We start from the raw sequence: 57671 nt of genomic DNA on the forward strand, positions 1-57671 counted from the left end.
AAAAGTTAATAGTTTGGTTACGTCGTAGAGGGTTGCTCTACTTACGCGACGGCGAACATCACGTACAGACCCAGACCTACAGCGATCATCGGGATGGCGTCGACCAGACCCATAACGATAAAGAACTGTGTACGCAGCAGAGGAATCAGGTCAGGCTGACGAGCAGCGCCTTCCAAGAATTTACCACCCAGGATGCCGATACCGATCGCAGCACCGATTGCCGCTAAACCCATCATCACAGCGGCAGCCATGTACAGCAGATCCATACTCAGGTTTTCCATGACAGTCTCCAGTTTGTTTCAGTTTAAAAGTGCAAGTGTTTTAAGAAAATCAGTGCTCTTCAGACGCCATCGACAGATAGACAATCGTCAGAACCATGAAAATAAAGGCTTGAAGCGTAATGATCAGGATGTGGAAGATAGCCCAAGGCAAGCTCAGGACCCACTGTGACCACCACGGCAACAGGCCGGCAATCAGGATGAAGATCAACTCACCCGCATACATGTTGCCGAACAGTCGCAGACCCAGTGAAACAGGTTTGGACAGCAGGCTGACACCTTCAAGAATCAGGTTGATAGGAATGAATACAGGGTGGTTGAACGGCTGCATGGTCAACTCTTTAACAAACCCGCCAACGCCTTTCATTTTGATGCTATAGAACAGAATCAGGATAAACACGCCCAGCGCCATCGACAGCGTGACGTTCACGTCGGCGGTAGGCACCACGCGCAGCGCAGGCAGGCCGAGGATGTGTTCGCCAACATAAGGCAGGAAGTCGATGGGCAGCAGGTCCATCAGGTTCATCAGGAACACCCAGACGAACACGGTCAGCGCCAGCGGCGCAATTACCTTGCTCTTGCCGTGGTACATGTCGCGCACGCTGCTGTCGACGAAACCGACCACCAGCTCCACGGCGGTTTGCAGTTTACCCGGCACGCCGCTGGTGGCGTTTTTGGCCACTTTGCGGAAGATCACCAGGAAAAGCGCCCCGAGGACGACGGAGAAAAACATCGAGTCGATGTTGATCGACCAGAACCCAGTCCCGACCTGAAGCTGCGTCAGGTGGTGACCGATATACTCCTGTGGAGTCAAGACTTCTCCTGCAGACATGATGCCTCTTACCCTTATTTAGTTAAGTTCGGTAACTGTTAATCACGGCCGGTGCCACTATTTGCACCACTAACACCGCTAAATAGGTCAGGCCAAGCGGTATAAACTCCGCCTTGAACACCCCCAGCGCCACGATCAGCAAAACGATGGTGATCACGACCTTTAGCCCCTCGCCGATGGCGAACGACCAGGCAACCCTACCGGGCGCCGGCGTTTGCGCCTGATGGCGCAAGGCAAACAGCATAAACATTGCACTCGGCAACCAGGCGGCGAGACCGCCTGCCAACGCCGAAGCGCTCCATTCCGGGCTTTTCAGCCAGAAAGCAACGCTGATCAGAACAAAAGTCATTAACTGCAAAAACAGCAGTTTGCGTGCGACTTTCCCGCTGTAAAGGGACACAGACATGACGTTTGTTCTCTCCGTACCCCAGAGGGGGTATGCTGAGTGACGTATACAACTGTTTTTGCTGTCCTGAGTCAAGCAGCAAAAAACGAGCAAATTATACGGGGCATACCAACGAATTCAATCGATAAGTAGCGAAAAGGTGAACAATTATTTAAATTTCCCTATTCCAGCCTATTTTCACAAGAAAACGGTCGGAATAATAGGGCGCATTTAATTGTCTGATTATTCCAGCGTTGCGTTTAGAAACGCGAAGCTGATCACAGTAATGTCCCTTCCTGATTTATAGCCGATGGTCAACCAAACCGTCTTTAGCAATTTGAGCGATCAAAAAATTATATAAATCAAAACATTACTAGTTAACTGTTCAAAAACAATCCGTATACCCGATGAAAACCTTTTATTGACAAGCAGCGGGGCAATATTCCAACAGCCAATTAACATTAGCAGCAAACGCCAATCTTTCGCACATGATTGCTAACGTGACTATTTCTAAATGCAATTACTCTATTGTCGCTAATTAGCCGCGTTTTTTGTGTTAATAGAAAGTAAATTAACTAAAAAAAGCGACCAACTAATTAGCCTGCTTATCTTTCTGCTGGGTACGACCTTTAATTCACGCTTGTTTGATCAAAAGCAAACTCAGTTTGCCTTAAGAATCACCAGATGACGTTCGCCTTCCAGTTCAGGCACCTGCAGCCGCACGATAGACTCCAGGCTAACGCCAGCCGGCAGCTGCGTCAGTTCTTCATCCGGGCGCACGCCTTTCAACGCGTAAAAACGCCCCTGCCCTTTCGCCGGCAGGTGATGGCACCAGGACAGCATATCCTGCAGCGAAGCGAATGCCCGGCTGATCACGCCATCGAACGGTGGCTCGGCCGGAAACGCTTCGACGCGGCTCTGCACCGGCTCGATATTGTTCAGGCCCAGCTCATGCTGCACCTGGCGCAGGAAACGCACGCGCTTGCCCAGGCTGTCGAGCAGCGTGAAATGCGCGTCCGGGCGCACAATCGCCAGCGGAATGCCCGGCAAGCCGGGGCCGGTGCCGACATCGATAAAACGCGAGCCCTGCAGATGCGGATTGACCACAATACTGTCGAGGATGTGGCGCACCAGCATTTGCTGCGGATCGCGCACCGACGTGAGGTTATAAGCCTTGTTCCACTTATCCAGCATGCCGACATAGCCCAGCAGCTGCTGTTTCTGCTGATCGGGCAGCTCAATGCCTGCTGCCGCGAGCAGCGAGTCTAATTTTTTTTGCACAACGGATCCTCTGGCAGGCGCTGAACGACCAGCGGATGGTTAGCTGGCGCAATGAGGCGACTATGATAATTCAGGGCGCAAGTGATGTCAGCGGCCGTTTGGCTACGGGTTGAGCAAACGGCCGCCTGGATGCGGGATTTATGCGCTGCGGCGCAGCAGTCCCTGCTTTTTCAGCCAGATCAGCAAAATCGAGATCGCCGCCGGTGTAATGCCGGAGATGCGCGAAGCCTGGCCGATGGAGTTCGGTTTGTGATCGTTCAGCTTGGCGATCACCTCGTTCGACAGCCCCGAAACCTGACGGTAGTCAAGATCCAGCGGCAGCACGGTGTTCTCGTTGCGCTGCTGTTTTTCGATCTCTTCCTGCTGGCGAGCGATATAGCCTTCGTATTTGACCTGGATCTCGACCTGCTCGGCGGCTTGTACGTCGTCCAACGGCGGCGCGAAGGCGTCGATGCCGGTCAACTGCGCGTAATCCATCTCAGGACGGCGCAGCAACTCTTCGCCGTTCGCTTCACGCGACAGCGGCGCTTTCAGCAACGCATTGACCTGTTCGACGTTCTCGGCATGCGGATGCATCCAGATGTCGCGCAGGCGCTGACGTTCACGTTCGATTCGCTCCAGCTTTTCGCTGTAGCGCGCCCAGCGCACGTCGTCCACCAGACCGAGTTCACGGCCTTTTTCCGTCAGGCGGAGATCGGCGTTGTCTTCGCGTAGCATCAGACGATACTCGGCGCGTGAGGTAAACATGCGGTACGGTTCTTTGGTGCCGAGGGTGCTGAGATCGTCCACCAGCACGCCGAGGTAGGCCTGATCGCGACGTGGCGCCCAGCCCTCTTGTTCATCGGCGAAGCGCCCGGCGTTCAGACCGGCAAGTAACCCCTGTGCGGCGGCTTCTTCATAGCCGGTGGTGCCGTTGATCTGGCCAGCGAAGAACAGGCCCTGAATAAATTTGCTTTCCAGCGTCGGTTTCAGATCGCGTGGATCGAAGAAATCGTACTCGATGGCATAACCAGGGCGAATAATACGCGCGTTCTGCATCCCTTCCATTGAACGGACGATCTGCATCTGCACGTCGAACGGCAGGCTGGTGGAGATCCCGTTAGGGTAAATCTCGTTGCTGGTCAGGCCTTCCGGCTCAAGGAAGATCTGGTGCGCGTTGCGATCGGCAAAACGCATGACCTTGTCTTCGATCGACGGACAGTAACGTGGGCCGATCCCTTCGATGATCCCGGCATACATCGGGCTGCGATCGAGGTTATTGCGGATTACGTCATGGGTTTTTTCATTGGTGTGGGTGATGTAGCACGCCATTTGTTCCGGGTGCTGGCTGGCATCGCCCAGGAACGAGAATACCGGCACCGGCGTATCGCCGTGTTGAGGTGCCAATACGCTGAAATCGATAGTGCGGGCGTCGATGCGCGGCGGCGTACCGGTTTTCAAGCGGTTAACGCGCAGCGGCAGTTCACGCAAACGCTGCGACAGCGAGATCGAAGGAGGATCCCCGGCGCGGCCGCCGCTGTAATTCTCCAGGCCGATATGGATCTTGCCGTCCAGGAAGGTGCCTACGGTCAATACCACCGCCTTGGCGCGGAATTTCAGACCCATTTGGGTGACGGCACCCACGACGCGATCGTTTTCGACGATCAGATCCTCAACCGGCTGTTGGAAGATCATCAGGTTGGGCTGGTTCTCCAACGCGGTACGGATCGCCTGCCGATACAGGACGCGATCCGCCTGAGCGCGAGTGGCGCGAACGGCTGGGCCTTTGCTGGCGTTTAGTATCCTAAACTGGATGCCGGCATGGTCGATCGCCGTTGCCATCAGGCCGCCGAGCGCATCAATTTCCTTAACCAGATGCCCTTTACCAATACCGCCAATCGCCGGGTTACAGGACATCTGTCCCAGCGTATCGATATTGTGTGTCAATAATAAAGTCTGACGTCCCATGCGTGCCGCGGCCATGGCGGCCTCGGTACCTGCATGGCCACCACCGATGATGATGACGTCAAATTGATCTGGATAAAACATGGAACTGCACCTCGCCGTATTGCGAACGATCGTATTTGCCCTGGGGTCGGGGATTCTACTCAAGTTTAGACGATCGACCAAGTGGTCAGGATCGTCGGTAATTAAAAGAAGATCTTTTTTATTTAAAGATCTCTTTATTAGATCTCTTATTAGGATCGCGATCCTCTGTGGATAAGTGACTATTCACGATGAAGATCAGCAGATTAAGGAGGATCGTTTGCTGTGAATGATCGGTGATCCCGACGCAGATAAGCTGGGATCTAAAAGGCTTGTTATACACAGGACAAAAAGCGCGCTACGGTTGTTATTGGGATAACTACGGCTTTTACCCTGCTTTTAAGTATAGTTATCCACAATCGTTCGCACGATCTTTAGACGAATTAGAGTAAATTAATCCAGTTTTTTACCCATTCCTCGGCCGGATCCTCGGGAATTTCATGCTCGGTCACGTCGATCTCGAGACGATCGCCGATCCTTTTAGCGCCTCTGGCGATCAACAGATCGTCGATCTGTTTGATTGCGCCGCAGAAGGTGTCGTATTCCGAACTGCCCAAACCGACTGCGCCGAACTGTACCTCGGAAAGATCCGGCAGCTGCTCAGCGATCTGTTCCAACAGCGGTTGAAGGTTATCTGGCAGTTCGCCGGCGCCGTGCGTGGAAGAGACCACCAGCCAGCGGCCGGTCAACGGCAGTTCATCCAGTTCAGGGCCGTGCAGCATCTCGGTAGAGAAACCCGCGTCTTCCAGCTTTTCAGCCAAATGTTCAGCCACGTATTCGGCGCTGCCAAGCGTACTGCCACTGATCAGAGTAATGTCTGCCATGAACCAACGATCCCAACCTTCTCACTCAAAGTGGCTGCATTGTACGCTGTGAATCGGCTGGGATCTACCTGTGGATAATGTGGGTATGCAATTTGGCGGGTTACGGCACGATGGTGCGCATAATGGGGTTCTGCAGTGAGATCAGCGTTTCGGTGGACTGGATCTCGTCGATGGTCTGGATCTTGTTGATAAGTACCTGTTGCAACGCGTCGATCGATCGGCACATTACCTTAATAAAGACGCTGTAGTGGCCGGTGGTGTAATAGGCTTCCACCACTTCTTCCAGGCTTTCCAGCTTCTTCAGCGCCGAAGGGTAATCCTTGGCGCTCTTTAATATGATGCCGATAAAGCAGCACACGTCGTAGCCCAGCTGTTTGGGGCTGACGTCGATGCGCGCGCCGGTGATGATCCCGGCCTGCTTCATCTTCTCCACCCGCACATGAATGGTGCCGGGGCTGACGGCGAAGTTTTTCGCCAGTTCGGCGTACGGTGTGCGCGCATTGTCCATCAGGGCGTTGAGAATGCCGCGATCGAGATTATCGATCTGATAAATTTCCGCCATTTAATCCCCCATTAATTAACGATTGTTGAATTCTGTCCGGGTAAAAATGAACGATTAAAAGTGAAAAGGCAATATTGATTAATGGATATTGAATTGTCGTGTCATTTTGTTGCTTAATCGATGGCAACAGAGACAGGTTTACAAGAGATACGGCAATGAAAAAACAGTTTATCCAAAAACAACAACAAATCAGCCAGGTCAAAGCCTTCTTCTCCCGCCAGCTGGAGCAACAGCTCGGTCTGATCGAAGTGCAAGCCCCGATCCTTAGCCGCCTGGGCGACGGCACGCAGGATAACCTTTCCGGCAGCGAGAAAGCGGTGCAGGTCAAAGTCAAAACCTTGCCGGACGCCACCTTCGAAGTGGTGCATTCGCTGGCGAAATGGAAACGCAAAACCCTGGGCAGCTACGATTTCGGTGCCGGCGAAGGCCTGTATACCCATATGAAGGCGCTGCGCCCGGATGAAGACCGCCTGACGCCTATCCACTCGGTGTACGTCGATCAGTGGGACTGGGAGCGGGTGATGGGCGACGGTGAGCGCAGCCTGGACTACCTGAAAAACACCGTGCGCAGCATTTACGCTGCGATCAAGGCGACGGAGGCGGAAGTCAGCCGCGAGCATGGCCTGACCCCGTTCCTGCCGGAACAGATCCACTTCGTGCACAGCGAAACCCTGCTGCAGCGTTACCCTGATCTGGACGCTAAGGGGCGCGAGCGGGCGATCGCCAAAGAATTGGGCGCAGTGTTCCTGATTGGCATCGGCGGCAAGCTGTCACACGGTAAATCGCACGATGTGCGGGCGCCGGATTATGATGACTGGACCACGCCGACGGCGGATGGCCTGGCGGGCCTGAACGGCGATATCGTGGTGTGGAACCCGGTGCTGCAGGACGCTTTCGAGCTGTCCTCCATGGGGATCCGCGTTGACGCCGCCGCGCTGAAACACCAGCTGGCGCTGACCGGCGATGAAGAGCGCATGAAGCTGGAATGGCACCAGTCGTTGCTGCGCGGCGATATGCCGCAGACCATCGGCGGCGGCATCGGTCAGTCGCGTCTGGTGATGTTGTTGCTGCAACTGTCGCATATCGGCCAGGTGCAATGCGGCGTGTGGTCGCCGGAAGTGCGCGGCGCGGTCGAAGGCCTGCTCTAATCTCGCCTAGCGCCGCCAGCGGCGCATCAAACGGCTTTTCAGCCCGGTATCAAAGCGCCAGATATGATCGAAGATGCGCATGATGCCGGGTTTGCCGTAGGCGGACATCGCCACCGCGTGGAAACGTTGCTGGTGGCTTTGTTGCTGCTGTTTCACCTTCTTTATTACCTCCTCCGGCAACCGCTGGGCAATAAAATCGGAAATGATCACCGCATCGGCGTCGAACCAGCCGCTCTCCGCCATTTTGGTGACGGTGGCGTTCAGGCAGGCCGCCAGATCGGTACCGCCACGAAACTGCTGGCCGAGAAAGCGCACTGCCTGCTCGATGCCGCTGGCGGCGGTGAGTTCGTAATGCACGATCTGGTTGGCGAACAGCATGATATAGCAGCGGCGGTTGTCCGCCAGCGCAATGCGCAGCAGCGCCAGACAGAACGCCTTGGCGCACTGTTCGTTGAAACCGCCCATCGATCCGGAGGTGTCCACGCAGACGATAAACGGCCCGCGCGGCTGTTGATCCTGCTGCTGGTGAGTGACCTGGCGGATCAGGATCTGTTCCTGCCAGACGTCGCCCTGCAGACGGTAGCTCAGCAGCCGCTTTTCCAACAGGCGGCGATAAAACTCGAATTCCAGCTCTTCAATCCCCAGCGTCGCCAGCTCCGGCGGCAGCAGGCGCAGAATGTCGTCGCTTTGATGAATGCCGCTCACTTCTTCTGGCAGCGTGGCCGGCACCTGCACCATGACCCTGAACGGCTCCGGCTGCGCGTCCTGTTGCTGCACCGCCTTGGCCTGATAGCTGCGGCCCAGCTGTTGCGCCAGTTTTTTCAGCTCCGGCTGCTGCTGCAAAAAGTTGCCGTACTCCACCAGCCGCTGATAATCGCCACGCTGCAGCTGGCCTTTGCTCATGTCCCACAGCCTGCCGGCGGCGGTGTCGTTTTCCGACAGCAGCGGTTCCAGCGCGCCGCTCAGCGCCAACCGCTCCTGCAGCTCCGCCATCAGCTGCTCGCGCTCTTGTTCCAGCAGTTGGTGGTGCAGCATGGTGGCCTGCAGCGTCAGGCTGATGCGCCAGCGCTGCAGAAACAGCGTTTGAAAGCTGTCGTCCAGCGGATGATTGGGCAGATCGGCGGCGTCCACCAGCGCGCGCGCCTGTTCATAAAACGGTGAGACCAGCTGGCGCAGCAGCTCCATGGTGTCGTTGAGGTTGTGATAGAACTGGGTGTTGTTCTCCAGCTGGCACTGCTGGTAGCGATAGAATTCCTGCGCTAGCGCCGGCGGCACCATCGCCTCCTGCAGACGCTCCTTGAGCTGCAGCTTCCAACGCGGCAGATCGCGATCCAGCGCTCGGCGAAGGGCCGGAAACTTTTTAAAGAATACCGACAGCTGCGGCGCCGCCAGCATGCCGACGATCATCTCCTCGATCATCTCGCCTTCGGTGATCGCCAGCAGCAGATCGAGCGTCTCCAGACTGAGCATGGTTACTGGCCGCGCATTTGCTGCAGTTGCTGTTTAACCTGTTCCGCGACCTGCAGCAGACTGGCTTCGATCTTGGCCAGGCCGGCGGCGGGGGTGAACAGACAGGGCTGATGTTGGCTGAAGGCGCGGCGTTGCTCCGCCAGGCGCTGGGCCAATCCGTCCATTTCATCCAGCAGCGCCTGCGGCGTGGCGGTGGCCTGTTTGCCCGGCAGCGCCAGCAACGACGGCTGGCGGCTGACGTCCAACACCGTGAGGTGCAGTTGGTCATCCACTTCCAGGTCGATCGGCTGCGCAAAGCCGATGCCGTTCAGCTTGGCGCGCACGTCGCCGCCTTTTTGCAGCCAGTTGTCCAGCGCGCTGCTTTCGATGCTCAGATGGTTGACCTGAATGTCATGCAGCTGCAGCGGCTTTTGCAACAGCAGAGTGAGGGTGCCGCCGGCGAACGGCGTGGCCGGCGCGTATAGCGGTTTGCGGCTGAACATGCCGCCTTTTTTCACCAGGCTGATGGCCTGCCGGTCGCTTTGTTGCTGCTGGTCCTGCAGCCAGCGGGTGTGGATCTGTTGCAACTGGATCAGCATCGATTGCTGCTGATAGGCCGACTCGGTCAGCAGCTGATCGATCTGCTGTTGCAGCAGTTTCAGCGAGGTGAGATCGTGCCACAGGCAGTCTTTCAACAGCATCAGATCGAGCGGGGCGATGGCGTCGCGCCCGCTGAAGAAGGCGCAGGCTTGCAGCAGGCGCAGGGCTTTTTTCCAGCGCCGATCGGAGACGTATGGCGCCTGCTCCAGTGCGTCCAGCCGCTGGCGCAGCTGGAAAATCAACTCAAAGCAGGCTTCCGGCAGCGCCACCTTATCGATCTGCGGTTGCCACTGCAGAAACTCTTCGTCGCTGATGCTCAGCGCCGCCGGCACCGGGTTTTGGCTTTCGCTCTGGCGGTTGACCAGCAGCGAGCGGAAATTCTGTTTATCCTGCACCTTGTCCAGCCACAGGCGGATCAGCATGCGGTCATATAAGGCTTCGAGGCTGTTGTCCGCTTCGGGCAGTTCGTTGGAGGCGGTGACCAGCAGGCGCAGCGGGATCGGTTCTTCGCTGTTGCCGTTGCGAAAGCGGCGTTCGTTGATCGCCGTCAGCAGGGTGTTGAGGATCGCCGGGCCGGCCTTCCAGATCTCGTCCAGAAACACGATCTCCGCTTCCGGCAGATAGCCGGCGGTCAGACGCTGATAGCGCCCCTCATCTTTCAGCGCCTGGATAGAGAGCGGGCCGAAGACCTCTTCCGGCGTGGAAAAACGCGTCATCAGGTATTCAAAGGAGCGGGCGTTGCGGAAGGCAAACTTCAGCCGGCGCGCGATCAGGCTCTTGGCGATGCCGGGCGGGCCGAGCAGGAATACGCTTTCGCCGCTCAGCGCCGCCAGCAGGCACAGACGGATTGCCTCTTGCCGCTCATAAAGACCGCTCTCCAGCGCGCTGCTGAGGCGGGAAATTCGTTCTGCCAGAAGGGATGATGGCGTCATATAATTGTCGCATTGTCCGAGAGTTAGCCAATCTTGGTCGATAATCCGATGATAAACCACCATTATTTTTAGTGGTATAGCCCGTTGATTAGTAATATTTTTCTACGTTAAGCCGGATATTCGGTTCACATTTTGTTTATTTTTCGGCTCTGATATAAGGGTAGGCAAGCGGTATAAATGGTGCATACTGTGCGGCTTTCTGGTGGGCGTGACGGATCTTTGAGCCCGTATTTTGCCTGATGCGGATGCATCGCTAACGGATGTTCTGATAAAGAAACGAATTATGAGCGCAGAGCATAAGCAGTCCTTATCGGCGGTAACCCTGGCTGCCATCGGCGTGGTCTACGGTGATATCGGCACCAGCCCTCTCTATACGCTGAGAGAGTGTTTCTCCGGCCATTACGGCTTCGATGTTCGTCCAGACGTGGTTTTCGGCTTCCTGTCGCTGATTTTCTGGATGCTGATCGTGATCGTTTCCCTCAAATATCTCACCTACGTGATGCGCGCGGACAACGCCGGCGAGGGCGGTATTCTGACGCTGATGTCGCTGGCCGGGCGCAATACCTCGGCGCGCACCACGGCGGTGCTGGTGATACTGGGTCTGATCGGCGGCAGCTTCTTCTATGGCGAGGTGGTGATCACCCCGGCGATATCGGTGATGTCGGCGATAGAAGGGTTGGAAATCGCCGCCCCTGCGCTCGATGCCTATATCGTGCCGCTCTCCATTCTGGTGTTGACGCTGCTGTTCGTCATTCAAAAGCACGGCACCGGCAGCGTCGGCAAGCTGTTCGCCCCGGTGATGCTGCTGTGGTTCATCGTGTTGGCGGTGCTGGGCGCGCGCAGCATCATTTCAAACCCGGAAGTGCTGCAGGCGCTGAATCCCAAATGGGCGCTCAACTTCTTCATTGAATATAAGAAGGTGTCGTTCTTCGCACTGGGGGCAGTGGTGTTGTCGATCACCGGCGTCGAGGCGCTGTATGCCGATATGGGGCACTTCGGCAAGTTCCCGATCCGCCTGGCCTGGTTCACCGTGGTGCTGCCTTCGCTGGTGCTCAACTACTTCGGCCAAGGGGCGCTGCTGCTGAAAAATCCGGAGGCGATCAAAAACCCGTTCTTCCTGCTGGCGCCCGATTGGGCGCTGATCCCGCTGCTGATTCTGGCGACCCTGGCGACGGTGATCGCTTCGCAGGCGGTGATTTCCGGCGTCTTCTCGCTGACTCGCCAGGCGGTGCGCCTGGGCTATCTGTCGCCGATGCGCATCATTCACACTTCGGAAATGGAATCCGGCCAGATCTACATTCCGGTGATCAACTGGACGCTGTACATCTCGGTGGTGCTGGTGATCATCGGCTTCGAGCACTCCAGCAACCTGGCGGCGGCGTACGGTATCGCCGTCACCGGCACCATGGTGCTGACCAGCATTCTGGTCACTTCGGTGGCGATTAATAACTGGCACTGGAACCGCTTCCTGGCGATCGGCATCGTAACCATCTTGCTGATCATCGACGTGCCGATGTTCTCTGCCAACGCCCTGAAGCTGTTCTCCGGCGGCTGGCTGCCGCTGACCCTGGCGCTGGTGATGTTCATCATTATGACTACCTGGAAGAGCGAGCGCTTCCGCTTGCTGCGCCGCCTGCATGAACACGGCAACTCGCTGGAGGCGATGATTGCCTCGCTGGAGAAATCGCCGCCGGTACGGGTGCCGGGCACCGCGGTCTTCTTGTCGCGCGCCACCAACGTCATTCCTTTTGCGCTGTTGCACAACCTGAAGCACAACAAGGTGCTGCACGAGCGCGTGGTGCTGCTGACGCTGCGCACCGAGGATGCGCCTTACGTGCACAACGTGCGTCGGGTGACCATCGAGCAGCTGTCGCCGACCTTCTGGCGGGTGGTGGCCAGCTACGGCTGGCGCGAAACGCCGAACGTCGAGGAGGTGTTCCACCGCTGCGGGCTGGAAGGGTTGCCGTGCCGCATGTCGGAGACGTCGTTCTTCATGTCCCATGAATCGCTGATCCTCACCAAGCGGCCGTGGTACCTCTACCTGCGCGGCAAACTGTTCGTCGCCCTGAGCCGCAATGCCCTGCGCGCGCCGGATCAGTTCGAAATCCCGCCGAACCGGGTCATCGAACTCGGTACGCAGGTCGAGATCTAATCCGCCTGACAGGGGCTCAGCATGGCTGAGCCCCTTTTGTTTGCGCTTTCTCCGTGCGCGAACGAAACGTTTCGATAACGATCACACTTCTGCATTGTCCTGGTTGCCTTCCCCTGCCGTTTTTTTAAACTCCCCCAAAGAGCGAAACGTTTCGCTAGCGGAGTGAGAAGATGAAAAAAGGCGTATTACTGAATTCTGACGTGTCTGCCGTGATTGCCCGGCTGGGGCATACCGACCAGCTCACCCTGTGCGATGCGGGCCTGCCGATACCGGCGGCGACGCAGCGCATCGATCTGGCGTTGACGCAGGGCGTGCCGACCTTCATGCAGGTGTTCGCGGCGGTCACGCAAGAGATGCAGGTAGAAAGCGCCATCCTGGCGGAAGAGATCGTGAAACAGAATCCGTCGCTCCACGAGGCTCTGTTGGCTGAACTGACCGCACTGGGCCAACGCCAGGGCAATACCATCAGCGTGCGCTATATCAGCCATCAGGCGTTTAAAGCGCAAACCGAGCACAGCCGGGCGGTGATCCGCAGCGGGGAGTGTTCGCCTTACGCGAACGTGATCCTGTGCGCCGGCGTAACTTTCTGAGGCGTTTATGCAACCTTTACTGCAACTGAAAGGGATTGATAAAGCCTTTCCCGGCGTGAAGGCGCTTTCCGGCGCTGCCCTCAGCGTTTATCCCGGCAAGGTGATGGCGCTGGTGGGGGAAAACGGCGCCGGGAAGTCCACCATGATGAAAGTGCTGACCGGCATCTACCAGAAAGACGCCGGCAGCCAGTATTTTCTCGGTAAAGAGGTGGCGTTCAACGGGCCCAAGGATTCGCAGGAAGCGGGCATCGGCATTATCCATCAGGAGCTGAACCTGATCCCGCAGCTGACGATTGCGGAAAACATCTTCCTCGGCCGCGAGTTCGTCAACCGTTTCGGCCGCATTGACTGGAAGCGCATGTACGCCGAGGCCGATCGCTTGTTGGCGCGGCTCAATCTCCTCTACAGCAGCCACCGGCTGGTGGGCGAGCTGTCGATCGGCGATCAGCAGATGGTGGAGATCGCCAAGGTGCTGAGCTTCGAATCGAAAGTGATCATCATGGACGAACCGACCGATGCGCTGACCGACACCGAAACCGCCTCGCTGTTCAAGGTGATCAATGAGCTGAAGGCCGAAGGGCGCGGCATTGTCTATATCTCGCACCGTCTGAAAGAGATCTTTGAAATCTGCGACGACGTGACCGTGTTCCGCGACGGGCAGTTTATCGCCGAGCGGCCGGTGAGCGAGCTGCAGGAAGATTCGCTGATTGAGATGATGGTCGGCCGCAAGCTGGAAGAACAATATCCGCGCCTGGATTTGCCGCGTGGTGAAAAGCGGCTGGAAGTCAGTCATCTTTCCGGCCCCGGCGTTGAAGACGTCAGCTTTACGCTGTACCGCGGCGAGATCCTCGGCGTGGCCGGGCTGATGGGCGCCGGGCGCACCGAATTGATGAAGATCCTGTACGGCGCCGCGCCGCGCAAGGCCGGCACCGTCAGCCTGGACGGCCGCGAGGTGGTCGCCCATTCGCCTCAGGATGGGTTGGCGAACGGCATCGTCTATATCTCGGAAGACCGCAAGCGCGACGGCCTGGTGTTGGGCATGTCGGTGAAGGAAAACATGTCGCTGACCGCGCTGCGCTACTTTAGCCGCGCCGACGGCAGCCTGAAACAGGCCGACGAGCGGCAGGCGGTGGGGGATTTCATCCGGCTGTTCAATATCAAAACGCCGTCGATGGAGCAGCCTATAGGTCTGCTTTCCGGCGGTAATCAGCAGAAAGTGGCGATCGCCCGCGGCCTGATGACCCGGCCGAAGGTGCTGATCCTCGATGAGCCGACGCGCGGCGTCGATGTCGGCGCCAAAAAAGAGATCTATCAGTTAATCAACCAGTTCAAACAGGAAGGGCTGAGCATCATTCTGGTGTCTTCGGAAATGCCGGAGGTGATGGGCATGAGCGATCGCATTCTGGTGATGCACGAAGGGCATCTCAGCGGCGAGTTCCCGATTGAACAGGCCACCCAGGAAGCGTTGATGGCGGCAGCCGTCGGCAAGCAATACGGCGTAAAGCAGGAGTAATCAGATATGAGTTCCCAGACTATCGCAGCTAAGCGCTGGTTCAGTAAAGAATGGCTGTTAGAGCAGAAGTCGTTGATTGCGCTGCTGGTGCTGATCGCTGTGGTCTCTTCCATGAGCCCGAACTTCTTCACACTGAACAACCTGTTCAATATTCTGCAGCAGACCTCGGTCAACGCCATCATGGCGGTGGGGATGACGCTGGTGATCCTCACTTCCGGCATCGATCTGTCGGTGGGATCGCTGCTGGCCCTGACCGGCGCGGTGGCGGCGTCGATCGTCGGCTTTGAAGTCAACGCGCTGGTGGCGGTGGCGGCGGCCTTGGCGCTGGGCGCCGCGATTGGCGCCTGCACCGGGGTGATCGTCGCCAAAGGCAAAGTGCAGGCCTTTATCGCCACGCTGGTGATGATGCTGCTGCTGCGCGGCGTCACCATGGTGTACACCAACGGCAGCCCGATCAACACCGGTTTTACCGACGTGGCCGACACCTTCGGTTGGTTCGGCATCGGCCGTCCGCTGGGTGTGCCTACGCCGATCTGGATCATGGCGATCGTGTTCATCGCCGCCTGGTATATGCTGCACCATACGCGCCTGGGCCGCTATATTTATGCCTTGGGCGGCAACGAGGCGGCGACCCGTCTGTCCGGCATCAGCGTCGATAAAGTGAAGATTATCGTCTACTCGCTGTGCGGCCTGCTGGCGGCGCTGGCGGGGGTGATCGAAGTGGCGCGCCTCTCGTCGGCGCAGCCGACCGCCGGCACCGGCTATGAGCTGGACGCCATCGCCGCCGTGGTGCTGGGCGGCACCAGCCTGGCTGGCGGCAAGGGGCGCATCGTCGGCACGCTGATCGGGGCGCTGATCCTCGGCTTCCTGAACAATGGCCTGAATTTACTGGGTGTTTCTTCCTACTACCAAATGATCGTGAAGGCAGTGGTGATACTGCTGGCGGTTCTGGTAGATAACAAAAGCAACAAGTAACCTCCCCCTACAGGAATCACGATGATGAAAATGAAAAAACTGGCAACCTTAGCCTCCGCCATCGCGCTGAGCGCCACCCTGAGCGCCCATGCCATGGCCAAAGAGACCATCGCGCTGGTGGTGTCCACCCTCAACAACCCGTTCTTCGTCTCGATGAAGGACGGAGCGCAGCAAGAGGCCAATAAGCTGGGCTACAACCTGGTGGTGCTGGACTCCCAGAACAACCCGGCGAAAGAGCTGGCCAACGTGCAGGATCTGATGGTGCGGGCGCCCAAGCTGCTGTTGATCAACCCGACCGACTCCGATGCGGTCGGCAACGCCATCAAGATGGCCAACCAGGCTAAGATCCCGGTCATCACGCTGGACCGCGTGGCGAGCAAGGGTGAAGTGGTGAGCCATATCGCTTCGGATAACCGCGTGGGCGGCAAAATGGCCGGCGACTTCATCGCCAAGAAAGCGGGCGCCGACGCCAAGGTGATTCAGCTGGAAGGCATTGCCGGCACCTCCGCCGCGCGTGAACGCGGCGAAGGCTTCAAACAGTCGCTGGATCAGAATAAATTCAAGCTGCTGGCCAGCCAGCCGGCCGATTTCGACCGCACCAAGGGCCTGAACGTGATGCAGAACCTGCTGACCGCTCACCCGGATGTGCAGGCGGTATTTGCCCAGAACGATGAAATGGCGCTGGGCGCGCTGCGTGCGCTGCAAACCGCCGGTAAAACCGACGTGATCGTGGTAGGCTTCGACGGCACCGCCGACGGCGTGAAAGCGGTTGAAGGCGGCAAGCTGGCGGCGACCGTGGCGCAGCGTCCCGATCAGATCGGCGTGATAGGCGTGGAAACCGCCGATAAAGTGCTGAAAGGCGAAAAAGTGCCGGCGACCATTCCGGTCGATTTGAAACTGGTCACTAAGTAAGTCATACCAGCGCCATCGGGACGGGGCGTTTACGATGGCGCGCAATTCAGGAATCAATGCGATGGAAACAGGTAAGCTGGTGGTTCTGGGCAGCATCAATGCCGACCATATCCTCAATATTGAACAATTCCCCCACCCGGGCGAAACGGTGATCGGGAAGCAGTATAAGGTGGCGTTTGGCGGCAAGGGAGCGAATCAGGCGGTGGCGGCCGGGCGCAGTGGGGCGGAGATCGCCTTTATCGCCTGCGTGGGCGCCGACGATATCGGCGAGCGTGTCCGCCGGCAGCTGGCGAGCGATCGCATTGATACCCAACCGATTGAAGCCATCGCCGACAGCACCACCGGCGTGGCGCTGATCTTCGTCAACGCCGAAGGCGAGAACGTGATCGGCATCAATGCCGGCGCCAACGCCGCGGTAACGCCGGATTACCTGGCGCGCTACCGGCAAAAAGTCATCGACGCCGATGCCCTGCTGATGCAGCTGGAGTCGCCGTTGGAGACGGTGATCGCCGCCGCCCGCTTGGCCAAGCAACATCAAACGCAAGTGATCCTCAACCCGGCCCCGGCGCGCGAGCTGCCGGACGAGCTGCTGGGGATGATTGATATGATCACCCCGAATGAAACCGAAGCGCAGCGCCTGACCGGCGTCGCTGTGGACAACGACGCCGATGCGGCGCGCGCGGCGCAGGCGCTGCACGACAAAGGCATCGCGACGGTGATCATCACCCTCGGCAGCCGTGGCGTGTGGCTGAGCGAAAACGGCAACGGCAAACGGGTGCCCGGCTTCAAAGTGCAAGCGGTGGATACCATCGCCGCCGGCGATACCTTTAACGGTGCGCTGGTGACCGCCCTGTTGGAAGGCAACAGCATGGCCGACGCGGTGCGTTTCGCCCATGCGGCGGCGGCGATCGCCGTAACCCGCCCCGGCGCGCAGCCTTCGGTGCCGTGGCGCGAAGAGATTGACGCCTTCTTGCAGCAACAGGGGTGATCCTTTGGCCACCATGAAAGATGTCGCCCGCCTGGCGGGCGTTTCAACCTCTACCGTTTCGCATGTGGTCAACAACAATCGCTTTGTCAGCGACAGCGTGCGCGACAAGGTCATGGCGGCCGTGGAACAGTTGAACTATGCGCCTTCTGCGCTGGCGCGCAGCCTGAAGCTTAATCAGACCCGCACCATCGGCATGCTGGTGACCGCCAGCAACAACCCGTTTTATGCCGAAGTGGTGCGCGGCGTGGAGCGCAGCTGCTATGAACGTGGCTACAGTCTGATCCTGTGCAATACCGAAGAAGACGCCGCGCGCATGAACCGCAGCATGGAGACGCTGCTGCAAAAGCGCGTCGACGGTTTGCTGTTGATGTGCACCGAAAACCACCGGCCATCGCAAGATGCCCTGAGCCGCTACCCGTCATTGCCGATCGTGATGATGGATTGGGCGCCGTTCGAGGGCGCGAACGATATTATTCAGGATAACTCGCTGCTGGGCGGTGAGATGGCGACCGATCATCTGATCGCCCGCGGCTACCGCAAGATCGCCTGCATCGCCGGCCCGCAGGATAAAACCACCGCCCGTCACCGGCTGGAAGGCTATCGCAACGCGATGCGGCGCGCCGGATTACCGGTTCCGACAGGGTATGAAGTGCATTGCGACTTTGAGTTTGAGGGCGGCGTGAATGCCATGCACCAACTGTTGGCGCTGGACGAACCGCCGCATGCGGTGTTCGCCGGCAACGACGCGGTGGCGGTAGGCGTTTATCAGGCGCTGTATCAGGCCGGGCTTTCCGTGCCGCAGGATATGGCGGTGATGGGGTACGATGATATTGAGCTGGCGCGTTATCTGGCGCCGCCGCTGAGCACCATTCATCAACCGAAGGATTCGCTGGGCGAGCTGGCGATCGATGCGCTGATCAACCGCCTGCAAAACCCGGAGCGCGCGCCCCAGGTGCTGGTGCTGACGCCCGAGCTGGTGGAGCGCGCTTCGGTGGGGCGCCGTTAACTGGCCGCCTTCGCTTCTTTCTTGCTTTCCTGGCCGCTGATCAAATTGCGGCCATCTTTCCTTCTCAGCAACATAAACACTAGCGCCGACGCCACGGTGACGATCCCCATGGTGATAAAGGTGTAATGGAAGTGGTCGATCATGGTGCCTAACGACAGGGATTCGTAAAAACGCAGCACCGCCGCGCTGATCGCCACGCCGAAGCTGATGGACAGTTGTTGGGTGACCGCCAGGACGCTGTTGCCGGCGCTGGCGTTGGCGTCGTTCAAATCCGCCAGGCTGATGGTGTTCATGGCGGTGAACTGGGTGGACATCGCCATGCCCAGCACGAACAGCGGCAGGATCATCAGCCACAGCGGCATGCCCGGGCTTTGCAGGGCAAACTGGGCGATCAGCACCCCGATGATAACGGTGATGCCGACCAGCGTTTTACGATAACCGAACCAGCGCAGCACCTGAGTGACGGTGGATTTCGCCATCAGTGAGCCGATGGCGGTTGGCGCCATCATGCAACCGGCGACGATTGCCGTGTAACCGAATCCCACCTGCAGCATGAGCGGCATTAAAAACGGCACGCAGCCGGTGCCCAACCTGGAGGCGACGTTGCCGGCGATGCCGACCGAGAAGGTGCGGGTTTTGAACAGGTCGAGACCGATCAGCGGCTGAGGGTGGCGGCGTGCGTGCGCGATGTAGCCGAACAGCATCACGAAGCCGCTGAGCAGAATGCCCAGCGAAACGTAGCTCGCCAGCACCCGCTCGCCAAACAGTTCCAGCCCGGTAGAGATCAGCACCAGACTCAGGCCGAACAGCATAAAACCAAGGAAATCGAAGCGGCGTTTGGGCGTGGTGAAGTCCGGCATGTATTTGCGTGCATAGAAGATGCCGAGCAGACCGATAGGAATATTGATCAGGAAAATCCAGTGCCAGGTGGCGTAGGTTACCAGCCAGCCGCCCAGCAGCGGCCCGAGAATCGGCCCGACCAGGCCGGGCATGGTGACGAAGTTCAGCACCGGCAGCAGTTCGCTGCGCGGGTAGGCGCGCAGCAGCGCCAACCGCGCGACCGGCATCATCATCGCGCCGCCGATGCCCTGCAGCACGCGAGAGGCAACCAGCACGCTCAACGTGGGGGAGAGGGCGCACAACAGCGAACCGAGGGTGAATAACGTGACGGCGAAGATGAACACGCGGCGGGTGCCGAAGCGGTCCGCCAGCCAACCGCTGACCGGGATCAGCATCGCCACCGTCAGCGTGTAGCTGATGACGGCCGATTGCATCGCCAGCGGCGAACGCCCCAGGCTTTGGGCGATCGCCGGCAGCGCGGTGTTGAGGATAGTGGCGTCCAGCGCCTGCATAAAGAACGCCATTGCGGCGATCCACGGTAGTCCTGCCATACTGCGCGCGGATTGGGTCATGGTCGGTCCTGGTTAAATGGTCGTCTGTCCCTCGTCTCTTTCTTCTATATATAAGCGGGGAGCGTGTCTAGTCTTTCTCTTTCAGCAGCACCTGGCAGGCGACGAGTGCGCCTGCGCTGTCTCCGGCGAGTATCGCATCGACGATAGCCTGATGATGGCGCAGCTTGATCACTTCATTGCCGGTGATGGCGCGGAAGTAGCTTTGGTACACCGAACTGAACAGGTTGGCGAACGAGGTCAGGAACGGGTTGCCGCTGGCCTCGTAGATAAGCTGGTGGAATTGGGTATCGACCTGGATCCAACGCTCGCGATCAAACTGGGTATGCAGCGCGCGCATTTCCGCCATCAGCCCCGCCAGCAACTTGGTTTGTTGCGGGCTGGCGTGGTTTGCCGCCAACGCGCAGGCCTGCGGCTCCAGCGAGGTGCGCAAGATAAGGAAGTGTTGCATCACCTGATCGAAGTTTTCCCGCGTCATCCACCAGGTCAGTAAATCTTGATCGAGGAAATTCCATTGGCTTTGCGGCATCACGCGGGTGCCAATGCGCGGGCGCGGCAACAACATGCCTTTGGCGGCTAACATCTTTACCGCTTCGCGCACCGCGGTGCGGCTGACGCCGAATTGCTCGCCCAGTTCCATTTCACCAGGCAGGATGCTGCCGGCCTGATAATCGCCTGCCAGAATTTGTTGGCCGAGTTTTTCTGCAAGCAGATAAGAAAGATTGCGTTGGGCGGCCTGTTGTTGTGCATTTAACGGCATGGCTGCGGATCCTTACTGACATCGTTATTTCTATTTTACTCCAGTGATCGCCAGCTTTTATGGCTGTTTACCTGAAAAAGTGACATTAATTCGCCGCTTTTTCGCCCTTTTGTTGAAAAAATCCGCGCTTGAAAAGTTTTTTGCAATTAGGGGTTGCGGCCCGCCGAGAACTCCCTATAATGCGCCTCCACTGACCGGGAACAACGACTGACAAGCCGCCGGGTCAGCGAGAAGAAAGCGAAATAAACGCTTGACTCTCCGGGCGAAAAGCGTAGTATACGCAGCCCGCGCCGATGAGTTTCTCGGCACTGCTCTTTAACAATTTATCAGACAATCTGTGTGGGCACTCCACAAGACGATATCCAGCATCTTCGGATGCAAAAAAATATCAAGTCTTGAAGAGTGACTAACTGAAGTAAAATTCATGCAGTAAATCTTTGAGCATCGCTTCTCGAGTGGAAGCACATCAAGCTTTTAATTGAAGAGTTTGATCATGGCTCAGATTGAACGCTGGCGGCAGGCTTAACACATGCAAGTCGAGCGGTAGCACAGGGGAGCTTGCTCCCCGGGTGACGAGCGGCGGACGGGTGAGTAATGTCTGGGAAACTGCCTGATGGAGGGGGATAACTACTGGAAACGGTAGCTAATACCGCATAACGTCGCAAGACCAAAGAGGGGGACCTTCGGGCCTCTTGCCATCAGATGTGCCCAGATGGGATTAGCTAGTAGGTGGGGTAATGGCTCACCTAGGCGACGATCCCTAGCTGGTCTGAGAGGATGACCAGCCACACTGGAACTGAGACACGGTCCAGACTCCTACGGGAGGCAGCAGTGGGGAATATTGCACAATGGGCGCAAGCCTGATGCAGCCATGCCGCGTGTGTGAAGAAGGCCTTCGGGTTGTAAAGCACTTTCAGCGAGGAGGAAGGTGGTGAGCTTAATACGTTCATCAATTGACGTTACTCGCAGAAGAAGCACCGGCTAACTCCGTGCCAGCAGCCGCGGTAATACGGAGGGTGCAAGCGTTAATCGGAATTACTGGGCGTAAAGCGCACGCAGGCGGTTTGTTAAGTCAGATGTGAAATCCCCGGGCTCAACCTGGGAACTGCATTTGAAACTGGCAAGCTAGAGTCTCGTAGAGGGGGGTAGAATTCCAGGTGTAGCGGTGAAATGCGTAGAGATCTGGAGGAATACCGGTGGCGAAGGCGGCCCCCTGGACGAAGACTGACGCTCAGGTGCGAAAGCGTGGGGAGCAAACAGGATTAGATACCCTGGTAGTCCACGCTGTAAACGATGTCGATTTGGAGGTTGTGCCCTTGAGGCGTGGCTTCCGGAGCTAACGCGTTAAATCGACCGCCTGGGGAGTACGGCCGCAAGGTTAAAACTCAAATGAATTGACGGGGGCCCGCACAAGCGGTGGAGCATGTGGTTTAATTCGATGCAACGCGAAGAACCTTACCTACTCTTGACATCCAGAGAACTTTCCAGAGATGGATTGGTGCCTTCGGGAACTCTGAGACAGGTGCTGCATGGCTGTCGTCAGCTCGTGTTGTGAAATGTTGGGTTAAGTCCCGCAACGAGCGCAACCCTTATCCTTTGTTGCCAGCGGTTCGGCCGGGAACTCAAAGGAGACTGCCAGTGATAAACTGGAGGAAGGTGGGGATGACGTCAAGTCATCATGGCCCTTACGAGTAGGGCTACACACGTGCTACAATGGCGTATACAAAGAGAAGCGACCTCGCGAGAGCAAGCGGACCTCATAAAGTACGTCGTAGTCCGGATTGGAGTCTGCAACTCGACTCCATGAAGTCGGAATCGCTAGTAATCGTAGATCAGAATGCTACGGTGAATACGTTCCCGGGCCTTGTACACACCGCCCGTCACACCATGGGAGTGGGTTGCAAAAGAAGTAGGTAGCTTAACCTTCGGGAGGGCGCTTACCACTTTGTGATTCATGACTGGGGTGAAGTCGTAACAAGGTAACCGTAGGGGAACCTGCGGTTGGATCACCTCCTTACCTAAAGATATTGCTTCGAGTGGCGTGCTCACACAGATTGTCTGATAGAAAGTAACGAGCAAAAGCGTCATAAAAGTACGGTGTCGTGTCCCCTTCGTCTAGAGGCCTAGGACACCGCCCTTTCACGGCGGTAACAGGGGTTCGAATCCCCTAGGGGACGCCAAGCTTCCGACCCACCCGGTGAAAGCGGCGGTCTTCAGTATCTGACGATACACCATATCTTAAAGATGACTTCCGAGTCATGTTTAAGATATTGCTCTTTAACAATCTGGAACAAGCTGAAAATTGAAACATGACGGCTGAAATTTATCCCTCCGTAGAAGTACTGGGATAAAGAGTAACCTGTCATAGAGTCTCTCAAATGTTTGCAGCGCGAACGATGGAAACATCTTCGGGTTGTGAGGTTAAGTGACTAAGCGTACACGGTGGATGCCTAGGCAGTCAGAGGCGATGAAGGGCGTGCTAATCTGCGAAAAGCGTCGGTAAGGTGATATGAACCGTTATAACCGGCGATACCCGAATGGGGAAACCCAGTGTGTTTCGACACACTATCATGTCATGAATACATAGTGGCATGAGGCGAACCGGGGGAACTGAAACATCTAAGTACCCCGAGGAAAAGAAATCAACCGAGATTCCCCCAGTAGCGGCGAGCGAACGGGGAGGAGCCCAGAACCTGAATCGGCTTGTGTGTTAGTGGAAGCGTCTGGAAAGTCGCGCAGCAAAGGGTGATAGCCCCGTACACTAAAATGCACAGGTCGTGAGTTCGATGAGTAGGGCGGGACACGTGACATCCTGTCTGAATATGGGGGGACCATCCTCCAAGGCTAAATACTCCTGACTGACCGATAGTGAACCAGTACCGTGAGGGAAAGGCGAAAAGAACCCCGGCGAGGGGAGTGAAATAGAACCTGAAACCGTGTACGTACAAGCAGTGGGAGCACCTTCGTGGTGTGACTGCGTACCTTTTGTATAATGGGTCAGCGACTTATATTTTGTAGCAAGGTTAACCGTATAGGGGAGCCGTAGGGAAACCGAGTCTTAACTGGGCGACTAGTTGCAAGGTATAGACCCGAAACCCGGTGATCTAGCCATGGGCAGGTTGAAGGTTGGGTAACACTAACTGGAGGACCGAACCGACTAATGTTGAAAAATTAGCGGATGACTTGTGGCTGGGGGTGAAAGGCCAATCAAACCGGGAGATAGCTGGTTCTCCCCGAAAGCTATTTAGGTAGCGCCTCGTGAACTCATCTTCGGGGGTAGAGCACTGTTTCGGCTAGGGGGCCATCCCGGCTTACCAAACCGATGCAAACTCCGAATACCGAAGAATGTTATCACGGGAGACACACGGCGGGTGCTAACGTCCGTCGTGAAGAGGGAAACAACCCAGACCGCCAGCTAAGGTCCCAAAGTCATGGTTAAGTGGGAAACGATGTGGGAAGGCATAGACAGCCAGGATGTTGGCTTAGAAGCAGCCATCATTTAAAGAAAGCGTAATAGCTCACTGGTCGAGTCGGCCTGCGCGGAAGATGTAACGGGGCTAAACCATGCACCGAAGCTGCGGCAGCGACGCTTAGCGTTGTTGGGTAGGGGAGCGTTCTGTAAGCCGTTGAAGGTGGCCTGTGAGGGTTGCTGGAGGTATCAGAAGTGCGAATGCTGACATAAGTAACGATAAAGCGGGTGAAAAGCCCGCTCGCCGGAAGACCAAGGGTTCCTGTCCAACGTTAATCGGGGCAGGGTGAGTCGACCCCTAAGGCGAGGCTGAAAAGCGTAGTCGATGGGAAACAGGTTAATATTCCTGTACTTGGTGTTACTGCGAAGGGGGGACGGAGAAGGCTAGGCTAGCCGGGCGACGGTTGTCCCGGTTTAAGCGTGTAGGGGGTGTGACCTGGTAAATCCGGTTGCATACTAACCCTGAGGCGTGATGACGATGCACTACGGTGCAGAAGTAGTTGATGCCCTGCTTCCAGGAAAATCCTCTAAGCTCCAGGTAACATTAAATCGTACCCCAAACCGACACAGGTGGTCAGGTAGAGAATACCAAGGCGCTTGAGAGAACTCGGGTGAAGGAACTAGGCAAAATGGTGCCGTAACTTCGGGAGAAGGCACGCTGGCATGTAGGTGAAGTCCCTTGCGGATGGAGCTGAAGCCAGTCGAAGATACCAGCTGGCTGCAACTGTTTAATAAAAACACAGCACTGTGCAAACACGAAAGTGGACGTATACGGTGTGACGCCTGCCCGGTGCTGGAAGGTTAATTGATGGGGTCAGCCGCAAGGCGAAGCTCTTGATCGAAGCCCCAGTAAACGGCGGCCGTAACTATAACGGTCCTAAGGTAGCGAAATTCCTTGTCGGGTAAGTTCCGACCTGCACGAATGGCGTAATGATGGCCAGGCTGTCTCCACCCGAGACTCAGTGAAATTGAACTCGCTGTGAAGATGCAGTGTACCCGCGGCAAGACGGAAAGACCCCGTGAACCTTTACTATAGCTTGACACTGAACATTGAGCCTTGATGTGTAGGATAGGTGGGAGGCTTTGAAGCGTGGACGCCAGTCTGCGTGGAGCCATCCTTGAAATACCACCCTTTAATGTTTGATGTTCTAACTCGGCCCCGTGATCCGGGGTGAGGACAGTGTCTGGTGGGTAGTTTGACTGGGGCGGTCTCCTCCCAAAGAGTAACGGAGGAGCACGAAGGTTAGCTAATCACGGTCGGACATCGTGAGGTTAGTGCAAAGGCATAAGCTAGCTTGACTGCGAGAGTGACGGCTCGAGCAGGTACGAAAGTAGGTCTTAGTGATCCGGTGGTTCTGAATGGAAGGGCCATCGCTCAACGGATAAAAGGTACTCCGGGGATAACAGGCTGATACCGCCCAAGAGTTCATATCGACGGCGGTGTTTGGCACCTCGATGTCGGCTCATCACATCCTGGGGCTGAAGTAGGTCCCAAGGGTATGGCTGTTCGCCATTTAAAGTGGTACGCGAGCTGGGTTTAGAACGTCGTGAGACAGTTCGGTCCCTATCTGCCGTGGGCGTTGGAAGATTGAGAGGGGTTGCTCCTAGTACGAGAGGACCGGAGTGAACGCACCACTGGTGTTCGGGTTGTCATGCCAATGGCATTGCCCGGTAGCTAAGTGCGGAAAAGATAAGCGCTGAAAGCATCTAAGCGCGAAACTTGCCTCAAGATGAGTCTTCCCTGGGCCTTTAAGGCCCCTGAAGGAACGTTTAAGACTAAGACGTTGATAGGCTGGGTGTGTAAGTGCAGCGATGCATTGAGCTAACCAGTACTAATGATCCGTGAGGCTTAACCTTACAACACCGAAGGTGTTTTTAGAGAGATTTTCAGCAAAGTTCCGAGATTGGTTCTGATGGCGACACGAGAGTGAAGCGGTTGGAATGAAACGAATTTGCCTGGCGGCAATAGCGCGGTGGTCCCACCTGACCCCATGCCGAACTCAGAAGTGAAACGCCGTAGCGCCGATGGTAGTGTGGGGTCTCCCCATGCGAGAGTAGGACACTGCCAGGCATCAAATAAAACAACAAGCCTCATGCGAAAGCATGGGGCTTTTTGTTTTGTCTGTTATCTGGCGTTCTGCTCGAGCATGGGCATCCTGAGACGAATGGTGTAGGACAAATCCGCCGGGAGCGGATTTGAACGTTGCGAAGCAACGGCCCGAAGGGGGGCGGGCAGGACGCCCGCCATAAACTGCCAGGCATCAAACAAAGCCGAAAGCCCTGAACTGACGTTCAGGGCTTTTTGCTATGCGTAAAACGTAAAAAAGCGCAGCTACGCTGCGCCTTTCAACCACTCGACAATAAATTCGGCGATGCTTTCCGGTTGATTGAGATCCAGCTGCTTAGCTGAGATGGATAGTGGTCGGTCGCTGGCTACCGCCACGACAAACTGATCCAACATGTCTTCCAACGGTTTGCCGATCTCGGTCCGATAAAGCAGGATTTTGCTGACCGGCTCATGTTTAAACCCTTCAACAAGAATCAAATCGATCTTATCGGCATCAAAACGCTCTGCCAGGTAGCGTAGATCCAAAGGTTGTTGCTCCGGCGTTTCGGTCATTAATGCCCAGCGGCGATCGCTGGCGACCAGCGTCTGATCGGCGCCCGCTTTACGCAGCTCATAGCTGTCCTTACCTGGCGTATCCACATCCATATCGTGATGCGTATGTTTGATCAGTCCAATCCTTACCTGGCGCTGTTTCAGCAACGGGATCAGCTGTTTGAGCAGGGTGGTTTTTCCCGTACCGCTGTAGGCGCCGATGGCCAGCAAGGGGGGCAATGAACGATTCATTTCTTTAACTCTCGTGTTTGCTGCCAATGTCGGCAGTCTTCCGGCGTATTCAGGTTATGAAATGCCGCTTGTTGTCCGCTGAACACCACGCGTTGTGCGTTAATCTGATGCAAGAACAGCATCAGCTTGCGTTCACCGCGCGCCAGATAGTCGGCCAGCTGCGGCGCTATTTGGGTATGCAGTAACGCCAGCGTAGGGTGATCACGTTCGCCATCGCTGGCAAAGGCAGCCGGCGCAGCGCCTTTTTGCCGCCAGAGTTGTGCCACTAAGTCAGCGGGAAAGTCGGGGACGTCACAAGGGACGAAGGCCACCCATTCGTTGGAAGATTGCTTGAGTCCGGCCAGCATACCGGCCAACGGCCCGGCGAAATCGGGCGTCAGATCGCCAATCACCGGCAAACCGCTCGCCTGGTAACATGCCTGATTGCGATTGGCGCTGATGACGATGGAAGCCACCTGCGGCCGTAACCGAGCCAATATGTGTTGATAGAGTGCGATACCACCAATCGACACCAGGCCTTTGTCTTCACCGCCCATACGCGTGGCCCGTCCACCGGCCAAAATGACGCCGCTGATTTCTTTATGCATCTCGTTTATCCCGCCTTGTCGATGGGCTGATTGTAGCGCTAAAGCAGGCGTGACATCAGGATTTACCTTTATTGACAAGCCGGTTCTTTCACTGTGTGGGTAAGCCTGTTACTTTGTGAGTTTATTCATGCTATTGGACGATATTGAGATGAAAACGCATCGCGTAAACGAGTTGATCGAGCTGTTGCACCCGGCCTGGCAGGAAGATCCCGATCTCAATTTGATGCAGTTTTTGCAAAAGCTGGCGAAGGAAGCGGGCTTCCAGGGCGAGTTGTCCGAACTGAGCGACGACATTCTCATTTATCACCTGAAAATGCGCGGTAGCGCCGGCACGGATCAGATCCCGGGTCTGAAGAAAGATTACGAAGAAGATTTTAAAACGGCGCTGCTGCGCGCTCGCGGCGTTATCAAGGACTGATCCTCGTGCGGTGCGAGAAAGCATAGCGCGTGAAATGCGCCATTAATGCTACTATTTCTCATTCCCGGCACCGTGCTGTCAGCGATCAAACGAACGTTATGAATAACTCTGCTTTTAATTTCGAAACCCTGTCGCCCGATTTGATTATGGACGCGCTAGAAGGAGTTGGCCTGCGCGTCGATTCCGGCCTCACGGCGCTGAACAGCTACGAGAACCGCGTCTATCAGTTTATGGACGAAGATCGCCGGCGCTACGTGGTGAAGTTTTACCGCCCGGAGCGCTGGAGCGCCGCACAGATCGGTGAGGAACATCAGTTCGCTCTGGATCTGGCCGGTGCGGAGATCCCGGCGGTGGCGCCGTTGGCGCTGCAAGGCGCTACCCTGCATACGCACGGCGGCTTTTTCTTTGCCCTGTTCCCCAGCGTAGGGGGCCGGCAATACGAGATAGACAATCTGGATCAGTTGGAATGGGTGGGCCGTTTTTTGGGGCGTATCCACCAGGTCGGCGGTGAGCGTTTGTTCGCTGAGCGGCCAACGATGGGGATTGAAGAGTACCTCACCGGCCCGCGTCAGGTGCTGGTCGATTGCGGGCTGCTACCGGCAACGCAGCGTGACGCGTTCCTGCAGGCGACGGATAATCTGATTGCGGCGATCAAGTCGCACTGGCATCTGAACTGGCAGCCGCGCCGTTTGCACGGTGACTGCCATCCGGGCAATATTCTGTGGTGCGATGGCCCGCTGTTCGTCGATCTTGATGACGCGCGCAACGGCCCGGCAGTGCAGGATCTGTGGATGTTGCTGCATGGCGAACGTCGCGATCAACTGATGCAGCTGGATGTCTTGCTGGAGGCGTATAGCGAATTTGCCGAGTTCGATCAGCGCGAGCTGGCGTTGATTGAACCACTGCGGGCGATGCGCATGGTGTATTACCTGGCCTGGGTCGCTCGCCGCTGGCAGGATCCGGCCTTCCCTAAGAGTTTTCCGTGGATGGCGGAGTCTGATTTCTGGTTGTCTCAGACTGCGGCCTTCACCGAACAGGTTAAGCTGTTGCAGGAGCCTCCTCTGCAGCTGACGCCAATGTATTGAAGCTTTAACACAATGGAGAGTTTAGTCTTATGAAAAAAATATGGTTGGCGCTCGTTGGCATGGTGATGGCATTCAGCGCCTCGGCGGCACAGTTTAGCGATGGCGCTCAGTATGTGACTCTGGACAAACCGGTGACCGGCGAGCCGCAGGTGTTGGAGTTCTTCTCCTTCTACTGCCCGCACTGCTACCAGTTCGAGCAGGTCTATCATGTGTCTGAGAACGTAAAGAAAGCGCTGCCTGCCGGCACCAAAATGACCAAGTACCACGTGGAGTTCCTGGGGCCGTTGGGCAAACAGCTGACTCAGGCGTGGGCGGTGGCGATGGCGCTGGGCGTGGAAGACAAGGTGAGCCCGCTGATGTTTGAAGCGGTGCAGAAAACCCAGACCGTGCAAACGCCGGACGATATCCGCAACGTCTTCGTGAAAGCGGGCGTGACCGCTGCAGATTATGACGCGGCCTGGAACAGCTTCGTGGTGAAATCTCTGGTGGTTCAACAGGAGAAAGCCGCAGAAGATCTGCAGCTGCGCGGCGTGCCGGCGGTATTCGTCAACGGCAAATACATGGTTAAAAACGATGGCCTGGACACCAGCTCGATGGACGCTTACGTGAAGCAGTTCGCCGATGTGGTTAAATTCCTCAGCCAGCAGAAATAAGCCTGATTCAATATGAAAAACGCCGGCATCGCCGGCGTTTTTTTATCCGTATTGCCGCTTCAATTTATCCAGCAACCGGTCTTTTTCCTGCCACAGCGTATTCAGCCACAGCTGGAAGCGCCGCTTGAACTGTTTGTCGTTGAAGTAGTCGCCGTGCAGGGTTTCATCGATCGGCAGCGTCTCTATTCTCACCACGATACGCGTCAGCCGCCCACACAGCATATCCATAAAAGGCCGCTGGTTATTTTCCGGATAGAGCAGAGTAACGTTCAACACTTTGTCGAACTGATTGCCCAGCGCGCTGAGCGTAAACGCGATGCCGGCGGCTTTAGGCGCCAGCAAATTGCGATACGGCGAGTTGCTTTTAATTTTCTTGGCTTCAGTGAAGCGCGAACCCTCGACGAAATTGACGATGGTGGTTGGACGCTGGCGGAATTTTTCGCAGGAACGGCGCGTCGTTTCGATATCCTTGCCGCGCTTTTCCGGATGCTTGAGCAAATAGGCGCGGGAGTAACGCTTCATGAATGGCATATCCAGCGCCCAGCAGGCCAGGCCGACAAAAGGCACCCAGGCGAGCTGTTGCTTGAGGAAATACTTATTCATTGGAATATGATTTCTGAACAGCACGCATAACACGACAATGTCCGACCAGCTTTCGTGGTTGCTGATCAGCAGATACCAGTTTTTGCGATCCAACCCTTCCAGCCCTTCAATATCCCAACGCAGTTGCCCGTTAATGCGCAATAACAGCGCCAGCCCTTGGCACCAACACCACATCATGAAATCGGCGAAAGCCGAGATATATCGCCAGACGGCGGGAATGGGCACCAGGAGTTTCACGATGCCGGCCAGCGTGATGGGGATGGAGCACAACACCGTCACCAGAATGGTAAGTATGACGGAAATGATAAAGATAACAGGCGTTAACAATCTTGGCATGATTATGGGCTGACGGTTGTTGGGAACATCGTTGCATGCCAAAGCGCATGAACAAAAACGCATTTTAACAGAAATCGCCGGGGTAAAGCGCCGCTAAAAATCACTGTTTTTCGTCTCGATGGATAACCATTTGCTGAGTTTTCGTGCAACTTGTCCAGCTTGTGCTATGGTAATTGAGGCGCCGAATTTGATTAATAGTGCGATTAAAATCCGGCGAAAGTTATATCCACAAATTCAATAAATGCCAGTAATAAAGCGTCGCCGGAATTCGTTCTTTTAACGCGGTGATTTAAATAGGAATTTTATTCGCCGTTATAACGATAATCGCAGCGTTATAATTCGGTCTCTTTTCTATGCACAAAGTTATCCACAGGTAAGATCTTGCGGATCCTCGCACACAATCACATCATTTTCGTCCGCAATGCACGCTAAGGTTCGTCTCCGGCGGCCAGCTATGGCATGCTTACCTCTATGTCCGATCACGATAAAGAAACGCTATGGCCCAGATTGCAGAAAACCCACTAATCCTGGTTGACGGTTCCTCCTACCTCTACCGCGCTTATCACGCCTTCCCGCCGCTGACCAACTCGGCGGGCGAGCCGACCGGCGCGATGTACGGCGTGCTGAATATGCTGCGCAGCCTGCTGCTGCAGTATCAACCGAGCCACGTTGCCGTGGTGTTTGATGCCAAAGGGAAAACCTTCCGCGATGATCTCTTCGCTGAATACAAATCACACCGGCCGCCGATGCCGGACGATCTGCGCGCGCAGATCGAGCCGCTGCACAGCATGGTCAAGGCGATGGGCCTGCCGCTGCTGGTGACACCCGGCGTTGAGGCGGACGACGTTATCGGTACGCTGGCGTTGGAGGCCGAAAAGGCCGGCCATGCGGTGCTGATCAGCACCGGCGACAAAGACATGGCGCAGCTGGTGACGCCGAACGTCACCCTGATCAACACCATGAACAACACGATCCTCGGCCCGCAGGAAGTGTGCGACAAGTACGGCATTCCGCCGGAGTTGATCATCGACTTCCTGGCGCTGATGGGCGATTCATCGGACAACATTCCCGGCGTGCCGGGCGTGGGCGAGAAAACCGCCCAGGCGTTGCTGCAGGGGATCGGCGGGCTGGATGCGCTGTACGGCAATCTGGAGAACATCGCCACGCTGAGCTTCCGCGGCGCCAAAACCATGGCGGCCAAGCTGGAGCAGAACAAAGAGGTCGCGTACCTCTCCTATAAGCTGGCGACGATCAAAACCGACGTCGAACTGGATCTGACCTGCGCGGACCTGACGGTATCTGAGCCGGATGTCGATACGCTGCAACAGCTGTTCAAACAGTACGAGTTCAAACGCTGGCTGGCGGACGTGGAAGCCGGCGTCTGGCTGGAAAACAAGAAAGGCGCGGGCGCGAAAGCTGCCGGCGCCGCCAAACCGGCAGCCGCCGTGGAAGCGCCGAAAGCCTTGGCGGAAGCCAAGCTGTCCCAGGACGGGTATGTCACTATCCTGGATGAAGCGACCTTTACCGACTGGCTGGCGCGGCTGAAAAAGGCCGACGTGTTTGCCTTCGATACCGAAACCGACGGTCTGGATACCCTGACCGCCAACCTGATCGGCCTGTCCTTCGCGATCGCGCCGGGCGAAGCGGCCTATTTGCCGGTGGCGCACGATTATCTGGATGCGCCGGCGCAGCTGGATCGCGCTTATGTGCTGGAGGCGCTCAAGCCGCTGCTGGAAGACGAGAAGGCGCTCAAGGTCGGGCAAAACCTGAAGTTCGACATGAGCCTGCTGGCGCGCTACGGCATCGAGATGCGCGGCATCGCCTACGACACCATGTTGGAGTCCTATGTGCTGGACAGCGTCGGCGGCCGTCACGATATGGACAGCCTGGCCGATCGTTATCTGGGCCACAAAACCATCACCTTCGAAGAGATCGCCGGCAAGGGCAAAAACCAGCTGACGTTCAATCAGATCGCGCTGGAGCAGGCGGCGCCTTACGCCGCCGAAGATGCCGATGTCACGCTGCAGCTGCACCTGGCGATGTGGCCGCAGCTGAAACAGAGCGCGGAACTGCTGACGGTATTCAATGAGATTGAAATGCCGCTGCTGCCGGTGCTGTCGCATATCGAACGCACCGGGGTGCTGATCGATCCGGCCATTTTGTCGGCCCACTCCCAGGAGTTGGCCAAGCGTCTGGCAGAGTTGGAGGCGCAGGCCCACGAGCTGGCGGAAGAGCCGTTCAACCTGGCGTCGACCAAGCAGCTGCAGGCGATCCTGTACGAAAAACAAAAGCTGCCGGTGCTGAAGAAAACCCCGGGCGGGGCGCCGTCCACCAACGAAGAGGTGCTGGCCGAGCTGGCGCTGGACTACCCGCTGCCGAAGGTGATCCTGGAATACCGCGGCCTGGCGAAACTGAAGACCACCTATACCGACAAGCTGCCGTTGATGATCAATCCGGTCAGCGGCCGGGTGCATACCTCGTACCATCAGGCGGTGACCGCCACCGGCCGCCTCTCCTCGAGCGATCCGAACCTGCAGAATATCCCGGTGCGCAACGAAGAAGGGCGGCGCATTCGCCAGGCCTTTATTGCGCCGGAAGGCTACCGCATCGTTGCGGCCGACTACTCGCAGATCGAGCTGCGCATCATGGCGCATCTGTCACAGGATGAGGGTCTGCTGAAGGCCTTTGCCGAAGGGAAAGACATTCACCGCGCCACGGCGTCGGAAGTTTTCGGCGTGCCGTTGGATAAAGTGACCGGCGAGCAGCGCCGCAGCGCCAAGGCGATTAACTTCGGTTTGATTTACGGCATGAGCGCCTTCGGCCTGGCGCGTCAGTTGGGGATCCCGCGTGGGGAAGCCCAGCGCTATATGGATCTCTACTTTGAGCGTTACCCGGGCGTGCTGGATTACATGGAGCGCACCCGTCAGCAGGCTTCCGAGCAGGGCTATGTCAGCACGCTGGACGGCCGCCGTCTGTATCTGCCGGACGTCCGCTCCAGCAACGCCATGCGCCGCAAGGCGGCCGAGCGCGCCGCCATCAACGCCCCGATGCAGGGCACGGCAGCCGATATCATCAAGCGTGCGATGATCGAGGTCGACGCCTGGCTGCAAGGGCAGGAGAAGCCGTTGGTGCGCGCGATCATGCAGGTGCACGATGAATTGGTGTTCGAGGTGCATGAATCGGTGATCGAAGAAGCCAGCCAGCGCATCCGCCAACTGATGGAAGGCAGCATGGCTCTGGCGGTGCCGCTGAAGGTCGATGTGGGCGTCGGCATGAACTGGGATGAAGCGCACTGATCGCCGGGTTATCGCCGTATGCGCTAACTGGCGAGAAGCTAAGCACTTTTCGTAATTAAGCTACAAGATGCGGCGATAGTTTCCCCAACTTCGCCGTTCTTGCGCCGCAAATTGTGTAAGTAAACTACAAAAAATTCTTTTTCCCTGCGAAAAAATGATGTAGAGTTACAGGCGTAGGGTACAGAGGTAAGATGTTCTATCTTTCAGACCTTTTACTTCACGTAATCGGATTTGGCTGAATATTTAGCCGCCCCAGTCAGTATTGACTGGGGCGTTTTTTATTGTAAAAACAGCAGCAAACCATACGTTTTTCCTATCGCTCGGCCCCGCTTTTCATTTCAGCTTCCGCTCCCTCAATCCGCGTAATTCGGCGAGACAAGCCCGTTTTGGCAATAAGTCTTTATGATGGCTTTATTTCAAAAGTGTAATTAGATAACAAAAAATCCCGCCTGCGGCCGATCTGCGGGCATAAAAAAGCCGATGCGGTAAGACATCGGCTCAAACGTGCGATCAGGGCTTATTCGCCGATGTCCTCTTCCGGCAGCACTTCCGGCGGGATCTCGTTAAACCAGGTGTCCAGCTTCTGGCGCAGCTTGTCGACGCCGATCTTTTTCAGCGATGAGAAGGCTTCGACCTGGATATCCCCCATAAACGGCAGCACCGCTTCACGCACCATGTTGAGCTGTGCCTTGCGTGCGCCGGAGGCCAGCTTGTCGGCCTTGGTCAGCAACACCAGCACCGGCGTGCCGACGTCGACCGCCCACTGGATCATCTGCTGGTCGAGATCTTTCAGCGGATGGCGGATATCCATCAGCACCACCAGCCCTTTCAGGCTGTTGCGCATCTGCAGGTATTCGCCCAGCGCGCGTTGCCATTTGCGCTTCATTTCTTCCGGCACTTCGGCGTAGCCATAACCCGGCAGGTCGACCAGACGAATGCCGTCTTCCACTTCGAACAGGTTGATCAGCTGGGTGCGCCCCGGCGTCTTACTGGTGCGCGCCAGGCTTTTTTGGTTGGTCAGCGTATTCAGCGCGCTGGATTTACCGGCGTTGGAACGGCCGGCAAAGGCGACTTCAATTCCTGCATCCCCCGGAAGATGGCGAATATCGGGTGCGCTGGTGACGAAATGGGTCACATGATAGTTGTAGTTCTTGCTGGTCAAAATTTTTCGTCTCCGTGAGGATGGCTAACTGGTTGGCGATTATAACTGCATCAGCGGTAAAAATGGCGTGTTTCTCCGTTTTTAAGCGGCGGGGCGCGATAAAACGACAGTTAAGCCGACCGTACGTTGTGAGACATTTGCCATTCGAATCGCGGGTAATGTCGCTTTATTCGAAAGTGATATTTATGTTTTTATTTTAAAAACAACATGTTGTTTTTTCGTTGTGTGGAAATGTCAGTCAAATCGGCGTCAGGTGCCTTGAGCCTTCGCAACAATAACGTAAAGTACTCGTTAACGCAGGGTTGCGCAGGATTAGGGAACATCCGGGAAGGATGACAAATCTCAGGGAATGCACAGGGCGTGCAATGAGTGCCAGGATGAACGCAAAAGGAAGTGACCCTTTCGCACCGGAATAGGCGGCAGGCACATCGGATGGTGAAGTATCGGCAGTTTGGATGCCCGCAGGAAGCGCGCTCGGGAAGAGCGGATGCGAATGGATTGCGCCATGGACGATTTTCCTTTCAGGATGAAGGACGTAGTGGCAGGGAATGCGGTTATAGCAGAAGGAAAAACCGGGATGTTGCATGTACGCAAGGAGCGCGTAACAGGAATACCCTTCGCAAGAAGGTGCGAAATAGGCGGCAGGTTTAACCTGCCGCCTTTTTCTTTGTCCGCTTTCTGCTAGATTCCGCCGCAATTCTATACTGAATCTACATACCTAAGAGCACACGCTATGAACCAGCCATCAAAAGCACCTCGCGGCAGCGCGGCGAAGTCAAAAACGAAAAAGAAAAGCCGTATGGAGCTCGATCAGGAAGCGCGCGAGCGCAAACGCCTGAAAAAGCGCCGCGGCCACGCTTCCGGTTCACGCACTCAGGTCGAGTCCGGCAGCCAGAAAAACAAATCGGCGGCGGAAGCCAAAGATCCGCGTATCGGCAGTAAAGTGCCGGTTGCGCTGGTGGTCGACGAAACCAAAGTGAAGCCCAAACCGCAGCCGAAGCCAAAGGCCGAAGCGAAACCGCGCCTGTCGCCGGAAGAAGAGCTGGCGAAGCTGGAAAATGACGAACGCCTGAACGCGCTGCTGGATCGCATCGACGATGGCGAAACGCTGAACGCGCAAGAGCAGGCGTATGTCGACAAGACGCTGGATCGCATCGATGTGCTGATGGATGTGCTGGGCATCGAGCTGGGCGATGAAGACGACGAGGAAGAAGAAGAGAAGCAGGAAGATATTCTGAAGCTGCTGAAAGGCGGCAACCCGAAGGACGCTTTTTAACGCGCCATGTGGCTGATCCCGACAATAGCCCTACTCTTGATGTGTTATCTGCTGTGGTTATTCGGTAAACTATGGCGGCTGTCTAAGCGCAAAGCGCGTTTTCGCAGCGCTTCCGTGGCCAGACAGCGCAGACAACCGCCCCTCTCCCGGCCCGGTAGAAAAAGATATCGGAAGGAGTGAGCATGTCAGAGCAGACGATTGTCTGGGATTTGGCCCTGATCCAAAAATATAACTACTCAGGGCCGCGTTATACCTCATACCCCACGGCGCTCGAGTTTAACCAGCGCTACGACGAAGCGGCGTTTCAACGCGCCGCGGCGCGCTACCCTGAGCGCCCGCTGTCGCTGTACGTGCATATCCCTTTCTGCCATAAGCTGTGCTATTTCTGCGGCTGCAACAAGCTGGTGACGCGCCAGACGCACAAGGCCGACGAATACCTGAACGTTTTGGCGCAAGAGATCGCCAGCCGTGCGCCGCTGTTCGCCGGCCGCAAGGTTGGCCAGATGCACTGGGGCGGCGGTACGCCAACCTACCTGGACAAAGCGCAAATCAGCCGGCTGGTGGCGCTGCTGCGCGAACATTTTGATTTTCTGCCTGATGCGGAGATGTCGATCGAAGTCGATCCGCGCGAGATAGAGCTGGATGTGCTCGATCATTTACGCGCCGAAGGCTTTAACCGTTTGAGCATGGGGGTGCAGGATTTCAACAAGCAGGTGCAGCAGTTGGTCAATCGCGAGCAGGATGAAGCCTTCATTTTCGCCCTGATCGAGCGGGCCAAAGCGCTGGGCTTCCGCTCGACCAATATCGATCTGATCTACGGCCTGCCGAAACAGACGCCGGAAAGCTTCGCCTTCACCCTGCAGCGGGTGGCTGAACTGGATCCCGATCGCCTCAGCGTGTTCAACTACGCGCATATGCCGAATTTATTCGCCGCCCAGCGCAAAATCAAAGACGCCGATCTGCCCAGCGCGCAGCAGAAGCTGGATATCCTGCAGCAGAGCATCGCGTTCCTGACTGACGCCGGCTATCAGTTTATCGGTATGGATCACTTTGCACGCCCGGACGATGAGCTGGCGATTGCGCAACGCGAAGGCAAGCTGCACCGCAATTTCCAGGGCTACACCACCCAGGGCGACAGCGATCTGCTGGGGTTGGGCGTGTCGGCCATCAGCATGCTCGGCGACAGCTATGCGCAGAACCAGAAAGAGCTGAAGCATTACTATGAGAGCGTACCGGCGCAGGGCAACGCCCTGTGGCGCGGGCTGGCGCTGACGGACGACGATTGTCTGCGGCGCGATCTGATCAAAACGCTGATCTGCAACTTTCGGTTGGCGTATCAGCCGCTCGAACGGCAATACGGCATCGATTTCACCGCTTACTTCGCCGAAGACCTGCAGCTGCTGGCGCCGTTTGAACGCGATGGGCTGGTGGAGCGCGACGAGCAGGGCATTCGCGTCACGCCGCGCGGGCGCTTGCTGATCCGCAATATTTGCATGTGCTTCGACCGCTATCTGCGGCAACAGGCGCGCAGCCAGCAGTTCTCTCGGGTGATCTGAGGATGAAAAAACAGCCGCTGATGCGGCTGTTTTTTTAACTGAAGAAGTTAATCAGCGCGGCGCACAACACCGCGGCGACCGCCGCCTGCGGGGTGTGGCTGGCGGCGGAGCCCAGCTCCGCGCCCTGAGAAATGAATACGATGAATGAGTCCAGCATCGTCAACCTCCAGAGTGTGCGACACGATCATACTGCGCCCGCGCCGGCTGTAAAGCCTGAGGTTGGCGTTTTTTTGTGCGCCGGACTGCGTTTTTCATCATCCACCCCGTTCCTATTCCATGCCCAGCTCTTTAAGCTTGCGTGTCAGGGTATTGCGCCCCCAGCCCAGCAGGCGCGCGGCTTCCTGTTTGTGCCCTTGGGTGTGGCGCAGGGCGGTGGTGAGCAGCGTGCGCTCCATTTCCGGCTGTGCTTCCGACAGCAGATTTTGATGACCGGAACGCAGCGCGCGATCGGCCCACTGCGCCAGCAGCGTGGCCCAGCTGTCCGGCAGGCTGTGGCTGGGGCTCTCCGGCGCAGCGGTTTCGAACAGTTCACCCGGCAGATCCTGAATCAGCACCTCTTGCCCGGCGGCCATCACCGTCAGCCAGCGGCAGGTGTTCTCCAGCTGGCGCACGTTGCCCGGCCAGGGCAGGCGGGTCAGCGCGGTTTCGGTTTCCGGATGCAGGTTCTTGGCCTCGACGCCCAGCTCCTTGGCGGCGATCTGCAGGAAGTGGCGCGCCAGCCGCGGGATGTCTTCCCGGCGCTCGCGCAGCGGCGGCAGGTGTACGCGGATCACGTTCAGGCGGTGGAACAGATCCTCGCGGAACTTGCCTTCCTGTACCCGCAGCTCCAGGTTCTGGTGCGTGGCGGCGATGATGCGCACGTCGACCTTCACCGGCGCATAGCCGCCGACCCGGTAGAACTGGCCGTCCGCCAGCACCCGCAGCAGGCGCGTTTGCACGTCGAGCGGCATATCGCCGATCTCGTCGAGGAACAGCGTGCCGCCGTCGGCCTGTTCAAAGCGCCCCTGACGGATTTGGTTCGCGCCGGTGAAGGCGCCTTTCTCGTGGCCGAACAGCTCGGACTCGATCAGATCCTTGGGAATAGCGGCCATGTTCAGGGCGATGAACGGTGATTTGGCGCGCGGGCTGTGGCGGTGCAGCGCATGCGCCACCAGCTCTTTACCGGTGCCGGATTCGCCGTTGATCAGCACGCTGATCGACGAACGCGAGAGCCTGCCGATGATGCGAAACACGTCCTGCATCGCCGGCGCTTCGCCGATGATGTCCGCCGCCGGATCGCTGGCCGGCTGGCTGCGCACCGGCTGCTGCTGCTCCTGATAATGGCTGATGGCGCGCTCGACCAGCGCCACCGCTTCGTCGATGTCGAACGGCTTCGGCAGGTAGTCGAAGGCCCCTTGCTGATAAGCGCTGACGGCGGCGTCCAAGTCCGAATGCGCGGTCATGATGATCACCGGCAGCATCGGGTGGCGCTGTTTGATCTGCTTGAGCAGCGCCAGACCATCAATGCCCGGCATGCGGATATCGGACAGCAGCACGTCGGGGGTTTGCGTGGCCAAGGCTTCCAGCACGTCATTGCCGCCTTCGAAGGTGGCGCAGCTCAGGCCCGCGCCGGTGAGCGCGCGCTCAAGCACCCAGCGGATGGAGCTATCGTCATCGACGATCCAGACTATCCCTCGTTGCATTGCAAACCTCACTGACGAATGGGCAGGTAGACCGAGAATTCGGTATGACCTGGCCAACTGTTGAACTCAATTTTTCCGCAATGCTGATCGATCAGATTGCGGGCGATGGATAATCCCAGGCCGGTACCGCCTTCACGGCCGCTGACCATCGGGTAAAACAGCGTGTCCTGCAGCTGCGCCGGCACGCCGGGGCCGTCGTCTTCGACGTCGATGCGCGCCGCCAGGCGGTAGCGGGTGCCGTGCAACGTAATCTGAAACGCGGTGCGGGTGCGCAGCGTGATGGTGCCGCCCGCCTCACCCAGCGCCTGCAGCGCATTGCGGGTGATGTTCAGCAGCACCTGCTCTATCTGATCCGGGTCGTGGGCCATTTCCGGCAGGCTGGGATCGTAGTCGCGCACCAGCGTGACGTTATCCGGCATTTCCAGCGACACCAGCTGGCAGACGCGCTCCGCGACCTGATGGATGCTTTGGGTGATGTGCTGGCCGGGCCGCTGCGGTCCGAGCAGGCGATCCACCAGATTGCGCAGCCGATCGGCCTGCTCAATGATCACCTTGGTGTATTCGGTCAGCGCCGGATCGGGCAGCGCCTTGGCCAGCAGCTGCGCCGCGCCGCGCAGGCCGCCCAGCGGGTTTTTAATTTCGTGCGCCAAACCGCGCACCAGATCGCGGGCGGCCACCTGTTGGGCATGCTGCAGCTGTTCCTGGCTCAGGCGGCGTTGATTGTCCATCGGCGCCAGTTCGACCAGGATATAGCCTTCCGGCAGCGCTTGAGCGGTCAGGGAAAGGATATGCGCGCGGCCATCGACCACCAGAGTCACTTCGTTGTCGGTGAAGCCCTGCCCGGCGCGCAGGCTTTCGCGCATCAAAGAGACGTTCAGCGAAAAATAACCGAGCAAATCGGGCAGCGGCGTGCCGAACAGCTTGCGGGAGCTTTGCGCCAGCAGCTGCTGTGCCGCCGGGTTGGCGTAGTGAACCGCCAGTGAGTCATCCAACAGCAGGATGCTGTTGATGAGTGAATTGAGGATCTGCCCAGCATCGGGCAGCTTGCCAGTTGCCATACAGCAGACTCCTGCACCTTTTTAGTGCATCTATCCTACTCCATCCGGGATAGGCGCGGTATGGAATAGTTTTGCAGAAAATACGGTGGAGAAAAAAACCCATCCGAAGATGGGCTGAAAGTTTCCACGGCAACAAAAAAGCGATAACAAAAATTGTGGGCGCCGTCCGCCTTTGCAGACGGCGCGGGTAGGGCTTAGACGCTGTAGTACAGTTCGAACTCGACCGGGTGTGGCGTCATGCGAACGCGGTCCATCTCTTCTTTGCGCAGTTCGATGTAGGCATCGATCGCATCGTCGGTGAACACGCCGCCGCGGGTCAGGAACTCGTGGTCTTCGTTCAGCGCGGCCATCGCCTCGTCCAGCGAGCCGGCCACTTTTGGGATCTCGGCTTCTTCTTCCGGCGGCAGGTCGTACAGGTTTTTGTCCATGGCGTCGCCAGGGTGGATCTTGTTGATGATGCCGTCCAGGCCGGCCATCAGCAGTGCGGCGAAGCACAGGTATGGGTTAGCCGCCGGATCCGGGAAGCGGGCTTCGATGCGGCGCGCTTTCGGGCTGGCGACCACCGGGATACGGATGGACGCGGAGCGGTTACGGGCGGAGTAAGCCAGCATCACCGGCGCTTCGTAGCCTGGCACCAGACGTTTGTACGAGTTGGTGGTCGGGTTGGCCAGCGCGTTGATCGCCTTGGCGTGCTTGATGATACCGCCGATGTAGAACAGTGCGGTTTCAGACAGGCCGCCGTATTTGTCGCCGGCGAACAGGTTGGTGCCGTTCTTGGACAGCGACATGTGGCAGTGCATGCCGGAACCGTTGTCGCCGAACATGGGCTTCGGCATGAAGGTCGCGGTTTTACCGAAGGCGTGCGCCACGTTGTGCACCACGTACTTATAGATCTGAATTTCGTCGGCTTTCTTGGTCATGGTGTTGAAGCGGGTTGCCACTTCGTTCTGACCGGCGGTCGCCACTTCGTGGTGGTGCGCTTCAACCACCAGGCCCATCTCTTCCATGGTCAGACACATGGTGGAACGCAGATCCTGCGAAGAGTCGACCGGTGGAACCGGGAAGTAACCGCCTTTCACCGCCGGACGGTGGCCTTTGTTGCCGCCGTCGTATTTTGTGCCGGAGTTCCAGGCGCCTTCGATATCGTCGATCGCCACGTGGGAACCGCGGATGCTGCTGCCGAAGCGGATGTCGTCGAACAGGAAGAACTCAGGCTCTGGCCCGAACAGCACGGTGTCCGCGATGCCGGAGGAGCGCAGGAAGTCTTCGGCGCGTTTGGAGATGGAACGCGGGTCGCGATCGTAGCCTTGCATGGTGCCCGGCTCGAGAATGTCACAGCGAATGATCAGCGTAGGTTCTTCGAAGAACGGATCCAGAACCGCCGTGCTGGCGTCCGGCATCAGCACCATGTCAGATTCGTTGATGCCCTTCCAACCACCGATAGAGGAGCCGTCAAACATTTTACCTTCTTCGAAGAAGTCGGCGTTTACCTGGTGAGCCGGGATAGTCACGTGCTGTTCCTTACCCTTGGTGTCAGTGAAACGCAGGTCTACGAATTTCACTTCATGCTCATTCAGCATCGTCAAAACGTGTTCAGCGGACATACTTAACTCTCCCGGTTTATCATTGTCGTCGTCGTGGAACGAATCTGTGGAACTGGCTTTTTTTCGCCTTGAAAAGACTAAAGCGAAAAGCGTGCCAACTTTTAAAAAAGGCTTTCATCGCCTTTCTGCGCGGGTTTTACCCAACCACAGTATGCACCATTAGTGATAAATTGCACCGAAATGGTGCAATTGGGGTGGACATGGGCACTGAAATGGTGCAAAAGTGCAACGATTGCGGCTTTTTGCACCGTGAAAGGGATCACAAACTGACCGGTACGCGGTTGTTTATAAGAGATGGTTGTGATCTTGTTTAGTCCCTCGCTTAATACGTGTACAATAGCGCGCTATTTCTAATGCCCGAGGCAAAGCTGTGATCGAAAATTTGCGTAACATCGCCATTATTGCCCACGTTGACCATGGTAAAACCACCCTGGTTGATAAGCTGCTGCAACAATCCGGTACTTTCGGAGAGCGTGCGGAAGCTACCGAACGCGTAATGGACTCCAACGATTTGGAGAAAGAGCGTGGGATTACCATCCTCGCAAAAAACACCGCCATTAATTGGAACGGTTACCGTATCAACATCGTGGATACCCCGGGACACGCCGACTTCGGCGGCGAGGTAGAGCGCGTGATGTCGATGGTTGACTCGGTGCTGCTGGTTGTGGATGCAATGGATGGCCCTATGCCGCAAACCCGCTTCGTGACCAAGAAGGCCTTCGCCAACGGTCTGAAGCCGATCGTGGTCATCAACAAGGTTGACCGTCCTGGCGCGCGCCCTGACTGGGTTGTGGATCAGGTGTTCGACCTGTTCGTGAACCTCGACGCGACCGACGAGCAGCTCGACTTCCCGATCATCTACGCTTCTGCGCTGAACGGCATCGCCGGCGTCGACCACACCGACATGGCGGAAGACATGACCCCGCTGTATCAGGCGATCGTCGACCACGTGTCTGCGCCGCAGGTTGAGCTGGAAGCGCCATTCCAGATGCAGATCTCCCAGTTGGACTACAACAACTACCTGGGCGTTATCGGCATCGGCCGCATCAAGCGCGGTAAAGTGAAGCCGAACCAGCAGGTCACCATCATCGACAGCGAAGGCAAAACTCGCAACGGTAAAGTGGGTAAAGTGCTGGGTCACCTGGGTCTGGAGCGTATCGACAGCACCCTGGCGGAAGCGGGCGACATCATCGCCATCACCGGCCTGGGCGAGCTGAACATCTCCGACACCATCTGCGACACCAACGCCGTAGAAGCGCTGCCGGCGCTGTCCGTCGACGAACCGACCGTAACCATGTTCTTCAACGTCAACACCTCGCCGTTCTGCGGTAAAGAAGGTAAGTACGTGACCTCGCGTCAGATCCTGGATCGTCTGAACAAAGAGCTGGTGCACAACGTGGCGCTGCGCGTCGAAGAAACCGACGATGCGGACGCCTTCCGCGTATCCGGTCGTGGCGAGCTGCACCTGTCGGTGCTGATCGAAAACATGCGTCGCGAAGGTTTCGAGCTGGCGGTTTCCCGTCCGAAAGTTATCTTCCGCGAAATCGATGGCCGCAAGCAGGAGCCATTCGAGAACGTAACGCTGGATATCGAAGAGCAGCATCAGGGTTCCGTGATGCAGGCGATGGGTGAGCGTAAAGCCGACCTGAAAAACATGGATCCGGACGGTAAGGGCCGCGTGCGTCTCGACTACGTGATCCCAAGCCGCGGTCTGATCGGCTTCCGTAACGAATTCATGACCATGACTTCGGGTACCGGCCTGCTGTACTCCACCTTCAGCCACTACGACGACGTGCGTCCGGGCGAAGTGGGCCAGCGTCAGAACGGCGTGCTGATCTCCAACGGCCAGGGCAAAGCGGTCGCTTTCGCGCTGTTCGGCCTGCAGGATCGCGGCAAGCTGTTCCTGGGCCACGGTGCGGAAGTGTATGAAGGCCAGATCATCGGTATTCACTCACGTTCCAACGACCTGACCGTAAACTGCCTGACCGGTAAGAAGCTGACCAACATGCGTGCTTCCGGTACTGACGAAGCGACTACCCTGGTTCCGGCCATCAAAATGACCCTGGAGCAAGCTCTGGAGTTCATCGATGACGACGAACTGGTAGAAGTGACGCCAACCTCGATCCGTATCCGTAAGCGTCACCTGACGGAAAACGATCGTAAGCGTGCCAGCCGCGGTCCAAAAGACGCTTAATCGCTGATTGAGTGTCTCATGCTTAGGGCGCGGTTCTCGCGCCCTGAGTTTTTTCCTCTGTTGTTCCCCGTTTGTGCGGCGCGCTATGCGCTTTTCCGTTCGCTCCCTGTTCAGCTGTTCCTTTTCCCGCTACAGTGAAATCTCACCGGCCCATCAGGAGAGGACTATGCTGTATATCTTTGATTTAGGTAATGTGATCGTCGATATCGATTTCAAGCGTGTGCTGGGCGTGTGGAGCAATTTGAGCGGCACGCCGTTGGCGGTGCTGTCCGATCGTTTCGCCATGGGTGAGGTGTTCCAGCAACATGAGCGCGGTGAAATCAGCGATGAAGACTTCGCCGGCAAGCTGTGCGATGAAATGGGCATTGCGCTCAGCTTCGAACAATTCGCCACCGGCTGGCAGGCGGTATTTGTCGCGCTGCGCCCGGAAGTGATCGACATCATGCAGCGCCTGCGCAACGAAGGCCACCGGGTGGTGGTGCTGTCGAACACCAACCGTCTGCACTGCAACTACTGGCCGCAGCACTATCCTGAAGTGGCCGCCGCCGCCGATCATCTCTATTTGTCGCAAGATCTCGGCATGCGCAAACCGGAGGCCGATATCTATCAACATGTGCTGGCCGCGGAAAACACCGCCGCCGCCGACGCGGTGTTCTTCGACGATCACCCGGCGAACGTCCTCGCCGCGCAGGCGCTGGGGATCAAGACGGTGCACGTCACCGATCGCGACGTGGTGCCGGCCTATTTTGCTCAATGAGCGCAGGGCGCGTTAAGCTTAAGGCGTATCAACGGACATCAAGGAGTGACCATGTCGTTTTTCCGCCGCAAGAAGCTGCCCTCTGCGATTAAGCCCGGCGTCACCTTCGGACGGCTGCTGTATCAGCGTATCGATCATGATGGCCTGACGATGTTGGCGGGCCATCTCGCCTATGTTTCCCTGCTGTCGCTGGTGCCGCTGGTCACCGTGGTGTTCGCGCTGTTCGCGGCTTTCCCGATGTTTTCCGACATCAGCGAGCAGCTGAAGAGCTTTATCTTTTCCAATTTCGTGCCGGCCGCCGGCAACGTGATCCAGAACTACCTGGAACAGTTCGTCGCCAATTCCAACAAGATGACCGCCGTCGGCACCTGCGGGCTGATCGTCACTGCGCTGTTGCTGATTTCCTCGGTGGACAGCGTGCTGAACACCATCTGGCGCAGCAAGAACAAACGGCCGATCGTCTTCTCCTTCGCCGTGTACTGGATGGTGCTGACGCTGGGGCCGCTGCTGGTGGGCGCCAGCATGGCCATCAGTTCTTACCTGCTGTCGCTCAACTGGCTGGCGCAGACCGGCGTCAATGGCCTGGTGGATCAGGTGCTGCGCATCTTCCCGTTGATTTTGTCGTGCATCTCCTTCTGGCTGCTGTATTGCATCGTGCCGACGGTGCGCGTGCCGCCCAAAGACGCGCTGATTGGCGCGGTGGTGGCCGGATTGCTGTTCGAGCTGGGCAAGAAGGGATTCGCGCTGTACGTCACCATGTTCCCTTCCTATCAGCTGATTTACGGCGTGCTGGCGGTGATCCCGATTTTATTCCTGTGGGTCTACTGGAGCTGGTGTATCGTGTTACTTGGCGCGGAAATCACCGTGACCATCGGCGAATATCGCGACTACCGCCGGCAGAAGGCGGAGCAACAGGAACCAAAAGCAGAAGGGCAGCAGGAATGATTGCGTTGATTCAACGGGTGTTAAACGCCAGCGTCACGGTGGGTGGCGAGACGGTAGGCAAAATTGGCCCCGGTTTGTTAGTGTTATTGGGCGTGGAGCAGGGCGATAACGAGCAAAAAGCGCAGCGCCTGTGCGAACGCGTGTTGGGATACCGCATTTTCGGCGACGAGAACGACAAGATGAACCTCAACGTCCAGCAGGCCGGGGGCAGCGTGCTGGTCGTTTCGCAGTTCACCCTGGCGGCGGACACCCACAAAGGCATGCGGCCCAGCTTCTCGCGCGGCGCCGCGCCGCAGGAAGCCGATCGGTTGTATCAATATTTTGTTGGCCAGTGCCGCGAACGCGGCGTAGAGACCCAGACCGGCGAGTTCGCCGCCGACATGCAGGTGGCGCTGGTCAACGATGGTCCGGTGACATTCTGGCTACAGGTCTAAGCATTCGGAGAACAGGCGTCTATGTATCACCTACGAGTACCCGTAACAGAGCAAGAACTGAAAGAGTATTACCAGTTTCGCTGGGAAATGCTGCGCAAGCCGCTGCACCAGCCGGTGGGTTCGGAAAAGGATGCCTATGACGCCATGGCCCATCACCAAATGGTGGTGGACGAGGCCGGTAAAATCGTCGCCATCGGGCGGCTGTACATCAATGCCGACAACGAGGCGGCGATCCGTTTTCTGGCGGTAGACCCGACGCTGCAGGATAAAGGGCTGGGGACGCTGGTGGCGATGACGCTGGAGTCCGTCGCGCGGCAGGAAGGCGTGAAGCGGGTGGTGTGCAGCGCCCGTGAAGATGCGGTGGATTTCTTTGCCAAGCTGGGGTTCGTCAATCAGGGCGAGATCACTGCGCCGCAGACTACCCCGATCCGCCACTTTTTGATGATCAAACCGGTAGCGACGCTGGACGATATCCTGCATCGCCCCGACTGGTGCGGCCAATTGCAGCAGGCCTGGTATGAACATATCCCCCTGAGCGAAAAGATGGGCGTGCGCATCAGCCAGTACACCGGCCAGCGCTTCGTCACTACCATGCCGGAGATCGGCAACCAGAACCCGCACCATACGCTGTTTGCCGGCAGCCTGTTCTCGCTGGCGACGCTGACCGCCTGGGGGCTGATTTGGCTGCTGCTGCGCGAGCGCCATCTCGGTGGCACTATCATTCTGGCGGACGCGCACATTCGCTACAGCAAACCGATCACCGGCAGGCCGCGGGCGGTGGCGGATCTCGGTTCGCTAAGCGGTGATTTGGCGCGTCTGGCGCGGGGCCGCCGCGCGCGCGTGCACGCCGAAGTGCATCTGTTCGGCGATGAGGATAAGGGCGCGGTGTTCGAAGGCACTTACATGGTGTTGCCGGCCGAGCCGGATGTGCCGCTGGATCAGGGCGGTTCCGAAGCGCTGGAAGAGTAAAACGGCGGCCCTGCCTGACGGTGGGCCGCGCGATAGATTACGGCAGCTGTTGGTTCACCGTCTGGCCGTCGCCGGCGGTGGCTTGCAGAGTCCCCTTCAATGAAGCTTTGAACGGCCCGTCGCTGTTCAACAGCCCTTTCAACTGCAGCTCAAGGTTGCCGTCGCCCGCCAGCGGCACCGGCTGCCATCCCCATTGCTGCAAGGTATTGATCGGTACCGAACGGCCGTGCAGCGTCAGCTGGAACGGTTTGCCCGGCAGCTGAGCGACGGTCGCGTTGGCCTCAAGCAGCCCATTGGGCATAAAGGCGCTGAGTTCGGTGACGGCGATCTGGTTGGCGTCGGCGTTCAGCGCCAGCGAAGGGCGCCGCACGTCGATTTTGTTGAAGGTGGCCTCGCTGCCGTTCAGGTTTAACGAACCGGACCAAATGCCCCACTGGTGGTCGCGCGCCAGCAGCAGGTTGCTGCCGTAACCGTCCAGCGCGGTGATCTGGAACGGGAATGCCGGGTTGATATCGATAATCAGATTGCGGTTGGTGGTCAGCTTGGTGACGTACACCTCCGCCAGCCAGTCCGGCAGCGGTTTCAGCCACAGCTCGCGCCAGTCGATTGGCAGGGTGTACTCCAGCGCCGCCATGGCCACTTCATCCAGCTGCAGGCGTTTGCCGGCGCGCAGCCAGTTGCCGGAGGTGCGCAGCAGCCCGCCTTCCCAGCGGGTGGTGAATTGCTGAATGGCGATGCCGGCGGAGGAGAGGCGCAGGGTGGCGATCGGGTCGATCAGGTGGAAACCGCCGTTGATCACATCGCTGGCATTGACGTTGAGCGAGCCGTCTTCGCTGCGCCAGTCGCCTTTTTCGATGCTGACGTTTTGCAGCGACAGATCGAGATCGTTAAACGCCCACGCCTTGCCTTCCAGGCGCGCGTCGATCAGATCGAAACGCTTGAGGGTGACCGGCGGCAGGGTGGTAAAGCGCTGCATGAATTCCGCCAGCGTCAACGGGGTTTGCATGCGCACGCCGCTCAGCCGCAGGCGATCCACTTGCCAACTGCCGTCGGCGGCGCGGCTGGCCACGCCGGTCAGGTCGCCCTGCGCCAGATCGGCGCCGAAATTGTTCAATAGCAGCTGGCCCTGTTTTTGCTCCCCCTGCACCAACACCTTCGAAGCGGGAATGCCGTTCAGCGTCATCGAACCGGCGCTGAACTGGAACTGATTGTTGTCCCCCAGCAGATGGCCAGCCAGCGGGCGCCACGGCGTGATGCCGGCATTGACCCGCTGCGCGTTGAGCTGCCACTCGTTATCGTTGGACTGCAGCGCCATGTTGCTCAGCTGCAGCACGTCGGCCTGTACAGGCAGCGCAGCAGTCTGCGGCTGCACGTTCAGCGTGCCGTCACGCAGCGTGACGCTGTGGAAATAGCGCGGTTCGGTGATTTGGCGCAGGCTGAGGCCGAGATCGACGCGTTTGGCGGCCAGCGCCTGCGGCTGGCCATTGCGCGCCAGCTGCACCTCTTCCAGACCGATCTGGTCCGGCTGGCGCCATGAATGGGTGATTTTTCCTATCGACAGGCGGTATTCGCTGTTGTCGCTGATCCAGGCGCTCAGGCGGCCTGCCGCCCAGCGGGTTTGCCCCACCAGATACAGTACCACCGCCGCCAGCACGGTCAGCAGCAGCAACGTCAGCAACAGCTTTCCGATAAATTTCATCGTCTACATCCGCATCGGTCAAAAAAGATACCCTGTTTATGCCGCAATTGGCCGGGCATCTCAAGGGCAATGGTCTGATAGACAATAAAAAACGGCCGCAAGCGGCCGTTTGAACGTCAATGGGCGGGTTACTTTTTCTCGTGTTCCTGCGGGAACACCAGGTTCAGCACGATGGCGGTAATGCCGCCTGCGGCGATGCCGGAAGAGAGCAGGGTTTTCAGCCAGTCCGGCGCGAACTGCAGGATCAGCGGCTGCTGAGAGACGCCCATGCCGACGGCCAGCGACAGCGCCATGATCATGATGGCGCGCCGGTTCAGGCGCTCGCGCGACACGATGCGCACGCCGGAGGCGGCGATGGTGCCGAACATCACGATGGTCGCGCCGCCCAGTACCGGCTCGGGAATGTGCTGCACGAAGCCGGCCACCGCCGGGAACAGCCCCAGCGCGATCAGCATCAGCGCCACCACGAAGCCGACGTAACGGCTGGCGACGCCGGTCAGTTGGATCACGCCGTTGTTCTGGCCGAAGCAGGAGTTGGGGAAGGTGTTGAACACCGCCGACAGCATCGAGTTCAGGCCGTTGGCCAGCACGCCGCCCTTCAGGCGCTTCATGTACAGCGGCCCGCTGACGGGCTGTTCGGAGACGTCGGAAGTGGCGGTGATGTCGCCGATGGTTTCCAGCGAAGTGACCATAAAGATCAGCATCAGCGGCAGCAGCAGGTTCCAGTCGAAGCCCAGGCCGTAATAGAGCGGCGTGGGAATGGTGATCGCCGCCGTTGGGGCTGCCGATGCGCCGGCGGGCAGCATGTCCATCGCCCAGGCCAACAGATAGCCGACCGCCATGGCGATCACCAGCGAAGCGACGCGCAGGTAAGGGTTGCGCTGGCGGTTCAGCAGGATGATGACCGCCAGCACCGCGCCGGCCAGCAGCAGGTTTTTCGGCGAGCCGAAGCTGTGATCGTTCATCGCGGCATAACCGCCGCCGATCGAGGTCAGACCGACCTGAATCAGCGACAGGCCAATGATCATCACCACGATGCCGGAAACCAGCGGGGTGATAATGCGGCGCGCCAGATGCAGCACGCGCGACAGTAAAATTTCGGTGCAGGAAGCGACCATCAGCGTGCCGAACAGCGCGGCCATCATGGTCGGCACGTCGGCGCCGCCGTTTTTCAGCGCCAGACCGCCCATGATCAGCGGCGAAACGAAATTGAAGCTGGTGCCCTGAATCGACAACAGCCCGGAACCCACCGGTCCCCAGGTTTTGATTTGCAGAATGGAAGCCAGACCGGAGGCGAACAGCGACATGCTGATGATGTGCTGGGTATCCTGTGCCGGCAGGCCCAGTGCCTGGCAGATCAGCAGCGCCGGTGTGATCACCGCGACGAACATCGCCAGCAGATGCTGGCCGGCGGCAAACAGCGTTTGCGGTAGCGGCGGGCGATCTTCCAGGCGATAAATCAGTTCACTGGCGCGGGGTTCTGAGGCGGCTTGGCGCGCGGCATCAAGCTCGGAGGATGACATGCTCATGGTGTGGCGTTTCCAGATACGGCAAAGCAGGCATTTTAATGCCCCGCCTCGCAAAAGCAAACGGTTGCGCGTAAATATTATGTTGCCGACTTTCCCGTTTATGTCGCATTTTCATTCATTTTTTCTTGTCATCTCAGCGTTTTTTACTTCTAATCCTGCACTCATCAAGTTTAAAAACTAAGTGGTTTTCTATAACTTATTATTTTTATTTGGATCTTTTCCCTTACATGGAGTACCTGGATGTTTCATCTTGATACTTATGGCACGTTAGTCGCGGCGACGCTGGTTTTGCTCCTCGGGGGCAAGTGCGTCAGAACCATTCCCCTGCTGCGAAAATATACCATTCCCGCTCCCGTCGCCGGCGGTTTGCTGGTGGCCCTTCTGCTGTTAGCCCTGAAAAAGCTCGTCAACTGGGAAGTCAGTTTTGACATGTCGCTGAAGGATCCGCTGATGCTGGCCTTCTTCGCCACCATCGGCCTGAACGCCAACCTGGCGCGTTTGCGCGCCGGCGGCAAAGTGCTGGTAGTGTTCCTGTTCGTGGTGCTGGGGCTGCTTATCGTGCAGAACGCCATCGGCATCGGCATGGCGAAAATGCTGGGGCTGGATCCGCTGATGGGCCTGATTGCCGGATCGATCACCCTGTCGGGTGGCCACGGCACCGGGGCGGCCTGGAGCAAGCTGTTCATCGAGCGCTACGCTTTTGAAAACGCCACGGAAGTCGCCATGGCCTGTGCCACCTTCGGCCTGGTGCTGGGCGGTCTGATCGGCGGCCCGGTGGCGCGCTATCTGGTCAAACACTCCTCTACGCCGGAAGGCACCCCGGATGACAGCGTGCAGCCGAGCGGTTTTGAGAAGCCGGAAAGCGGCCGTCTCATCACCTCGCTGGTGATGATCGAAACCATCGCCATGATCGCCATCTGTCTGAGCCTGGGGCAGTTGATTGCCGGCCTGCTGAGCGGCACTGTGTTTGAACTGCCGAACTTCGTTTGCGTGCTGTTCGTCGGGGTGATCCTCAGCAACACGCTGGCCTTCACCGGCTTCTATACCGTGTTCGAGCGGGCGGTGTCGGTGTTGGGTAACGTCAGCCTGTCGCTGTTCCTGGCGATGGCGTTGATGAGCCTGCGCCTGTGGGAGCTGGCCTCGCTGGCGCTGCCGATGCTGGCGATCCTGGCGGTGCAGACGCTGGTGATGGCGCTGTACGCGATATTCGTCACCTACCGGGTGATGGGCAAGAACTACGACGCGGCGGTGCTGGCCGCCGGCCACTGCGGCTTCGGCATGGGTGCCACGCCGACGGCGATCGCCAACATGCAGGCGATCACCGATCGTTTCGGCCCGTCGCACGTGGCGTTTTTGGTGGTGCCGATGGTGGGGGCGTTCTTTATCGATATCGCCAATGCCATCGTCATCAAGCTGTATCTGCTGCTGCCGGTGTTCCCGGCGGTGGGGTGATATCGCGAGCCAGAAAAAAAGAAGAGGGCGCCGTCGGCGCCCTTTTTTATGCGTTGGAGTAGCGCGCCTTCTCCGGCAGCCAGCGTTCAATCAGCGCCTGGGCGTGTTCCGGGTAGTGCTGGTGGAGGTGGCGAGCGACGCGCTGCACTTCGGGGATCATCGCCTGGTCGCGCAGCAGGTCCGCCACCTTGAATTCGGCGCTGCCGGTCTGGCGGGTGCCGAGCAGCTCGCCTGGGCCGCGGATCTCCAGATCGCGCTGGGCGATGACAAAGCCGTCGTTGCTGTCGCGCAGCACCTGCAGGCGCGTTTGCGCGGTTTTGCTCAGCGGCGTTTTGTACAGCAGCACACAGTGTGAGGCCACCGCGCCGCGCCCTACGCGGCCACGCAGCTGGTGCAGCTGCGCCAGGCCCAGCCGCTCCGGGTTTTCGATGATCATCAGGCTGGCGTTCGGTACGTCGACGCCGACTTCGATCACCGTGGTGGCGACCAGCAGCTGCAGCTCGCCCTGTTTAAACGCCTGCATCACCGCCTGCTTCTCCTGCGCTTTCATGCGGCCGTGCACCAGCGCCACCTTCAGCTCCGGCAATGCGGCTTTCAATTCCTCCCAGGTGGCTTCCGCCGCCTGCGCTTCCAGCAGCTCAGATTCCTCGATCAGCGTACACACCCAGTAAGCCTGCCGCCCCTCTTCCAGGCAGGCGCTCTTCACCCGTTGAATGATGTCGGCGCGGCGAGTATCGGGAATGGCGACGGTGGTCACCGGCGTGCGGCCCGGAGGCAGCTCGTCGATGACCGAGGTGTCGAGATCGGCATAGGCGGTCATCGCCAGCGTGCGCGGGATCGGCGTGGCGGTCATGATCAGCTGATGGGCGTGGAAGCCTTGCTCTTCGCCTTTCTCCCACAGCGCCAGCCGCTGATGTACCCCGAAGCGGTGCTGCTCATCGATGATCACCAGCGCCAGGCCGTTGAACTGTACCTGCTCCTGGAAGATGGCGTGGGTGCCGACCACCATTGACACCTGGCCGCTGGCGATGGCTTCCTGCTGCGCGATGCGCGCCTTGCCTTTCTGTTTGCCGGCCAGCCAGCCGACCTCCAGCCCCAGTGGTTCAAACCACTGGCGGAAATTGTTGGCGTGCTGCTCGGCCAGCAGCTCGGTCGGCGCCATCAGCGCCACCTGTTTGCCGTGCGCGATGGCGCGCAGCGCCGCCAGCGCCGCCACCAGCGTTTTGCCGGAGCCGACGTCGCCCTGCACCAGCCGCATCATCGGGAAGTCTTTTTGCATATCGGCTTCGATGTCGGCCACCACGCGCGTTTGCGCGCCGGTCGGCGAGAACGGCAGCTGGGCGAGAAAACGGTTTTTCAACCGATCGTCCGGCAGCAGCGGCTGCGCCTGGTAACTCTGGGCGCCGGCGCGCACCGCCAGCATGCTGAGGTTATGCGCCAACAGCTCTTCGAGGATCAGGCGTTTTTGCGCCGGGTGTTTGCCCAGCTCCAGATCCGCCAGCTGGATGTCCGGCGGCGGGCGGTGCAGGGTGTGCAGCGCCTGCGGCAGGCTCATCAGGCCGCCGCTCAGCTCCGGCGGCAGCAGTTCGGCGATGGCGCAGGTATCCAGCAGCGCCAGCGCCTGATCGGTCAGCTTGCGCAGCGTGGCTTGCCGCACCCCCTCGGTGGTGGGGTAAACCGGCGTCAGCGACTCCTGCAGCTCGACTTCGCTGGCTTCGCCCTGAATGCGGTATTCCGGATGGATGATCTCCGCGCCGTGGTTGCCGCGTTTGATCTCGCCGTAGGCGGTCACGCGGCGGCCGGTGGCCAGGCTGTTTTTCATCGCGGCGTTGAAGTTGAAGAACCGCATGGTGAGGATGCCGGTGCCGTCGCTGATCTGGCAGGTCAGCATGCGGCGGCGGCCGAAACTGATGTCGCTGCGCAGCACTTCCCCCTCTACCGTGGCGTAGATGCCCGGCAGCAGATCGTTGATCGGATAGAGGCGGGTGCGGTCTTCGTAGCGCAGCGGCAGGTGCAGCAGCAGATCCTGAATGGTGTCGAGGCCGAGTTTGGCCAATTTGCCCGCCTGGCTGGCGCCAACCCCGGAAAGCGTGGTGAGTGGGACAGCATCCAGCAGGCGGCCTTTCATTTGCGCACCGTCGCCTGCATGGCCGCCCACCATTCGGCGCTGGCGACCACCTGGCCCTGTTCATCGATCTGCGGGCGCGGCAGCCCTTTGCGCTTGGCCACGTTGGCCAGCACCGGGTAACCGCCTTCGAACAGCAGACGCTGCTGCTCTTCTTCGTCCAGCATACTGTTGTCGCGACGGTACAGGCCGGCGTTCTGCCGCTGGCGCTGCGCCTCATACAGGATCAGCGCCGAAGCCACGGAGACGTTGAGCGATTGCACCATGCCGATCATCGGAATGACGATGTCCTGATCGGCCAGCGCCAGCGCTTCTTCGGTGATGCCGGTTTTTTCCTGGCCGAGCAGCACGCAGGTTGGCCGGGTGTAGTCCACCTCGCGGAAATCGACCGCGCGCGCAGACAGGTTGGTAGCCAGAATTTGCATGCCCTGCGTTTTCAGGTGCCCGACCGCGTCGCCGATGGTACGGTGGGTTTTAACGCTGACCCAGCTGTTGCTGCCGGCGGCGGAGGAGACCAGGGTGCGCATGCGGGTGGTGGGCCACACGGCGTGGACCTGATGCACGCCGACGGCGTCGGCGGTACGGATAATGGCGGAGACGTTATGCGGCTTGTGCACCTGCTCCAGGCAGACCGTCAAATCCGGCTGCCGGGTCGCGAGCATTTCACAAATCCGCGCATAGCGTTCAGGACTCATAAGCGCTAGTTTCGGTTGCGGTTAACTTTGATCACATCCGGCATGATACGGATTTTACGCATAATGTTTGCCAAATGGATGCGATCGCGGGTGGTCAAGCGGATAAAGGCGCTATAAACCCGACCGTCTTTCTCTTCGGTGTTCAGGCTCTGAATATTGGACTCGGCCGCGTTGATCGCCGCCGTCAGGTTGGCCAGCGCGCCCTGGTGGTTAAACATATCCACCTTGATCTCGGCGATGAACTCCTGCTCGGTCTCTTTATCCCACTCGACCGCCATGAACTTCTCAGGCTCTTTCTGATAGCCGCGAATATTGCGGCAGGATTCATGGTGGATCACCAGCCCTTTGCCCGGGCTGACGTGAGCGATAATCGGGTCGCCCGGAATCGGACGGCAGCACTTGGCGAAGGTGATCAATACGCCGTCGGCGCCCTTGATGGCCAGGTTGCGCACGCCGGAAGAGGTGCCCAGGCTGGACTGATCGCCCTGCAGGTTCTTCGCCACCACCACGCTCATGGCGTTGCCGAGGCCAATTTCCGCCAGCAGATCGTCCAGCGTCGCCAGCTTCATGCGATCCAGCTCGTGCTGAATATTTTCCTGCGGGATTTCGGCCAGTTTGCGGCTGCCGCCCAGCGCATGGTTGAGCAGACGGCGGCCGAGGCCGACGGAGTCGTCGCGCTTGAGGTTCTTCAACATCTGGCGAATCTTGGCGCGCGCTTTCGAGCTGACCACGAAGTTCAGCCAGGCGGCGTTGGGCCGTGCGCCCGGCGCGGTGATGATCTCGACGGTCTGGCCGCTGGTCAGCGACTGCGACAGCGGGTACGGCTGACGATCGACGCGCGCGCCGACGCAGGCATGGCCGATATCGGTATGCACCGCATAGGCGAAGTCGACCGGCGTGGCGCCGGCGGGCAGCTCGACGATGCGGCCTTCCGGGGTGAAAACGTAAATCTCATCCGGGAATAGATCGGATTTGACGCTCTCGATAAATTCAAACGAACTGCCGGCGCTTTGCTGCAGCTCCAGCAGGCTTTGCATCCAGCGCTGGGCGCGGATCTGCGCCGTGGTGCCGGTTTCGCCCTGTTCTCTTTCCTTGTAAGCCCAGTGCGCGGCCACCCCCATCTCAGCCATTTGATCCATGTCTTCGGTGCGGATCTGCACTTCGACCGGCACGCCGTGCGGGCCGATCAGTGAGGTATGCAGCGATTGATAGCCGTTGGCCTTGGGAATGGCGATGTAATCTTTCACCCGCCCCGGACGCGGTTTATACAGGCTGTGCACCTGGCCGAGCACGCGGTAGCAGGTATCGACCTCTTTGACGATCACCCGGAACGCGTAGATATCCATGATGGAATGGAAACGCTGTTCTTTCAGGTGCATCTTGAGGTAGATGGAGTAAAGGTGTTTTTCCCTTCCGCTGACGCGGCAGGCGATGCCGGCCTCGGTCAGCCGCCCTTCGATCTCGGAAAGGATTTTTTGAATCATCTCTTTGCGGTTGCCGCGCGCGGCTTTCACCACTTCCTTGATCACGCGATAACGGTTTGGGTACAGCGCCTCGAAGCCCAGCTCTTCCAGCTCGGTTTTCAGGTGATGAATACCCAGGCGGTGGGCGAGGGGGCTGTAGATTTCCAGGGTTTCACGCGCGATGCGCCGGCGTTTGTCGGGGCGCAGCGAACCGAGGGTGCGCATGTTGTGCGTACGGTCGGCCAGCTTGATCAGCACGACGCGGATATCCTGCACCATCGCCATGATCATCTTGCGGAAGTTTTCCGCCTGCGCTTCTTTCTTGTCCTGGAACTTCAGCTTGTCGAGCTTGGAGACGCCCTCAACCAGTTCGGCGACGCTCTTGCCGAACAGCTGTTCCATATCTTGATAGGTGGCTGGGGTGTCTTCGATGACGTCGTGCAGCAACGCCGCCATCAGCGTCTCGTGATCGAGACGCATTTCCGCCAGGATGCAGGCCACGGCGACCGGGTGAGTAATGTAGGGCTCACCGCTGGAGCGTGTCTGGCCCTCGTGCGCGTCGCGCGCGACGAGGTATGCCTGTTTGAGGCGCTTAATCTGCTCCTCGGGCAGGTAACGTTGAATCAGCAGATTCAGGCTTTCAAACAGGTACAAGGCGGACTCGCTGTCTAATTAACGACGACCTTCAGCAATCGCGGTAACCGCTTGAATCTCTGCGGCTTCCTGCTCTTGCTGCTCCTGGCGCTCACGCACGTCGAGGATCTGGCTGGTGATCAGGCCTTCTTCGATTTCGCGCAGGGCGATAACGGTGTACTTATCGTTCTCTTCCGGAACCAGTGCATCTTTGCCGCCGGTCTGGATCTGACGCGCCCGACGAGCAGCGACCAACACCAGGTCAAAACGGTTACCAATTTTCTCTACAGCGTCTTGAACAGTTACGCGTGCCATATTTGTGCTACTCCACAGGTGACGAAAAGACTGGGCATGATACTGAAACTGCCTTCAGTCTGCCAATAGTTTGCTGATTAAAGCGTCATGCCGCAGCAACTGGCGGCCCAAACGCAGGCGTTCGGCGCGAATGATGGTCTTCAGATCGGACAGCGCCAGATCGAAATCATCGTTCACGATCAGGTAATCGTACTCCGCGTAATG

General features: G+C 58.2%; 46 protein-coding genes, 1 tRNA gene and 3 rRNA genes (1 of these 50 cut by a window edge). 24 read left to right on the top strand and 26 right to left on the bottom strand.

What is annotated here, in order from left to right:
- Positions 1-41: 41 nt before the first annotated feature.
- The 7 genes from atpE to asnC all read right to left on the bottom strand — a co-directional run bounded on the left by atpE (position 42) and on the right by asnC (position 6187).
- Positions 42-281 (bottom strand): F0F1 ATP synthase subunit C, encoded by a 240-nt coding sequence (atpE, locus tag ACMGF7_RS07920; RefSeq protein WP_004093904.1) that lies wholly within the window; start codon positions 279-281, stop codon positions 42-44.
- A gap of 49 nt (positions 282-330) precedes the next feature.
- Entirely contained in the window at positions 331-1110 is a 780-nt protein-coding gene (atpB, locus tag ACMGF7_RS07925; protein WP_015376132.1) for a F0F1 ATP synthase subunit A, read from the bottom strand.
- Positions 1111-1132: 22 nt separating this feature from the next.
- On the bottom strand, positions 1133-1516 hold the full coding sequence (gene atpI / locus ACMGF7_RS07930; RefSeq protein WP_004933796.1) for a F0F1 ATP synthase subunit I: 384 nt from the start codon (positions 1514-1516) through the stop codon (positions 1133-1135).
- A gap of 639 nt (positions 1517-2155) precedes the next feature.
- Entirely contained in the window at positions 2156-2776 is a 621-nt protein-coding gene (gene rsmG / locus ACMGF7_RS07935; RefSeq protein WP_015379471.1) for a 16S rRNA (guanine(527)-N(7))-methyltransferase RsmG, read from the bottom strand.
- A gap of 138 nt (positions 2777-2914) precedes the next feature.
- Positions 2915-4804, bottom strand: coding sequence for a tRNA uridine-5-carboxymethylaminomethyl(34) synthesis enzyme MnmG (gene mnmG / locus ACMGF7_RS07940; protein ID WP_044030154.1), 1890 nt, complete (start codon positions 4802-4804; stop codon positions 2915-2917).
- A gap of 380 nt (positions 4805-5184) precedes the next feature.
- On the bottom strand, positions 5185-5625 hold the full coding sequence (gene mioC, locus ACMGF7_RS07945) for an FMN-binding protein MioC (protein ID WP_004933789.1): 441 nt from the start codon (positions 5623-5625) through the stop codon (positions 5185-5187).
- A gap of 100 nt (positions 5626-5725) precedes the next feature.
- Positions 5726-6187 carry a transcriptional regulator AsnC gene (gene asnC, locus ACMGF7_RS07950; protein ID WP_004933786.1) on the bottom strand — a complete coding sequence of 154 codons (462 nt, stop codon included), beginning with the start codon at positions 6185-6187 and terminating at the stop codon, positions 5726-5728.
- Positions 6188-6342: 155 nt separating this feature from the next.
- Between asnC and asnA the strand changes: the two genes are divergently transcribed.
- A complete protein-coding gene (gene asnA / locus ACMGF7_RS07955) occupies positions 6343-7335 on the top strand; it encodes an aspartate--ammonia ligase (protein ID WP_044030153.1) in 993 nt (330 codons plus the stop codon).
- Between the two features lie 6 nt (positions 7336-7341).
- Here the strand turns inward: asnA and viaA are convergent, their stop codons facing one another.
- Positions 7342-8805, bottom strand: a complete 1464-nt coding sequence (gene viaA / locus ACMGF7_RS07960) for an ATPase RavA stimulator ViaA (RefSeq protein WP_004933781.1) — start codon at positions 8803-8805, stop codon at positions 7342-7344.
- Positions 8806-8807: 2 nt separating this feature from the next.
- Positions 8808-10316 carry an ATPase RavA gene (gene ravA, locus ACMGF7_RS07965; RefSeq protein ID WP_197800722.1) on the bottom strand — a complete coding sequence of 503 codons (1509 nt, stop codon included), beginning with the start codon at positions 10314-10316 and terminating at the stop codon, positions 8808-8810.
- A gap of 283 nt (positions 10317-10599) precedes the next feature.
- Between ravA and kup the strand changes: the two genes are divergently transcribed.
- From kup to rbsR, 7 genes are all read left to right on the top strand, one after another.
- On the top strand, positions 10600-12468 hold the full coding sequence (gene kup / locus ACMGF7_RS07970) for a low affinity potassium transporter Kup (RefSeq protein WP_049240407.1): 1869 nt from the start codon (positions 10600-10602) through the stop codon (positions 12466-12468).
- Positions 12469-12638: 170 nt separating this feature from the next.
- Complete coding sequence (gene rbsD / locus ACMGF7_RS07975; protein ID WP_015379466.1) at positions 12639-13058, top strand: D-ribose pyranase; 420 nt, start codon at positions 12639-12641, stop codon at positions 13056-13058.
- Positions 13059-13065: 7 nt separating this feature from the next.
- Entirely contained in the window at positions 13066-14571 is a 1506-nt protein-coding gene (gene rbsA, locus ACMGF7_RS07980; protein WP_273875175.1) for a ribose ABC transporter ATP-binding protein RbsA, read from the top strand.
- A 6-nt stretch (positions 14572-14577) separates the two neighbouring features.
- A complete protein-coding gene (gene rbsC / locus ACMGF7_RS07985) occupies positions 14578-15546 on the top strand; it encodes a ribose ABC transporter permease (protein WP_033652333.1) in 969 nt (322 codons plus the stop codon).
- A gap of 24 nt (positions 15547-15570) precedes the next feature.
- A complete protein-coding gene (gene rbsB, locus ACMGF7_RS07990) occupies positions 15571-16458 on the top strand; it encodes a ribose ABC transporter substrate-binding protein RbsB (protein ID WP_273875233.1) in 888 nt (295 codons plus the stop codon).
- Between the two features lie 61 nt (positions 16459-16519).
- Positions 16520-17446: a ribokinase gene (rbsK, locus tag ACMGF7_RS07995; RefSeq protein ID WP_160125844.1), complete on the top strand. Its 927-nt coding sequence runs from the start codon at positions 16520-16522 to the stop codon at positions 17444-17446.
- A gap of 4 nt (positions 17447-17450) precedes the next feature.
- Positions 17451-18452: a ribose operon transcriptional repressor RbsR gene (gene rbsR, locus ACMGF7_RS08000; protein WP_197800724.1), complete on the top strand. Its 1002-nt coding sequence runs from the start codon at positions 17451-17453 to the stop codon at positions 18450-18452.
- Here rbsR and mdtD read toward each other — a convergent pair.
- Entirely contained in the window at positions 18449-19864 is a 1416-nt protein-coding gene (mdtD, locus tag ACMGF7_RS08005) for a multidrug transporter subunit MdtD (protein WP_015379462.1), read from the bottom strand. The genes rbsR and mdtD overlap by 4 nt on opposite strands.
- 67 nt (positions 19865-19931) lie before the next feature.
- Positions 19932-20621: a FadR/GntR family transcriptional regulator gene (locus tag ACMGF7_RS08010; protein ID WP_004933751.1), complete on the bottom strand. Its 690-nt coding sequence runs from the start codon at positions 20619-20621 to the stop codon at positions 19932-19934.
- A 475-nt stretch (positions 20622-21096) separates the two neighbouring features.
- On the opposite strand from ACMGF7_RS08010, the gene ACMGF7_RS08015 reads away from it, so the two are divergent.
- The 4 genes from ACMGF7_RS08015 to rrf all read left to right on the top strand — a co-directional run bounded on the left by ACMGF7_RS08015 (position 21097) and on the right by rrf (position 26161).
- Positions 21097-22638, top strand: a 16S ribosomal RNA gene (locus ACMGF7_RS08015).
- Positions 22639-22725: 87 nt separating this feature from the next.
- A tRNA-Glu gene (locus tag ACMGF7_RS08020) sits at positions 22726-22801 on the top strand.
- 239 nt (positions 22802-23040) lie between these two features.
- A 23S ribosomal RNA gene (locus ACMGF7_RS08025) occupies positions 23041-25947 on the top strand.
- 98 nt (positions 25948-26045) lie between these two features.
- Positions 26046-26161 (top strand): 5S ribosomal RNA (rrf, locus tag ACMGF7_RS08030).
- Together the 16S, 23S and 5S rRNA genes with 1 tRNA gene alongside form the textbook arrangement of a ribosomal RNA operon.
- Positions 26162-26422: 261 nt before the next feature.
- Here rrf and mobB read toward each other — a convergent pair.
- Positions 26423-26941: a molybdopterin-guanine dinucleotide biosynthesis protein MobB gene (mobB, locus tag ACMGF7_RS08035; RefSeq protein WP_164095876.1), complete on the bottom strand. Its 519-nt coding sequence runs from the start codon at positions 26939-26941 to the stop codon at positions 26423-26425.
- Positions 26938-27528, bottom strand: coding sequence for a molybdenum cofactor guanylyltransferase MobA (gene mobA / locus ACMGF7_RS08040; RefSeq protein ID WP_049240864.1), 591 nt, complete (start codon positions 27526-27528; stop codon positions 26938-26940). The genes mobB and mobA overlap by 4 nt, the downstream gene beginning before the upstream one ends.
- A 148-nt stretch (positions 27529-27676) precedes the next feature.
- Between mobA and ACMGF7_RS08045 the strand changes: the two genes are divergently transcribed.
- The 3 genes from ACMGF7_RS08045 (at position 27677) to dsbA (ending at position 29684) form a co-directional block, all read left to right on the top strand.
- Positions 27677-27946 (top strand): YihD family protein, encoded by a 270-nt coding sequence (locus ACMGF7_RS08045; protein ID WP_004931268.1) that lies wholly within the window; start codon positions 27677-27679, stop codon positions 27944-27946.
- Positions 27947-28044: 98 nt separating this feature from the next.
- Complete coding sequence (locus ACMGF7_RS08050; RefSeq protein WP_420286414.1) at positions 28045-29031, top strand: serine/threonine protein kinase; 987 nt, start codon at positions 28045-28047, stop codon at positions 29029-29031.
- A 29-nt stretch (positions 29032-29060) separates the two neighbouring features.
- Complete coding sequence (gene dsbA, locus ACMGF7_RS08055) at positions 29061-29684, top strand: thiol:disulfide interchange protein DsbA (RefSeq protein WP_004931264.1); 624 nt, start codon at positions 29061-29063, stop codon at positions 29682-29684.
- Between the two features lie 42 nt (positions 29685-29726).
- On the opposite strand, the gene ACMGF7_RS08060 is transcribed toward dsbA, so the two are convergent.
- The gene (locus tag ACMGF7_RS08060; protein ID WP_015379457.1) at positions 29727-30623 is read right to left on the bottom strand and encodes an acyltransferase; all 897 of its coding nucleotides are present in this window, start codon (positions 30621-30623) and stop codon (positions 29727-29729) included.
- 497 nt (positions 30624-31120) lie between these two features.
- On the opposite strand from ACMGF7_RS08060, the gene polA reads away from it, so the two are divergent.
- Positions 31121-33919, top strand: a complete 2799-nt coding sequence (gene polA, locus ACMGF7_RS08065) for a DNA polymerase I (protein WP_021504486.1) — start codon at positions 31121-31123, stop codon at positions 33917-33919.
- A 517-nt stretch (positions 33920-34436) separates the two neighbouring features.
- Here polA and yihA read toward each other — a convergent pair.
- A complete protein-coding gene (gene yihA, locus ACMGF7_RS08070; protein ID WP_004931258.1) occupies positions 34437-35081 on the bottom strand; it encodes a ribosome biogenesis GTP-binding protein YihA/YsxC in 645 nt (214 codons plus the stop codon).
- 733 nt (positions 35082-35814) lie between these two features.
- Here yihA and yihI point away from each other — a divergent pair.
- Complete coding sequence (gene yihI / locus ACMGF7_RS08075; protein WP_160125995.1) at positions 35815-36357, top strand: Der GTPase-activating protein YihI; 543 nt, start codon at positions 35815-35817, stop codon at positions 36355-36357.
- A 182-nt stretch (positions 36358-36539) separates the two neighbouring features.
- On the top strand, positions 36540-37913 hold the full coding sequence (hemN, locus tag ACMGF7_RS08080) for an oxygen-independent coproporphyrinogen III oxidase (protein WP_049240858.1): 1374 nt from the start codon (positions 36540-36542) through the stop codon (positions 37911-37913).
- Positions 37914-37947: 34 nt separating this feature from the next.
- On the opposite strand, the gene ACMGF7_RS08085 is transcribed toward hemN, so the two are convergent.
- The 4 genes from ACMGF7_RS08085 to glnA all read right to left on the bottom strand — a co-directional run bounded on the left by ACMGF7_RS08085 (position 37948) and on the right by glnA (position 42257).
- Positions 37948-38070: a YshB family small membrane protein gene (locus ACMGF7_RS08085; RefSeq protein WP_015379453.1), complete on the bottom strand. Its 123-nt coding sequence runs from the start codon at positions 38068-38070 to the stop codon at positions 37948-37950.
- Positions 38071-38182: 112 nt separating this feature from the next.
- A complete protein-coding gene (gene glnG / locus ACMGF7_RS08090) occupies positions 38183-39595 on the bottom strand; it encodes a nitrogen regulation protein NR(I) (protein ID WP_015379452.1) in 1413 nt (470 codons plus the stop codon).
- Between the two features lie 8 nt (positions 39596-39603).
- Positions 39604-40653, bottom strand: coding sequence for a nitrogen regulation protein NR(II) (gene glnL, locus ACMGF7_RS08095; RefSeq protein WP_004931246.1), 1050 nt, complete (start codon positions 40651-40653; stop codon positions 39604-39606).
- A 194-nt stretch (positions 40654-40847) separates the two neighbouring features.
- On the bottom strand, positions 40848-42257 hold the full coding sequence (gene glnA / locus ACMGF7_RS08100; RefSeq protein WP_420286415.1) for a glutamate--ammonia ligase: 1410 nt from the start codon (positions 42255-42257) through the stop codon (positions 40848-40850).
- Between the two features lie 370 nt (positions 42258-42627).
- Between glnA and typA the strand changes: the two genes are divergently transcribed.
- The 5 genes from typA to fabY all read left to right on the top strand — a co-directional run bounded on the left by typA (position 42628) and on the right by fabY (position 47556).
- Positions 42628-44451, top strand: a complete 1824-nt coding sequence (typA, locus tag ACMGF7_RS08105; protein WP_004931243.1) for a ribosome-dependent GTPase TypA — start codon at positions 42628-42630, stop codon at positions 44449-44451.
- 166 nt (positions 44452-44617) lie between these two features.
- A complete protein-coding gene (gene yihX, locus ACMGF7_RS08110) occupies positions 44618-45208 on the top strand; it encodes a glucose-1-phosphatase (protein WP_004931242.1) in 591 nt (196 codons plus the stop codon).
- A gap of 51 nt (positions 45209-45259) precedes the next feature.
- A complete protein-coding gene (locus ACMGF7_RS08115) occupies positions 45260-46153 on the top strand; it encodes a virulence factor BrkB family protein (protein WP_021504485.1) in 894 nt (297 codons plus the stop codon).
- On the top strand, positions 46150-46587 hold the full coding sequence (gene dtd, locus ACMGF7_RS08120; RefSeq protein ID WP_015379450.1) for a D-aminoacyl-tRNA deacylase: 438 nt from the start codon (positions 46150-46152) through the stop codon (positions 46585-46587). The genes ACMGF7_RS08115 and dtd overlap by 4 nt, the downstream gene beginning before the upstream one ends.
- A gap of 21 nt (positions 46588-46608) precedes the next feature.
- Positions 46609-47556, top strand: coding sequence for a fatty acid biosynthesis protein FabY (fabY, locus tag ACMGF7_RS08125; RefSeq protein WP_004931235.1), 948 nt, complete (start codon positions 46609-46611; stop codon positions 47554-47556).
- A 37-nt stretch (positions 47557-47593) separates the two neighbouring features.
- Here the strand turns inward: fabY and ACMGF7_RS08130 are convergent, their stop codons facing one another.
- Together ACMGF7_RS08130 and ACMGF7_RS08135 are read right to left on the bottom strand one after the other, a co-directional pair.
- The gene (locus ACMGF7_RS08130) at positions 47594-49255 is read right to left on the bottom strand and encodes an AsmA family protein (RefSeq protein ID WP_273890421.1); all 1662 of its coding nucleotides are present in this window, start codon (positions 49253-49255) and stop codon (positions 47594-47596) included.
- Between the two features lie 128 nt (positions 49256-49383).
- Positions 49384-50784 (bottom strand): nucleobase:cation symporter-2 family protein, encoded by a 1401-nt coding sequence (locus tag ACMGF7_RS08135; RefSeq protein ID WP_021504483.1) that lies wholly within the window; start codon positions 50782-50784, stop codon positions 49384-49386.
- A gap of 240 nt (positions 50785-51024) precedes the next feature.
- Here ACMGF7_RS08135 and gltS point away from each other — a divergent pair, with 240 nt between their 5' ends.
- Entirely contained in the window at positions 51025-52236 is a 1212-nt protein-coding gene (gene gltS, locus ACMGF7_RS08140; protein WP_273890422.1) for a sodium/glutamate symporter, read from the top strand.
- A gap of 46 nt (positions 52237-52282) precedes the next feature.
- Here the strand turns inward: gltS and recG are convergent, their stop codons facing one another.
- The 5 genes in view from recG to gmk are tightly spaced (at most 54 nt apart) and all read right to left on the bottom strand, a layout consistent with a single transcriptional unit that may run on beyond the window.
- Complete coding sequence (recG, locus tag ACMGF7_RS08145; protein ID WP_015379447.1) at positions 52283-54364, bottom strand: ATP-dependent DNA helicase RecG; 2082 nt, start codon at positions 54362-54364, stop codon at positions 52283-52285.
- Positions 54361-55056 (bottom strand): tRNA (guanosine(18)-2'-O)-methyltransferase TrmH, encoded by a 696-nt coding sequence (gene trmH, locus ACMGF7_RS08150; protein ID WP_049240854.1) that lies wholly within the window; start codon positions 55054-55056, stop codon positions 54361-54363. The genes recG and trmH overlap by 4 nt, the downstream gene beginning before the upstream one ends.
- A gap of 5 nt (positions 55057-55061) precedes the next feature.
- Positions 55062-57173, bottom strand: coding sequence for a bifunctional GTP diphosphokinase/guanosine-3',5'-bis pyrophosphate 3'-pyrophosphohydrolase (gene spoT, locus ACMGF7_RS08155; protein WP_004931224.1), 2112 nt, complete (start codon positions 57171-57173; stop codon positions 55062-55064).
- Positions 57174-57191: 18 nt separating this feature from the next.
- Positions 57192-57467, bottom strand: coding sequence for a DNA-directed RNA polymerase subunit omega (gene rpoZ / locus ACMGF7_RS08160; protein ID WP_004931221.1), 276 nt, complete (start codon positions 57465-57467; stop codon positions 57192-57194).
- Between the two features lie 54 nt (positions 57468-57521).
- Positions 57522-57671, bottom strand: the final stretch of a protein-coding gene (gene gmk, locus ACMGF7_RS08165; RefSeq protein ID WP_033636481.1) for a guanylate kinase. Its footprint extends 474 nt past the window's final position; the window shows 150 of its 624 coding nt (coding positions 475-624); the start codon falls outside the window, past its right edge; it ends in the stop codon at positions 57522-57524.

Origin of the sequence: Serratia sp. BNK-17, from assembly GCF_048684935.1 — a bacterium.
GTDB classification, from domain to species: Bacteria; Pseudomonadota; Gammaproteobacteria; order Enterobacterales; family Enterobacteriaceae; genus Serratia; species Serratia nematodiphila.

Bases quoted from the DNA above. Each gene is read 5' to 3' on its own strand.
- ACMGF7_RS08050 (WP_420286414.1), top strand. From the start codon at position 28,045: ATGAATAACTCTGCTTTTAATTTCGAAACCCTGTCGCCCGATTTGATT.
- yihI (WP_160125995.1), top strand. From the start codon at position 35,815: ATGAACCAGCCATCAAAAGCACCTCGCGGCAGCGCGGCGAAGTCAAAA.
- dsbA (WP_004931264.1), top strand. From the start codon at position 29,061: ATGAAAAAAATATGGTTGGCGCTCGTTGGCATGGTGATGGCATTCAGC.
- atpE (WP_004093904.1), bottom strand. From the start codon at position 281: ATGGAAAACCTGAGTATGGATCTGCTGTACATGGCTGCCGCTGTGATG.
- gltS (WP_273890422.1), top strand. From the start codon at position 51,025: ATGTTTCATCTTGATACTTATGGCACGTTAGTCGCGGCGACGCTGGTT.
- rbsB (WP_273875233.1), top strand. From the start codon at position 15,571: ATGAAAATGAAAAAACTGGCAACCTTAGCCTCCGCCATCGCGCTGAGC.
- atpI (WP_004933796.1), bottom strand. From the start codon at position 1,516: ATGTCTGTGTCCCTTTACAGCGGGAAAGTCGCACGCAAACTGCTGTTT.
- ACMGF7_RS08045 (WP_004931268.1), top strand. From the start codon at position 27,677: ATGAAAACGCATCGCGTAAACGAGTTGATCGAGCTGTTGCACCCGGCC.
- glnG (WP_015379452.1), bottom strand. From the start codon at position 39,595: ATGCAACGAGGGATAGTCTGGATCGTCGATGACGATAGCTCCATCCGC.
- kup (WP_049240407.1), top strand. From the start codon at position 10,600: ATGAGCGCAGAGCATAAGCAGTCCTTATCGGCGGTAACCCTGGCTGCC.
- ACMGF7_RS08130 (WP_273890421.1), bottom strand. From the start codon at position 49,255: ATGAAATTTATCGGAAAGCTGTTGCTGACGTTGCTGCTGCTGACCGTG.
- ACMGF7_RS08115 (WP_021504485.1), top strand. From the start codon at position 45,260: ATGTCGTTTTTCCGCCGCAAGAAGCTGCCCTCTGCGATTAAGCCCGGC.
- rpoZ (WP_004931221.1), bottom strand. From the start codon at position 57,467: ATGGCACGCGTAACTGTTCAAGACGCTGTAGAGAAAATTGGTAACCGT.
- ACMGF7_RS08060 (WP_015379457.1), bottom strand. From the start codon at position 30,623: ATGCCAAGATTGTTAACGCCTGTTATCTTTATCATTTCCGTCATACTT.
- rbsD (WP_015379466.1), top strand. From the start codon at position 12,639: ATGAAAAAAGGCGTATTACTGAATTCTGACGTGTCTGCCGTGATTGCC.
- mobB (WP_164095876.1), bottom strand. From the start codon at position 26,941: ATGAATCGTTCATTGCCCCCCTTGCTGGCCATCGGCGCCTACAGCGGT.
- polA (WP_021504486.1), top strand. From the start codon at position 31,121: ATGGCCCAGATTGCAGAAAACCCACTAATCCTGGTTGACGGTTCCTCC.
- ravA (WP_197800722.1), bottom strand. From the start codon at position 10,316: ATGACGCCATCATCCCTTCTGGCAGAACGAATTTCCCGCCTCAGCAGC.
- ACMGF7_RS08085 (WP_015379453.1), bottom strand. From the start codon at position 38,070: ATGCTGGACTCATTCATCGTATTCATTTCTCAGGGCGCGGAGCTGGGC.
- ACMGF7_RS08135 (WP_021504483.1), bottom strand. From the start codon at position 50,784: ATGAGCATGTCATCCTCCGAGCTTGATGCCGCGCGCCAAGCCGCCTCA.
- ACMGF7_RS08010 (WP_004933751.1), bottom strand. From the start codon at position 20,621: ATGCCGTTAAATGCACAACAACAGGCCGCCCAACGCAATCTTTCTTAT.
- fabY (WP_004931235.1), top strand. From the start codon at position 46,609: ATGTATCACCTACGAGTACCCGTAACAGAGCAAGAACTGAAAGAGTAT.
- rbsA (WP_273875175.1), top strand. From the start codon at position 13,066: ATGCAACCTTTACTGCAACTGAAAGGGATTGATAAAGCCTTTCCCGGC.
- mioC (WP_004933789.1), bottom strand. From the start codon at position 5,625: ATGGCAGACATTACTCTGATCAGTGGCAGTACGCTTGGCAGCGCCGAA.
- asnC (WP_004933786.1), bottom strand. From the start codon at position 6,187: ATGGCGGAAATTTATCAGATCGATAATCTCGATCGCGGCATTCTCAAC.
- trmH (WP_049240854.1), bottom strand. From the start codon at position 55,056: ATGAGTCCTGAACGCTATGCGCGGATTTGTGAAATGCTCGCGACCCGG.
- rbsK (WP_160125844.1), top strand. From the start codon at position 16,520: ATGGAAACAGGTAAGCTGGTGGTTCTGGGCAGCATCAATGCCGACCAT.
- hemN (WP_049240858.1), top strand. From the start codon at position 36,540: ATGTCAGAGCAGACGATTGTCTGGGATTTGGCCCTGATCCAAAAATAT.
- asnA (WP_044030153.1), top strand. From the start codon at position 6,343: ATGAAAAAACAGTTTATCCAAAAACAACAACAAATCAGCCAGGTCAAA.
- atpB (WP_015376132.1), bottom strand. From the start codon at position 1,110: ATGTCTGCAGGAGAAGTCTTGACTCCACAGGAGTATATCGGTCACCAC.
- dtd (WP_015379450.1), top strand. From the start codon at position 46,150: ATGATTGCGTTGATTCAACGGGTGTTAAACGCCAGCGTCACGGTGGGT.
- rbsC (WP_033652333.1), top strand. From the start codon at position 14,578: ATGAGTTCCCAGACTATCGCAGCTAAGCGCTGGTTCAGTAAAGAATGG.
- mobA (WP_049240864.1), bottom strand. From the start codon at position 27,528: ATGCATAAAGAAATCAGCGGCGTCATTTTGGCCGGTGGACGGGCCACG.
- mnmG (WP_044030154.1), bottom strand. From the start codon at position 4,804: ATGTTTTATCCAGATCAATTTGACGTCATCATCATCGGTGGTGGCCAT.
- yihX (WP_004931242.1), top strand. From the start codon at position 44,618: ATGCTGTATATCTTTGATTTAGGTAATGTGATCGTCGATATCGATTTC.
- mdtD (WP_015379462.1), bottom strand. From the start codon at position 19,864: ATGACCCAATCCGCGCGCAGTATGGCAGGACTACCGTGGATCGCCGCA.
- glnA (WP_420286415.1), bottom strand. From the start codon at position 42,257: ATGTCCGCTGAACACGTTTTGACGATGCTGAATGAGCATGAAGTGAAA.
- viaA (WP_004933781.1), bottom strand. From the start codon at position 8,805: ATGCTCAGTCTGGAGACGCTCGATCTGCTGCTGGCGATCACCGAAGGC.
- glnL (WP_004931246.1), bottom strand. From the start codon at position 40,653: ATGGCAACTGGCAAGCTGCCCGATGCTGGGCAGATCCTCAATTCACTC.
- recG (WP_015379447.1), bottom strand. From the start codon at position 54,364: ATGAAAGGCCGCCTGCTGGATGCTGTCCCACTCACCACGCTTTCCGGG.